Raw genomic sequence first — 57,671 nt, 5'->3', positions numbered from 1 at the left:
TCACCCGCCACGCGACGAGAGGCGCTTCCCCACCAGGACCGGGCTGGCCAATTTCACCGTCAACCAACTCGATGTGCTGCGCGTCCCGCAGGGGCGGCTGCTCCTCCAGACCATCCGTTCGCACGACCAGTACAACACCACCATCTACGGCCTGGACGACCGCTATCGGGGCATCCACCAGGGCCGAAGGGTGCTCTTCGTCCACCCGGACGACCTCGCCGCGCACGGCCTGACCGAGGGCGATCCGGTCGACATCGTCAGCGAGTTCTCCGACCGGGTCGAGCGCCGGGCCCCCGCCTTCCGAACGGTCGCCTACCCCACCCCGCGTGGCTGCTGCGCCGCCTACTTCCCCGAGACCAACGTCCTCGTACCGCTGGACTCCACCGCGGAGGTCAGCAACACGCCGACGTCCAAGTCCATCGTGGTCCGGCTGGAACCGGCGCACTGACCTGACTGCCGGTCAGTCACGCTCCCACGCGGCCTCGCGCATTGCCGCCGCGTACAAGTAGTGCGAGTGCACGACGTCGTAGTAGCCGGGGCGCTGCCCGGCCCAGACCCGCGCCACTCCCTGCGTGAAGTCGCGCAGCCGCGCCGGCAGCTCCTCCTTATGTTCGCCACCTCCTCGACCCGGCCGAGGACGCCCTCGCTCACCAGGAACCCGGCGGCCGGCGCGAAGTCGTCGCCGGGCGTGCGCAGGGTGATGGCGAGAGGCTCGCCGTTCAGCCGGATCTCCAGCGGCTCCTCCGCGACCAGGGTGTCCGGACGGCTGCCCACCACCCCGTCCCGGATGCGCAGTACGCGCCATCGCTCGGTGACCCGTCCCACGCACCCTCCCCAGATCTCGGCTGCAGCCTCGTCAGCACTCGATGACGTTGACCGCGAGCCCGCCGCGGGCCGTCTCCTTGTACTTGACCTTCATGTCGGCGCCCGTCTCCTTCATGGTCTTGATGACCTTGTCCAGGGAGACGTGGTGGCGGCCGTCGCCCCGCAGGGCCATCCGGGCCGCGGTGACGGCCTTGACCGCCGCCATGCCGTTGCGCTCGATGCACGGGATCTGCACCAGGCCGCCGACCGGGTCGCAGGTCAGGCCCAGGTTGTGTTCCATGCCGATCTCGGCGGCGTTCTCCACTTGTTCGGGCGAGCCGCCGAGTACCTCCGCGAGGCCGCCCGCGGCCATGGAACAGGCGGCGCCGACCTCGCCTTGGCAGCCGACCTCGGCGCCTGAGATCGAGGCGTTCTCCTTGAACAGCAGGCCGATGGCGCCGGCCGCCAGCATGAACCGGACCACGGCGTCGTCGTCGGCTCCGTGCACGAAGTTGACGTAGTAGTGCAGGACCGCCGGGATGATGCCGGCCGCGCCGTTGGTCGGAGCGGTGACCACCCTGCCGCCGGCCGCGTTCTCCTCGTTGACCGCCATGGCGTAGAGGGTCACCCACTCCAGTGCCCGCCCCGCCGGGTCGCCCTCGGCTCGCAGCGCCTTGGCCACGGCGGTGGAACGACGGCGGACCCTGAGCCCGCCCGGCAGGATCCCCTCACAGGACAGGCCGCGCGCCACGCATTCCCGCATCACCCGCCAGATCTCCAGCAGCCCCGCGCGGATCTCCTCCTCGGTCCGCCAGGCCAGCTCGTTCTCCAGCATCAGCGCCGAGATCGACAGACCCGTTTCCCGGGTCAGGCGCAGCAGCTCGTCGCCGCTGCCGAACGGGTATTTCACCACGGTGTCGTCGACCTTGACCCGGTCCGCGCCGGCGGCCTCCTCGTCGACGACGAACCCGCCGCCGACCGAGTAGTAGGTGGCCTCCAGCAAGGGCAGTCCCTCGGCGTCGTATGCGAACAGCTTCATGCCGTTGGCGTGGTACGGCAGGGAACGGCGGCGGTGCAGGACCAGGTGCCGCTCCGTGTCGAAGGGGATCTCGTGGGTGTCGCCGAGCTCGCGGCCCAGCAGACGCAGCCGCCCCGTCGACCTGATCCGCTCCACGTCCCCTTCGGCCACGCCGACATCCACCGTGTGCGGCTCGTTGCCCTCCAGGCCGAGCAGGACGGCCTTGGGGGTGCCGTGACCGTGGCCGGTGGCCCCCAGTGACCCGAAGAGCTCGGCCCGTACCGACGCCGTCCGTGCGAGCAGATCCTCCTTCTCCAGCCTGCCGGCGAACATGCGGGCGGCCCGCATGGGACCGACCGTGTGCGAACTGGACGGGCCTATGCCGATGGAGAAGAGGTCGAAGACGGAGATGGCCACGAGCGGGCTCCCTTGTCTGCGCGTGGGTGTGGCGGGAGGTGCGAGCGGAACCTCTCGACCGCGGATGCCTTGGTTTCTGATTGAGCAACCGGCATCTCAATGCGCAACAGCTTTTCTCTTGTGTTCCAGGTTGTCAAGACGCCCGTCGCGCGAGCTGGTGCCTGCTGTTGTCCCGGCACGGAGGGATGCCCGGAGTCGGCCCCAGTGGTCGGGTGGACCATGCCCCTGCCGAGGTGCCGGCGCACCTCGGTCCGGGCGCCGGTGGTGTGCCAGACCCTGAGTTCCGCCGCCGCGACGGTGAGGCGGCGGCGTCCGGGAGGTGGCCGCCGGGTGCACGGTCGGTGTGTTTTGTGCTTCCACGACAACCGGTCGCCCAGGTGCAGAAAGACCGGTGCGCCGGGCCGGTCGGCGAGGGCGGGCGCGGCATGGATGTGGTCGTTGTGGGCGTGGGGTGCAAGCGACTGGCCGTCAGCCGTCAGCCTCAGCCGTCGGTCGCCGACCGGCCTCCCAGGCTGAAGGTGCCGGCGGGGGTGTCTGCAACTGCGGCTGGGACGGGGGTAGTTGGATTGTCTCGGTGACGAACCCGTCCGACGGAAGGGGCTCTTGCGGATGCAGGTTGATCGGCATCGGGAAGTCCCGGCTCGGTAGGCAATCGCCGTACCAGGACGACTCCAGTGCCTCGCCCTGGCCGGATCACGGGCGTAGGAGGCCTGCTGGTACGTCACCGGCGCGTACGGGTCACGCGTGAACCGTGCCTACCTGCGTCGACGTAGCATCCGCTGCACGATCCCGGAGAAGGACGATCAGCTGGTCGCAGCCATCAACGAGTGGCTGTGGCCACTCACACGGCACGCTCCATGCACACCAGTTGATCCCGTTCCTCCCATGATGGGGCGACGGTGAAACCGAGCCGCTCGTACAGAGCGATGGCACCTGCCCGCCACTTCCACACCGACAGCCGTACCGTACCGACGCCGCTCTCCGCGGAATGCGCAAGCGCGGCGCCGACCAGGCCGGACGCGATGCCCCGGCTCCGGAATGCCGGGTCTGTCCAGAGCCTCTTGACCTCTGACCGGCCGCCGACGGGGGCGGTCACCACCAGACAGCCCACGGCTGTGTCGCCGCTCAGAGCCATCAGCACGACATCGTCGGCGAACGCGGCCCGCGGGTCCAGGATTTCTGCCCGATAGCGGTCCGGTAACCCGTCCACATCGACAACGGCCTCGCCCTTCTCTGCCTCCGTCCGCAGATGGTAGGCCGCCAGCAACTCGGCCAACCGATCCACGGAAGGGCCCTGACCTGGCCAGCGGACGATGACAACCTCGCGTCGATCAGTCATTGCGCCAGCATCACACGACCCGTACCAGACACCGAACGAGTCCTTTGCCTCACTTTCGCAACACGCCCTCGTGTTCCAGCAGTATTTTGGCATCTGACCTGGGACGAAGCCGGGCGGCTGGAGTGTGGCGGGACGGTAGTCGACCAGTGGCAGCCTCCCCACGTGATCACCGAGCATGCTGCCGAGCAGTGGGACCTCGAACCGGGACACCTCTTCGTGCTTCTCCTGCCCGGGGGCAGGACGCTCGCCCGGCCTCCCAGGCTCCGCCGCCGGCTACTTCGTCTTGCGGTTCGCGGAGGAGGCAGGTTCTTTCCCCAGCGCTTCTATCGTCTCTTCCATCTCGCGGACCTTGCGGCGCAGTTGCACCAGTTCCTCACGCTCGGCCACGGTCAGCGCGCCCGCCTGTCCTTGGCCCCGCTCCGCAGCCAGCTCCTCCGTGATCGCCGCCGCGAACGCCTCCACGTCGCCCTCGGTGGTGTCGAAGGATGTCATCCAGCGGACCTCGCCGGCCTGCTCGTCCCAGGTGTAGAAGCGGAAACGCTTCTGGAGGCGCTCGGTGACGGCCGGCGGCAGGACGGCGAAGATCTGGTTGGCCTGCACCGGGCGAGAGATCTCCAGGCCCGGCAGTTCGCGCACCGCCTCGTACAGCCGCTGGGTCATCGCGTTGGAGCGGGCCGCCGAGCGCAGCCAGAGGTCGCCGCCCAGCAGCGCCTCGAACTGCACCGACATGAAACGCATCTTGGAGCCCAGCTGCATGCTCGTCTTGCGCAGGTGGGCCATGCCACGCACCGCGTCCGCGTTGAGCACGATCACCGCCTCGCCGAAGAGCAGCCCGTTCTTGGTGCCGCCGAGTGAGAGGACGTCCACACCGGCGTCGGTGGTCATCTCGCGCAGGGACACGCCGAGGGTGGCGGCGGCGTTGGCGAGCCGGGCGCCGTCCAGGTAGACGAGCATGCCGAGGTCGTGCGCGTGGTCGCAGATCGCACGGATCTCGTCCGGCGTGTAGCAGGTGCCGAGCTCGGTTGCCTGGGCGATCGAGACGACCTTGGGCCGGGCCCGGTGCTCGTCCTCGAAGCCCCATGCCTGACGGTCGATCAGCTCCGGGGTGAGCTTGCCGTCCCATGCGGGCACCGTCAGGAGTTTGATCCCGGCGACCTTCTCGGGCGCCCCGCCCTCGTCGACGTTGATGTGGGCCGACTCGGCGCAGACCACGGCGTCCCAGCGGTCGAGCATGGTCTGCAGCGCGACCACGTTCGCGCCGGTGCCGTTGAAGACCGGATACGTCTGCGCGGTGGGGCCGAAGTGGCCGCGCACCACTTCCTGAAGGCGCTCGGTGTAGACGTCGGCTCCGTAACTGACCTGGTGACCGCCGTTGGCCAGGGCGATCGCCGCAAGGACCTCGGGGTGCGCACCCGCGTAGTTGTCGCTGGCGAAGCCGCGCTCGTCAGGGTCGTGTCGTCGCTGTACGGTCAAGGTGCTCGCCTACTTGTCTCGATGGACGGGTGTGACACATGCGGTCCGGACGGGCGCCCGGCCGGTCTGCTCAGGCCCACGCAGGCTCCGTCCGGGAGCGGGCCTTCTCCAGACCGCGCACCAACGGTGGCGTGCGAGCCCGGGCAGGGCGAAGAGCGCCGCGAGGACCAGCCAGTCCGCCGGGAAGCGCAGCCTGCCGGGTTGTTCTCGATGAACTCGACGAGATCGCCGAGCGCCTGCGTCCCCCGGCGGTACAGCTGTACGGACCGGACTCGCGATCGCGGTGCTGGTCGTGATCTTTCTATCCGGGCGCCTTGGCCCCGGTCAATGGATCACCGCAAAATCATCTGCGAGAGCGAGCTTGAGCCGCACATTTTCCGGCGCGAGAGCCCCTTCGGCGTCTGTTCGACTACCGGAAGCGACCGACCGCTTTCGTGAAGGTGCCCAGCGGCGAGAGGCCCCTCGGCCGGGCGTACCCGGCTGCTGACGCGGCCCCGGAGAGCGCCCGCCAAGGGGCGACGAGTACCCCGCGCGCTCGGCGAACTGCTGTACTTCCGGGCGGGAGTTCTGGACGCGCTGCGGCGGCCGTGCTCATGCCCAGCCCGTTTCTGAGTAGAGGCGTCCGGCGCGGATGCCCTCGATGGCCACCCGGGTGTAGGGGACGAGATCGTCGGGGAGTGCGGCCGGGTCCCAGAACGTCCACTGGGTGCACTTGTCCGGCTCGCGCAGTTCCGGTTCGCCTCTCCAGGCGTGGGCGCGAAAGAACAGGCCCATGCGGGGCCGGTCGCCGGCCTGGTCGAGGTGGTGGACGACGTGGACGAGTTCGACGTCTTGCTGCTCGATGTGCAGGCCCGCTTCCTCCTGTGCCTCCCTGATCAGGCAGGTGATGGCGCTCTCCTGCTCGCAGTGGCCGGCCAGGACGTGCCAGGTGGACGGCGCGAACACGGAGTCGGGGTGGCGCAGCCCGAGCAGCACCGTCCCGTCGGGCCGCTCCAGGTAGAGGTGAACGCCGATGACGTTGAGGACCGTGCCGTGCGGCGAAGTCGGGCTGCGCTCGTCGTGCGGCGAGAGCTCGCTCTGTGGCGCTGTGCCGACCGCGCGGCCGGCGGCGTGGCGCCGCACGAGGTCGCAGGTGGTGTCGGCGATGCGCAGGCGGTGGAGGTCGTCGGGGGCGAACCAGGCCAGCATCACCCCTTCCGTCAGGAGGAGTTGGCGGGGATCACCGTTCCAGCGGCCGGCGTAGACGGCGATGGGCACGGTCGCGCCGGCGTCGTCGGAGGCGTACTCGGTGCCGAACGGGGTCAGGTCGGCGATGTCGAGGCCGGCTTCCTCGGCCAGTTCGCGCCGCACGGTGTGTTCCAGGGTGGCGTCCTGGGGCTCTCGGCCGCCACCCAGCAGGGACCACATGCCCGGCTCCCAGATCCGGCCCGGGAAGTAGTCACGCAGGTGGAGCAGGTACTCGCCGCGGTCGTTGTAGATCAGGGCGGAGGCGTTGGCCCTCTCCGGTTCGGTCTCCGGCGTGAGCTTGAGCAGCTTGTCGCGCAGGGAGGGGGAGGTCACCCTGTCCACGGGCCGCCACTCGATGCCGCCGACCTCTTCTTCCTGCAGCACCACTGGCGCCTCGGTCGCGGTGTGCAGGCGGAAGAGGAACCGGAGGTCGAAGTGCTGGTGGCCGGGTTCGCCTTTGCCCGGGTGGGCGTCGATGTCGTGGGTGTCGATGTCGAACGGCACAGCCTCGTAGCCGGGCCACGGTGCCACGGCCTGGGGCGGGATCCCGGTCTCCTCGTGCAGCTCCCGCAGCGCCGCTGCTGTCAGGGACTCGTCCTCGGGCTCGGCGTGCCCACCGGGAGCGAGAACCTTCCCGCTCGCCAGGTGCAGCACGTGCAGGACGCGGCCGAGCGGGTCGACGACGATCGCGCCGCAGGTGACGTGTCCGGTGAAGGTGGAGCGGCTGGCGATGTCGGTGGGACGTTCGAGGGCGTCCAGGAGGCCGCCGAGCTGCTCGCGCTCGTGAGGGTGGCGAGCGAGGTAGGTCTCGACGGTGGTGCGGATGTGGTCGTGCGACAACGGCATGGGGCTACCTCAAAGGGGCGTGGAGCGAGACGTGTTGAGGCGGGGTGCTCGTTCGGGTCAGGTCAGCCGCATCCCCTCCGCCGGGATCTCCTCGATGGCGGCGGGGCGAGCGGTGGGCAGGCCCCACCGCTCTCGTGCCGTCTCCGCCGCGAGCTGGGCCTGCCGCGCGCCGGGCGGGCCCCAGCCCAGCAAGGCGGCTGCCTGGGCGGGGGTGGTGAGCAGGCGGGCGAAGGGGTGGCCGGTGGCGGGGTCGACGGCCGCCCCTGTGATGGACGTGATCCGGGCGGCCAGGCGGAGCCGGGCGTTGGGCCCCACGCCGCCACAGATCTCACCGGTCTCGTCCAGCACCCAGCCCAGGCGCACCGGATCGGCCAGGGTGAGCTGGGCTTTCTCGGCGGCTTCGCGGTGCAAGGTGTCCTCGGGAGTCGCGTCGGTCGTCTCCACGGTGCCGCCGGGCAGCATCGGCAGCGCACCCCGCGGGCCGGGGTCGGCCACCAGGATGACCCGGCCGTCGGGGGCGAAGCACCACGCCCAGGCTTGCTGTATGGGCAGCCGCTCGGGGACCGGGCCGCGGTGGAGAGGGCTGTCCCACAGGGGCCGGTAGCGGACGTGGACGTCATGGCGGTCCAGCGCCGGGACGTCGTGGATGTGCCGGCCGTCGGCGAGGTGAGCGGTGGCGGTGTTCCCGAGCCGGGCACGGTAGGCGGCGAGCATGATCTGCCCGTCCACGGGCCGTAGCCGCTGCACCGCGTCCCGGGTCTCCAGGAAGGCGTACTCGGACAGCTCCTCGCGCGGCAGGCGGATCGCCTCCACCTGGTCGGGGCGGAGGCCCCCCCGTCGAAGACGAACCGGATCTCGCCGGGGCATGCCGTGGCGGGCTGGAGGTCGGGGTGGTTTCGGGAGAAGGAGTGGACAGTGAGCACGGCCGACAAGGGCAGGTCCGGCAGGCCCAGTTCCTCGGTGATTTCGCGCCTGCAGGTGACGTGCGGGTGTTCGCCGGCTTCGACGACGCCTCCGGGCAGCAGCCACGAGTCGTCCTCGCGGTAGGTGGGGTGCACCAGCAGGACCCGGCCGACCTCGTCGGTGATGATCGCGGCGGCGCCGAGCCACGCCGCATGCCGGGATGCGGCGTACTGCGCCGCGGGCAGAGCGGCACGCGGTGAGACGTGATCCGAAGGGGACACGGGAGAGGGCACGTAGCTCTGCCTTCCGAGACGGTGGACGGGGGAGTGGGCAGTGCGGAACGGCGGGGGGTGCTCAGGGGGTGTCGCCGCTCATCCGGCGCTGCAGCTCCCACAGGGTCCGGAAGAGACCTGGCTGCTGGGTGAGCTGGGCGTAGGTGCCCTCCTGGACGATCCGCCCTTCGTCCAGGACCACGATCCGGTCGGCGACGGCCACGTTGGTGAGCCGGTGCGTGATCAGCAGGATGGCGCGGTCCTTGGCCAGTTCGCGCAGGCCGGCGAAGATCCGGTGCTCTGCGCGGGCGTCGAGCGCGGCCGTGGGTTCATCCATCACCAGCAGCGCCGCCTGCCGGTGGAACGCGCGGGTGAGGACCAGGCGCTGCCACTGCCCGCCGGAGAGCTGCTGTCCACCGAACCACTCACTGGTCAGGAGGGTGTTCAGGCCGGAGCGCAGGCCCGGCAGCATCTCCGCGGCCCCGGACGCCTCGCACGCGGCGAGCAGAGCCGCGTCACTGGTGTCGCCCTGCCCGAACGTGATGTTGTCGCGCATCGTCAGCGGCAGGTACGTGAACTTCTGCGGCACCAGCGCGACGTGCTCCCACGACCCCCACGGGTCCAGGTCCGCGGTGGAGGCGTGGTCCCAGGCCACGTCGCCCTCGGTGGGCAGCAGCAGCCCGCACAGCAGGCGCGAGAGGGTCGTCTTGCCGGAGCCGTTCTCCCCGACCAGCGCCACGATCTGCCCGCGCCGCACGTGCAGGGAGACGTTGCTCAGGCTGTCCTTCGGGGCGCCGTCGTAGCGGTAGGTGACGTCGCGGACCTCGAAACGCTCCGGGGCCGCGGTCACGGGCGCGGTGCCGCGGGAATCGGTCATGGCCTGGCCGTGGGCGTTGTCGAGGAAGTTCTGCCAGTCCTGGACGTACCAGCCGGTGCGCACCAGGCGTGCGCCGCCGTTGATGATGCCGCGCACCGAGCCGGTGGCGGTCTGGAGGGCGAAGACGGCGCCGCCGCCGGCCGCCAGGCTCATCCGCCCGGAGGCCAGGAGCCACAGCAGCGCCGCCCACACCGCGGCCGAGGCGATCCCGCCGGCCGCTGCGCCGGCCAGCCCCATCCAGGCACCGGTGTTCGCGGCCTCGCGTTCGGCGGCGTTGACCGAGGCGGCCAGCCGCCGGTACCGGCCGATCAGGAAGGGGCCGGCCAGACAGGCCCGCATCTCCTCACTGGACTCCTGATAGGCCATGTGCCAGCGCAGCTTGCCCAGCATCCGGCGCCGCCCGGAGGTCTCCAGACCGGCGAGGTAGATCACGCGCGCGGAACGGACGTAGGCGGCGGCCTGCGGCAGGCAGGCGAGGAAGAGCAGGGGGAGGAGCAGGGGGTGCAGGACGGTCAGGACGGTGGCGCCGGCCGCGAGCGTGGCGGTCGCCGCGAGAACGTCCTGCGCTTCTTCGACGAGGTCGGGGGTGACCTGGGCGCCGCGGTCGGCGATGTCGTAGGCGTCGTTGTAGCCGGGCTTGTTGTTGGCGGCCAGTTCCGCGCCGAGCGCGGCCTCGATCATCGTCAGTTCCGCTGCACGGCCGAGCACCGGGCGCAGACGGCCGGTCAGCCAGACGACGGCGATGCCCAGCAGCGCGCGCAGGCCGGTTGCGGCGGCGATCACGGCCAGCTGCGGGGCGGCGTCCCACAGCCGCTCGGTGATGTCGCCCGAGGAGATCAGCGCGGTGATCGTGCCCGTGACGGCCAGGAGGCCGAGGGCCGCGAGGACACCGGTCCCGATCTGGCACACCAGCAGCCCGATGGTCGCACCGCGGTCCACCCGCCAGGCCATCTGCACCGAGCGCCGCACGAGCGAGGGCAGGCGCCGCGCCATGGTGCGGGAGGTCAGCAGGGAGCCGGCCTGGAGCCTCGACTCGTCGCGGTAGAGGTATTCCTCCTCTCGAACACCGGCCTCCTGCGCTTCGTCGTCCGGCGCGGTCCCTTTGGGCTGTTGCGGCGGCTGATCCTGTGTAATGGCCGAGGTCATCGTTCCCCCTAGGACGGTCGCTGCGGCAGAGTCGTGAGGTCTAACGACACGGCTGCGCTATCGAACACACGTCATTCGGTCGTGCTGGGGAGCCCGCTGTTTCCGCGTCAGGGAACCCCGCGGGTGCGGGATCCCTGGTCTGGCTTGGAGCGGCTGCGGGAAGGAAATGGCCGAAACGCCGACACCCTCAAACAGCCCGGGCGGTACGGCGGGTCATCCCGGCCGTCCCCTCCTGACCGGGAGCCGGCTCGGCGTGCGGCAGCCCTTCCAGCTCTCCGGATTCCAGTCCGGCCGGGGCGATCACCGGGCCGAGAGCGTCCGTCGATCCGTCGTCCAGGCGGACGCGACGACGGGGTGGTGCCGCGGTTCCACGGACCAGAGGAGTTCTTGAGGCGGGCCGTCGCCACAGTGGGGTCCGCGTGAGTGTGCGAAGCACTCATCACGGCCGCCTGATGAGGATGCGGAAAGGCCGGCGACGGGTCAGTGCGAGCCCTGGAACACCGGACAACAGCTGACCGCACATGCGAGACGATGTAGCCTCCCAGGACCGCCCCCGTGCGGCGCAGGTCGAACTGGGAGACACGCGATGGCAGCTGTCCCGTCGGGACCTGCGCCACCCTTCGCTCGCTGACTCGTGGACCGGGTCGAACTGCGGGTCGTCGACCGCGGCCCTGGGGTCCCGGACGAGGCCAAAAGCCGCATCTTCGAGCCCTTCCAGCGCTACGGTGACGCTCCGCGCGGCAGCGGCAGCGGCGTCGGCCTCGGCCTGGCGGTCGCCCGCGGCTTCGCCGAGGCCATCGGCGGCACGCTCGAGGCCGAGGACACCCCCGGTGGCGGCCTGACCATGGTGCTCGCCGTTCGGACGGCACCGCAGCGCCGACGGGAGCAGCCGGATGCGTCCTTCGCGGTCACGTCCTGATGGTCCGCGGGGCGTACACGCTCACGCGGCCACCCCTGGCAGGCTCGCCCCGCCACGCTGTCGGTTGTCCTCGCCCGGCTCCTGATGTCCGGCGAACTGTGGACGGCCTGGCGGCCCCCGCCTGTAAATAGTGGCCGTCCCTGCGGCGCGGGGATACCTCAGGGACCGACGGCCTTCCGGGACTCGGGGGCGGTCGGAGCGGAGCCGGTGTCCAGGAATTCCCGGATCGCGAAGCCGATCAGCACGACGACCGTTGTCCACACCACGACCATCGTGGTCGGGTAGCTCCAGGTGAACAGGACGATGGCGGCGCCCAGCAGGATCGCGACCCCGATCCAGCGCTTGAAGCGGTGCACGAACCGACCGACCGCCCCCAGCCGAAGTCCTCCGGAGACGGCGACGTCGCGCAGAGCACCGATGCTCCTGCGACAGCCGTTGCGGGCGAGTACGGCGATCCTGGACGGGCCGCAGAGGAAGGCACCGACGGCCGTGATGAGGGCGAGGGCACCGAGTGCCCGTACACCGGCGCGCAGGAACTTGATCAGCGCGTCGTACACCGCTCCGGCGGCGGCCGGGGACGCGCCGGAAGGCAGATGGTCGAGGTAGACGTCACGGAACACGGTGAGGGTGATCCCGAGGAACAGCATGGCCGCGAACACCGCCAGCCCTGTGCCGATCAGCGCGTGCCGGCGGTTGAACGCCGTGTACACCCCCGCCGCGGCCACCAGCAGGGCGATGACGGGCAGCCAACCACCCATGATCTCCAAGACCCTCATATAGGTCTTGATCTTGCCGATGTCGTTCGACTGGACCACCACGAAGTCGGTGTGGATGTCCGGGATCTTCGCGGCCGCTCCGAGGCCGGCGTCGACCAGCCGCTCCTTGACCTGGGCCACGATCGGTGCCACGTCGATGGCCACCTCGTCGTTCTTGAGCGAGACCGCACTGTCGGCCTCACCCGTCAGTGCCTTGTCGACGGCCGCGTGCACCCTGCGGTTGCCCTCCACCCAGACCGTCTCGAAGGCACCGCTGGTGACCACCCGCTCCACGGTCCCGCTCACCAGCTGCTTCAGACCGCTCGTGATCGGCGCCTCGAGATTGCCGACCAGCTGAGCCGCCTTCGGTGGGACGCCCGTCTCCGACACGGCATCCTGCAGCTCCTTGACCAATGCGTCGACGTCGATCTGTGCGAGCACCGCGTCGGTGACCCGGTTGGTGACCGCCTTCTGCACATCCGGGTCGGAGGCCAGCGGCCCCACCGTGGCGACGTAGCGGTCTGTGTCCCGCACGATGCTGTTCGCCCAGACCGCGACGACGGACAGCAGCGACAGCAGGGCCGCGAGGAGGATCAGCAGGACGGAGCCTGCGGACCGGAAGGGGTGATGCCGCGCCGCCCGCGACCCTGCGCCACTCTCGAGAGCGCCAACGCGACGCCGCAGTTCATCCAGTTCGCCGCGCTCCCGACTCGAGAGCGGCTCGTCGCCTGTGGAGGCCATGCACACCAGAAGATCCGCGCGTTGCCGGGCGCGCGACCCGGGTGAGCCCGACGAGTGAATCGCGCACGAGGTGCGACCGCCCCGGTGCGGTGATGCAATGGCCTGGGGGAGCAGGCACGAGCCCAGAGGTGACGCTGTGAGCGACGCATTCGACGCAGTCGACACATCCGGCGAGATGGGACCGATCGACTATCTGGTCGTCGAGTTCCCCGGCAACCGAATGACCGGTGAGGGCCTCCCCCTCCTGGTCGATCTGGTGGATCGCGGCCTCATCCGGATCCTCGACCTGACGTTCATCCGCAAGGAATCCGACGGAACCGTGAGCGGCCTGGAGATCGGCGATCTCACCGGCGACGGCGATCTCGACTTGGCCGTCTTCGAGGGAGCGTCCTCCGGCCTACTGGGCCAGGACGACCTCGAAGAGGCAGCCAACGCCCTGGCACCCGGCAACTCCGCCGGCGTCCTGATCTACGAGAACCTCTGGGCCGCACCGTTCGCCGCCGCCCTGCGACGCGGCGGTGCTGAGCTGGTGGCCTCCGGGAGAATCCCGGTGCCCGCGGTTCTGGCCGCGCTCGACGCGACCGAAACCGCGCCCTGAAAAGCACGGGGAAGCAAGACACGGGGAAACAAGAAGGGAGATCACCATGCCGGGACTCCTCCGAGGGGTTGCCCGAACGGCCGTCGTCGCCGGAACGGCGACCGCTGTGTCGAACCGTGTATCCCGCCGACAGCAGGGGCGATGGGCGGCCCAGCAGGGGTACCAGGAGCCCGCAGCGCAACCGGCGCCTCCCGCCGGGGCCGCTCCGGCGGCCTCCGACATGTCCAGCAATCTCGAACAGTTGAAGCAGCTGGGTGACCTCAGGGCTCAAGGCGTTCTCACCGAGGCGGAGTTCGAGGACCAGAAGCGCAAGCTTCTCGGTAACTGACCCGCTGCGGAAGCGCCGCTCACCCAGCGCGCGGGCGTTTCCTCGTTCGAGATGCCGGATCCGAAATGGTGGGGCGGGGTAACGCCTGCTCATTTCACAAACCCGCATCCGTGCTGACGGCCACGGCTCCGGGTTGCCACGGGGGCGGTCGTCTCCGAGAGGCGCCACGCTCCCACCGGTTCTGGCGTCGGATGGGGACCGCTCCGTGACCGCCGATCTCCGCGAACCGGAGTCGACTGCTCCGTCCGCGTTGTCCACCGCAACCCGGACCGGCTGGTGTTCCGGACCACGCGCTCGCCGCCCCCGGCGACCTTCCTCATCATGAACCTGCGCTCGGGCGGCGAAAAGGTCGGGATGTTCCACTCGCAGGAGAAGGTGAAGGCCCTCGGCGCGCAGGTCGCCGTCCTGGACGCGGACCAACGCCGGGACGTGACCGCGCTCGCCCGGCAGGCCGCCGAGGACGGCGCCGACCCATCGGCGTCGCCGGAGGCGACGGCACCCGGGCACTGGTCGCGGGTACCGAGGGCGGTCTGTCGTCCCTGTGATCGCCGCCGGCACCCGCAAACTTCACCACCTCGGCCGGGGCGGGGACGCTCCCATTCTGTGCCTGGACGCGCTCACGGACGGCGTCGAGCTACGCATCGACCTGGGCTGCATCGGGGACCGCGTCTTTGTGAACAACGCCTCCTTCGGCGCCTGGCCGACCGTCGTGCACCCCTACCGCGATGACAAGGCAGTTACAGCATTACAGCTTCTCCCGGACCTGCAGCCCCCCAAGCGGCCCGCGCCTCACCGTCCGCGTCCGGGGCGCGGAGGGTGAGACGAGCGTCGAGGCACCGCAGGCCGCACTCGGCGCGAGTGTGGCCGGACAGCACAGCGCTCCCTTCGCCGGCTGGTCGAGGAGAAGCACACGGCTCACGCGTGCCGACCGCTGTTCACGGGCTCGCCCGTGGCATCGATGCGCAGGGGCCCGGCGCCTCTGGGCGCCAGCGATCGTCTCGCCGCCAAGCGGCTGACCCCCGTGGCGGGTCGCAGTGGGGGCCCGGGAGCAACTGCCACGATGCACCCATGGCACCTCCTGTGGACGCTGCTGCGAAACCGGCGGCGGAGCGCCTCGTGCTGCTGACACTGGCGGCGGGTCAGTTCCTGATGGCCCTGGACAGCTCCGTCATGAACGTGTCCATTGCTACCGTGGCCGAGGACTTGGACACGCCGGTGACCGGGATCCAGGGGGCCATCACGGCGTACACCCTCGTGATGGCGATGTTCATGATTCCCGGCGGCAAGGTCGGTGCACTCATCGGCCGCAGACGCGCGTTCATGATCGGCTGCGCCGTCTACGGCTGCGGCTCACTGACGACGGCGCTCGCGCCGAACCTGACCGTCCTGCTGATCGGCTGGGCGTTCCTCGAGGGGATCGGGGCGGCGCTCATCCTGCCGGCGATCGTGACGCTCGTGGCGAGCAACTTCGCGGTGGAACGTCGTCCTGCCGCCTACGGCCTCGTCGCGGCCGCGGGGGCCGTGGCCATCGCGCTGGGGCCGCTCATCGGAGGTCTCGCGACCACGTACTTTTCCTGGCGCTGGGTCTTCGCGGGCGAGGTCGTGATGGTGCTCGGCATCGTGCTGTTCGCCCGCCGCATCGCCGACGCGCCGCTCGGCGAACGCGCTCGGATCGATTTCGTGGGGGCCGTACTCTCCGCCCTCGGGCTCGGGACCTTCGTCTACGGGGTGCTCCGCTCGGACGAGTGGGGCTGGTTCCGGCCCAAGCCAGACGCTCCCTCGTGGCTCGGGGTTTCACTGGTTGTGTGGCTGATGCTGATCGGCCTGCTGCTGATCTGGCTCTTCCTCCGCTGGGAGGCCCGCGTGGCGCATCGGCTTGGGGAACCCCTCGTCGACCCGGCCATGCTGCACAACAAGCAGCTCACCGGCGGCCTGACGATGTTCTTCTTCCAGTACCTGGTGCAGATGGGCGTCTTCTTCGTCGTACCGCTCTATCTCTCGGTCGCCCTGGGCCTGTCCGCACTCAAGACCGGCGCACGCATCCTGCCCCTCTCGCTGACGCTGCTGGCAGCCGCGATCCTGATCCCGCGCCTCCTCCCGCACGTCTCGCCGCGTCGGGTGGTGCGCTTCGGGGTCCTCGCGCTGCTCGCGGGCGCGGTGATCCTGATGGCCGCGCTCGACGCGGACGCCGGCGGGGAGATTGTCACCATTCCCCTGCTGCTGATCGGGCTCGGCATGGGCGCCCTGGCGTCCCAGCTCGGTTCGGTGACCGTGTCCGCAGTGCCGGAAGCACAGAGCGCGGAGGTCGGCGGCGTCCAGAACGCCGTCACCAACCTCGGCGCCTCCATCGGTACGGCACTCGCCGGGTCGATCATGATCGCCGCGCTCACGTCGTCGTTCCTGACGAACGTCGAGCAGAACCCGGCAGTGCCGGACCGGGTCAAGAGCCAGGCGTCCGTCCAGCTGCAAAGCGGAGCGCCCTTCCTGTCGGACGCTCAGCTGAAGAAGGCGCTCGAGGATGCCGGGGTGAGCGAGGAGACGTCCCAGGAAGTGTTCGACGCGAACACTGAAGCAAGGCTCGACGGCCTCCGGGCGGCCCTCGCCGCGCTCGCCCTCGCCGCTCTTCTCGCCCTGTTCTTCACCTCACGGATCCCGACGACCCAGCCTCAGGCGACGAGGCCGTAGCGCCAGCGGCCACCACTCGTGGTCAATGGATGGCACAGGCAACACGGACTACGTACGCCCCGAGCGGTGCGCGCGGTCGGCCTGCCCTCGCCCAACACGCAGGTCAGCACGCCCTTCCCCGGCAAGCGGCGGTGGGCACAAGCGTGCCGGCCGCTGGGCGTCAGTCAAGGCGCTTCCGTGGTGCGGCCGGCTGAGGCTTGCTGGATGTCCGCGCCGGAACTGACGTGCCGCTGGGTCTGCTGAGGGCCGTGCCAGTCCAGGCACATCGCGGTGGCATCGTCTTCCAGAAGGCCGCCGGCGGCTCCCAGGACGGCGGACGTCAGCGGCAGGGCGGTTTCGCGCGGGTGCAGGCCCTGGGTGCGCTCCAGTAGGGCGATCAGGTCGACCTTCTCCCCGTGACGTCCGAGCATGCCGTCGGTCAGCATGAACAGGCGGTCACCAGGGCGCAGGTCGATGTCCTGCACGCGGTAGGACGGCTACCCGGGGGCCACCACGCCGGGAGCGCAACGAGCTGGGCCAGGTGATCCGCAAGGACGCGGCGGGCCGGATCACGACGTACGCGTACGACATGACGGACCAACTGGCGGAGGCCATAGGCCCGGACGACATACGTCTGACCCTCCTGCGCGACCGCTTCGGCCGCCTGCGCTCGGAGACGGTCGACGGCAGCACGCTGACCTACACCTACGACGAGATGGGCCGCCGCACGGGCCGTACGACCCCGACCGGCGCGACGACGACATGGTCGTACGACGCCGCGGGCCGCCGCACCGGCATGGTGGCCTCAGGCCGCTCGATCGACATCACCTACGACCCGGCAGGCCGCGAACTGACCCGCCGCATCGGCGAGACGGTCACCCGCGAACAGACCACCATGTCCATCGACCTACCCAATCCAGTCACCCTGACGTGGGACCACCGGGGCCTGCACCCCGTCGCCCAGACCGAGCGCATCACGGCCGCAGATGCACCACAGGAGGAGATCGACTATCGCTTCTTCTCCATCGTCACCGACCTGATCGGCACGCCGACCGAGCTGGTCGACGAACACGGAGACTTGGCTTGGCGAACACGCAGCACTCTGTGGGGCACCACCTCATGGTCCGCGAACAGCGCCACCTACACACCCCTCCGCTTCCCCGGCCAGTACTACGACCCGGAGACGGGTCTGCACTACAACTACTTCCGCCACTACGACCCGGAAACGGCGCGCTACCTTACTCCCGATCCTCTCGGTCTGGCACCCGCACCCAACGCAGCTGCCTACGTCCACAATCCACAGACATGGGCCGACCCTTTCGGCCTGGCGCCAGTCGGAACTTGCACCTGAACAGATCAAACAATTTGTGGCGGAGGCCTACAGGCATGGCTGACAGTACTGCGGGGAAGTTGCAGATCTATGAGGTTGAGGAGAGTACTGCCACGGCAGCGACTTGCATCGTTCGCTGCGTGGCGGGCGTGGTGCGCACTGGCCAGCATTTCAGCATCGACTCAGATGCTGGCTCCAACATGATTGCAGCACCCGTGACCCTGGACTGGATCAACCGCTATGACCGGCTAGTGGATTTTATTGATCCGCCCCATAGTGCCAAGGTCCACATGTCAGGCGAAGTGGTGGGAACGCTAGAAAGAGGGGCGACCCTCACCGCCATCACGGTCGGCGAGTAAGGAAAAATTGCCGGACAGCGTAAGAGGGAGTCCGGGGTCAAGGCAATGGGTGGAGCAGTCGATTTTCACGCTTCGTTTTGACTTGCCGGACCTCAGGGCTCGTCGTGGGTTACGCGGACCCGGCCGGGCGAGAGCGGCTGATCGGGACGTCTTTCGGTAGCATGTAATGGCTGTGGGTGAGAACCGGCGAGGTCGGTTCGCTGCCGACACTCGCGAACTGATCGGTGCCTCTTTCCGCGTACCCCTGAGGCCTGCTCCCGAGCAGATTTGTCACACGCAGCCGAACAAGCTGCCGACGACGCCGGGCAGGTTGCGCGCGGACGCCGCTGACGGGGGTAGTGCCGCCGCCCCGGCCGGCGGGGAGTTCGTCACCCTCCCGGTCCAGGGCGAGACCGGCCGCTACGCCACCTCGCAGAAGCTGGTTTCCTGCCTGACCAGCACCGAGAACCTGTACTGCGACCGACACCACCCTGTCGTACGTGGCCCTCACCACCGAGGTGCAGGACAAGCAGGTCACGGCCGACCCGAAGCTGAAGCCGTGGGTCGAGGCGGTGAGTGCGGCCGAGGGCCGTACCAGCGATGACCTCGGCACCAAGTACCCCAAGATCTCCGAGCAGATGTGGCAGGCGGTCCTGTCCGCCCTCAGCGGTTCCATGTCGCCCGAGGACGCGCTCGCCGAGGCGCAGACCGCCGTCCCCTCTGGTGACGAATGAATGGATGATTGTGTCGAGTCGTGGCGAGCAGGCAGTGCAGGCGCTGAGCAGGTTTGGAGAACTCGCATGGTTCAAATTGCCCACGGAATTCAATGCTGCATATGGCTACGCTCAGGTTCCTTACATGGGGTGGCGCTACGCGTTCCCCGAAGAAGGGGTGGCTCAGCTCATTGAAGTTGCCGTAAGGGATCTGCCGACGCAAGTTGACTGGGAGATCGACAGAACGCGCAGAAACTGGGTGCTGGTCCCGACGCGGGTCCTGCTCGAGGCGCACGGGCTCGCCGACCCCGGCTTCAGAGACGTTGTTCACTCTATCAACGTTCAAGATCAAGAATTTTGCCTCAAAGCGATGTCGGATTTCGAACTCATCATCCAGCATCTGCTGCAGGTGCACATCTCGGAAGACTGAGGCAGTGAGCTTTCTCGACCTCATTTTGGGCTGGTCAGTTGCAGGGACAGCACCGCTCGGGGTGAGGTCGTGTCTGTGCGGGAAGCCGCCAGTACTTGCAGGGCCTTGCGCCCGAAGACGCGCTGTCCCTCAAAACCGGACACCAGGCGCTACGAGTGGGATGCGGAAGACCGCCTCATTGGGATGACGGCACCGGAGGGCACGTGCTGGCGCTACAGGTACGGCCCGCTTGGTGCCGCACGGCGAGACGCACAGACTTCCGGACGTCAGGAGGTCGTCCATGGTGAGCAGCCCGTGCAGGAAGGAAGCGAACGGGTCGGCGGGCTTCGCGGGCGGCTGCCGGCCTCCGGCTGGACGTTGTTGCACTCGGCGATGCGCATGACCGTCGTGCCTGCCCCGGCGGCGGAGAGTTCGCCGCCGAGATGCATGAAGCCGTACGACTGTCCGGGCTCGCTGATCGGCCAGAATGTGTAACTGGCGGGTGCGTAGACCCTTGAGGACGGGCTGCAACACGATCATCCGCGAATGGTGCGGCACGCCCTTCCCACTCCGCGCCCCGCATGACGCGACGGCAGCCCGCGCATCCGCTGCGGGCGTGAGGCCATCCGCTCCAGTGAGTAGCCGATGGCATCCCCGAGCTGCTGCTGGTTCGACCGGCCCACGTCCGCAGGTACTGCAAGAGCACCGCAGACGCCGACCACACGCCCGACAGAATCGGGCCCCGGTCTTCGCGCTCCGCCCGTCCGCGTGCCCGTACCGTCCGACGGCCGCCACGGTACGGACGAGGCGGTTCAAGGTCACTTCGAATGCTTCCGTACGGCCTCGCGCAGCAGGCGACACAGCGGAGCGATGTGCTGGACGAGGACCGAAACACGACGGATCTCCGACGGTTCACAGCAGAGCATGCTTCCAGGGGGAAGCATCTCGCCCCATGCCCCTGACGTGTCGTTGGGTAAGTCAGCAATTGGTCAGCATCAACCCCGAGACACTCCGAGACGGCTGCCCGAGCAGAGATGCCTGGTGGGTGGCGTCACAACGGGCCTGGTGCCTGCGGAAATGCAGGCAGGGAGCCTTTTCAGAGTGAAGCGATGTTCCTCACAATCTTCGAGTCGGGCGCGTGCCAGTTGTAGAGTGATACCGCCCTTGACCTGCACAAAGCAGGCAGGGAGCCGTCCTCCAGGAGTTCAACATGCTGCGCACCATGTTCAAGTCCAAGATCCACCGAGCCACCGTCACCCAGGCCGACCTGCACTACGTGGGATCCGTGACCATCGACGCCGACCTGCTCGACGCCGCCGATCTGCTGCCCGGCGAGCTCGTGCACATCGTGGACATCACCAACGGCGCCCGCCTGGAGACGTACGTCATCGAGGGCGAGCGCGGATCCGGTGTGATCGGGATCAACGGGGCCGCCGCCCATCTCGTCCACCCCGGAGATCTGGTGATCATCATCAGCTACGCCCAGGTGACGGACGCCGAGGCGCGGGCACTCACCCCCCGGGTCGTGCACGTGGACCGCGACAACCGGATCGTGGCCCTGGGTGCGGACCCGTCCGAGCCGGTGCCCGGTTCGGACCAGCAGCGCAGCCCGCAGGCCGTCGGGGCCTGACCGCGAACAGAGGAGGAGCGTGTCGATGAGCGACCCGGAGATCCGTGACGACCGGGCGGCGGGCAGGCTCGAGGCCGTGTCCGGCGGTGAAGTCGTCGGCCGCATCGAGTACTTCGTGCTCGAAAGCCCCGAGCGGGCGCTCGTGCCCGTCCACACGATCGTCGAGCCGGCCCACGAGGGCAAGGGCATCGCCGGTTCGCTCGCACGCGAGCTCTACGCCCTCGCCGGACGCGAGCACGGCGCCGTCGCCTCGCTCTGCCCGTACGTCACCAAGTGGGCCGAACGCCACCCGGACGAGGCCTCGCCTGCCGATCCGGACCTGCTGGCGGCGGCGAAGGACTGGCTGAGGGCCCATCCCGGCCGGTTCTGAGGACCCACCCGGGCCGTTTCCGAGGGCCCACCCGGCCGTTTCCGACGGCCGTTCCCGTCACCCCCCGCCCCCGTTGCCCCGTTACCCCCACCTGGTCCCCTCCCCGTCCTGCCGGGGAGTGACTGCCGAGGCGAGGGCCGGGTAGGCGGGGCAGTAGTCCAGAGCCGGAGTCGTCCCACTGGCTGGAGGACCTGATGACGAACCCGATTCCCGACCCCGTGCCGCCGGCGCCGACCCCGGGCCCGGATCCCCAGCGCCCGGAGCCGCACCCCGACCCGGTGCCGAACCCACAGCCCCCGCCGGGCCCGGAGCCGACCCCGCCGCCACCGGCGCCCACCCCACCGCCGGGCCCGACCCCGCCGGCACCCCCGGGCCCCGACCCCGTGCCGGGCCCCGACCCGTCCCCGATCCCCCCGGGACCGGAACCCGTACCGAACCCGGAACCGGGTCCGCCCCTGTCCTGACCCCGGTACGCGAACGGGGCGGTGGACGGCATCCCGTGCCGTCCACCGCCCCGCTCGCCTCCCTGAGCGGCAGCGCCTACGCGGAGGTCTCCGACCGGTCCCCGCCCCACAGCGTGTGGAACGACCCGTCACGGTCCACCCTGCGGTACGTGTGCGCACCGAAGTAGTCCCGCTGCCCCTGCGTCAGCGCCGCCGGCAGCCGCTCCGCGCGCAGGGCGTCGTAGTAGGCGAGGGCCGCGGCGAAACCGGGCGTCGGCACACCCTGGCGGGTCGCGGCGACCAGGACCTCGCGCCAGTCGTCCTGGGCGTCGGCGATCTCCTGCGCGAACGTCGCGTCCGACAGCAGGCTCGGCAGGTCGGGCCGGGCATCGTACGCGGCGCGGATCCGGTCCAGGAACGCCGCGCGGATGATGCAGCCGCCCCGCCACAGCGCGGACACCGCACCGAGGTCGATGTCCCAGCCGTACTCATCGCGGGCGGCGTCGATCTCGTGGAAGCCCTGCGTGTAGGACACGATCTTCGACGCGTACAGCGCCTGCTCCACCCGGTCCGCGAACGCCCGGGCCTCCGCCTCGCTCAGCGGCTGTGCCTTCGGGCCGGCCAGCTCGCGCGAGGCGTCCCGCAGGGCCGCGTGGCCCGACAGGGAGCGCGCGAACACCGCCTCGGCGATGCCGGACACCGGCACGCCCAGGTCCAGGGCGATCTGCACGGTCCAGCGGCCGGTGCCCTTCTGCTCGGCCTGGTCCACCACCACGTCGACGAACGGCTTGCCCGTCTCCGCGTCCACGTGCGACAGCACCTCGGCCGTGATCTCGATCAGGTACGAGTCGAGACGGCCCCGGTTCCAGGTCCGGAAGATCTCCGCGATCTCGGCGGGGGAGTACCCGGCGACGTCCCGCAGCAGCTGGTAGGCCTCGCCGATGAGCTGCATGTCCGCGTACTCGATGCCGTTGTGCACCATCTTCACGAAGTGCCCGGCACCGTCCGGACCGACATGGGAGACGCACGGCGAGCCGTCGGCGGCCTTCGCCGAGATCTTCTCCAGCATCGGGCCCAGCGAGTCGTAGGACTCCTTCGGACCGCCCGGCATGATGCTCGGGCCGTTCAGCGCGCCCTCCTCACCGCCGGAGACGCCCATGCCGACGAAGTGGATGCCCTGCTCGCGCAGGTCGCGCTCGCGGCGCCGGGTGTCCGCGAAGTGCGCGTTGCCACCGTCGATGATCATGTCGCCGGGCTCCAGCAGCGGCGCGAACTCCTGGATCACCGCGTCCGTCGGCTCACCGGCCTTCACCATCACGACCAGGCGCCGCGGCCGCTCCAGCGCCGCCACGAAGTCCTTCGCGCTCTCGCACGCGACGAACTCACCCTCGCCGCCGAACTCCTCCACCAAGGCGTGCATGCGCGCGGGCGTCCGGTTGTGCACCGCGACCGTGTAGCCGTTGCGGGCGAAGTTGCGGGCGAGGTTGCGGCCCATGACCGCGAGACCCGTGACGCCGATCTGCGCTGTACTGCTCATTCGGTTCGCTCCTAAAAGCCTCGGTATCGGTGCTGCCGGTGCGGATGCCCTCGGGCACCCTCCGTCGACCATCCTGACGTGCCGCTCCTTCGTACGCACGCCCGGGTCGCACGGCGTCGCGCAGGCTGATACGGACGAGAGCCCCCTCGCACTCAGCCGATGCACGCGTCCCCGCGCACGGCGCACCGGCGCACCGTGTGCCGTCCACGGTGCACCACCGTGGCGCACGTCGCGCAACAGGGGCCTCATACCGGCCATTTGGACTCCCGGGCGGCGAAAAGCCGTCTTGTTCTGGCCGGTTCGCAGCGCTTACTTTTGCCCCTCCTGACGCATGTCTAGGGGGGCTTTCGATGGCCGCACGCGGCCGGCACCGCCGGTATCAGCCGAACAGGATCAACCGCGCCTCGCTCACCGTCACGGCGGGCGGCGCGGGCATGGCACTGCCGTTCATGGGCACCGGCGCCGCCCAGGCCGCCGACATGGACACCTGGAACAAGGTCGCCGCCTGCGAGTCCACCAGCAACTGGAGCATCAACTCCGGCAACGGCTTCTACGGCGGACTGCAGTTCACCCAGTCCACCTGGGAGGCCTACGGCGGCCGGGCCTACGCGGCCCGCGCGGACCTGGCGAGCAAGGACCAGCAGATCGCCGTCGCGGAGAAGGTACTCGACGGGCAGGGGCCCGGCGCCTGGCCCGTCTGCTCGGTGCGGGCCGGACTGACCCGGGGAGGCGGCGAGCCCGACATCCGGCCGGCCGCCGAGCGCACGAAGCAGAAGGACACGAAACAAAGGGACACGAAGCAGAAGGACACGAAGAAGACCTCGATCGAGGACGTGCGGCCGCAGTCCACGCCGCAGTCCCGTGCGGGCAACGCCGAGATGTACACCGTGGTCCACGGCGACACACTCTCGGGCATCGCGGACGACCAGGACGTCCGGGGCGGCTGGCGGGGCCTGTACGCGGCCAACCGCTCGGCCATAGGGTCCGACCCCGATCTGATCGTGCCCGGTCAGCGCCTCGCACTGCGCGGCGAGGGCGCCACGAAGACGCGTCCCGCGCACCGGCCGGCGCCGTCGGCGAAGCCCTCGGCCGAGAAGCCGGTCCAGGACCGCGCCAAGGAGCGGCCGAAAGAGCGCTCCACGGAGCGGACCCACGACGAGGGCAAGGAACGCGCCGGCCGGTCCACGGCCACCCGGCAGGGCCTCGTCGCCCCCGTCGGAGCCTCCCTCGGGACGCCCTACCGCAAGGCGGGCTCCTCCTGGTCGAAGGGCTACCACACCGGCATCGACTTCCCCGTGCCCACCGGCACGTCGGTCAAGTCGGTCGCGGCGGGCAGCGTCGTCAGCGCGGGATGGGGCGGCTCGTTCGGCTACCAGGTCGTGGTCCGGCACGCCGACGGCCGCTACAGCCAGTACGCCCACCTGTCGGCGATCTCCGTGCGGGGCGGGCAGTCGGTGAGCGCCGGCCAGCGCATCGGCCGCTCGGGCTCCACCGGGAACAGCTCGGGCCCGCATCTGCACTTCGAGGTGCGGACGGGGCCCGGTTTCGGTTCGGACGTCGACCCGGTCGCGTACCTCCGGGCCGGCGGCGTCAGGATCTGACCCGCATGCGGTGCCGGTCGACCGTGGGCAGCGGGACGTACGGGATGCCGTAGAAGGGCACGTAGGAGAGCGGGCGTTCGTCGTCGGAGGCCGCCACCACCGACGGCTCCCCGCTCTCGTACGAGGTGGCCTCCACGGAAGCCACCACCGCTGCCGCCGCGGCAACGGCACCCGGCCCGAGCACCGCGCCCGCCGCGTCCGGCACCTCCGTGGGCGTCTCCTGCTCGCCCCGCGGCCCAGTGGCTTCCGACCCCGGTACCACGGCAGGTGTCCCCGCCGCCGGCCCCGGCACGAGCACAGCCGCTGGTGTCCCCGGCCCCGGCACGAGCACCGCTGCCGACGTCCCCGGCCCCGGCACGAGCACCGCCGAAACCGTCCCCGCCGGCCCCGCCGCGAGCACGTCCTCCACGAGCAGTAGCCCACCGGCCGCCACGGTCTCGGCTCCCGCAGTCACAGGCGCGGGCGGGCCGTCCAGGCCCTCGGGGGCCCTGCCCACTCGTGCGGGCACTTGCGCCGAACCGGCACCGGCACCCCCGGCCTCCGATGCGAGCCCCGAGGCCGGCAGGCCGTCCGCAGGCGCCGGCTGCCCGTGCGTGAGCCGTTCCGTCGTCAGCAGGATCAGGCCGCCCGCCGCCACCACACCACAGCTCAGTGCGAGCGCCGTGCCCGTCGTGCCGTAGCGGAAGGCTTCCCCGAACATCGTGATGCCGACCGCGGCCGCCACCACCGGGTTCACGACCGTCAGCGTCGCCAGCGGGGCCGCGAGGCCCGCGCCCCGGTAAGCGGCCTGCGACAGCAGCATGCCGACCGTGGCCAGGACGCCGATCACGGCGAGCGAGGGCACGTCCGCCGTCGACACACCGCCGGTCCAGTCGACCGCGACGGTCTTGGTGAACACCGAGGACATGCCGAACGCGATACCGGAGGCGGTCGCCAGCAGCATGCTGCGGACCGCCGGGTGCCGGTGCGCGGCCCGTGCGGCGATCATCAGCGCCACGACCACACCGGCCGTGACGACGGCGACGGCCACCCGCTCCGCCGTGTTCAGTGACCGCGCGTCCGACGCGGCGACCAGCGACAGCAGGCCGGCCAGTCCGACCGTCGCCATGATCGCGCCCCGCCAGGCCGTGGCACCGGCCTTGCGCCCGACGAACAGCGCCGCCATGGGCAGGGCCACCACGATGGTCAGGGCGCCGAGGGGCTGCACCAGACTCAGCGGTCCGTACGCCAGCGCCACCACGTGCAGCAACCCGCCGAGGCCGTTCAGCGCGACGGCCGCCCACCAGCCGGGCCGCCGCAGCGGCGCGTACTGCTCGCCCGGCGAGGACTCCGCCACCCGCTCCTGCACGATCGCCCCGCCCGCGTAGGCGAACGCGGAGACGAGGGACAGCAGAACGGACAACGCGAGGGCGCTCATCGGCTGATCCTCTGCGTCAGGCGGGGGCGCTCGGCCCGGCGCGGCGAAAGGTGGGCTTTCATGACCAACACCCTGCCGTGTCCAGGTCTTCCCGTCGTCGTCCCAGAGCACTCATTGGGTCCTACTGCCGATGGAGTACGCGGGGACCCCCATCATCCCCAGGGTGGGCGAGCCCGGTCGGGGGCCACCGGGTCGCATCCCTTAGGGGCCTTGGTACTACTGCTCTTCGTGGACCTCGACCCCGACCTTGCCGCGCTCCGCCCGCTCGCCGGCTTCTTCGTGCTGCGCACGGAAGGAGCATCGGCCGGGTCTCTTCCCACTCTCGCACAGGCCTACGCCCTAGTGGCACCGGATGTGTCCGTAAATCCCCTGATTTTTCGCGTGCGAAAGGTCGCGGCTGCCCTGCGGGCCCCGGAGTCGCGGGTCGCCGCGTCCATCACGCACCAGGGGCTCGCGGCCCGGCTCTGGTCGATCGCCCTCGGCTGCGCCACGCTCTACGGCGGCGTGCCCGACCTCGACGCCCGGCTGCTGCGCTGGGACGCCGACGGCAGCGCCCCCGACGACCTGTTCCTCACGGACGTACGGTCCCTCCCGGGGGACGCTCCGACGCTCGCGGACGTCGTCCTGCACGGCCATCTCGACCCCCTGGCGGTGGCCCTGCGCGCCCGCCACAACCTCGCCCCGGGCCTGCTGCGGGGCAACGCCGCCTCCGCGCTGGCCGGCGCCGCCCGGGAACTGGACCGCTGGGCCCGGCGCCACGGCCGTACGGACGTCGCCGGCCGGGCCCGCTCCCTGACCGCGGAACTCCTCGCCCACCCCCTGCTCACCGGCGCCGGAAACCTCGACGGCATCGCCTTCCGGCGTCGTAGCTGCTGCCTGTACTACCGGGTTCCCGGCGGGGGCGTCTGCGGTGACTGTTGCTTCACACGGCCGCCCCGCTCTTCCCCACGCGCCCCTTCTGGGTGACCATGAAAGGGAACGGCCGCTGAGAGCAGGGAGTTGCGGGTGCGAGTGGGACTGCTGACCCGGGAGTACCCGCCGGATGTCTACGGCGGTGCAGGCGTCCATGTGGAGTTCCTCGCCCGCGAGCTCAGACCGCTCGTCGACCTGGACGTGCACTGCTGGGGCGAGGGCCGCGCCGACGGCGTGCGGCGTCACCGCTCCTGGTCCGCGCTCGACGGCGCCAACGACGCGCTGCGCACCTTCTCCGTCGACCTCGCCATGGCCGCGGCCCTCGAAGGCCGTGAACTGGTCCACTCCCACACCTGGTACGCCAACCTCGGCGGCCATCTGGCCAAGATGCTGTACGGCATCCCGCATGTGATGACCGCGCACTCGCTGGAGCCCCTGCGCCCCTGGAAGGCCGAGCAGCTCGGCGGCGGCTACGACCTGTCGAGCTGGGCCGAACGCACCGCGATCGAGGCCGCCGACGCGGTGGTCGCCGTCTCCGGAGCCATGCGCGAGGACATCCTCGGCTGTTACCCATCGTTGGACCCCGAGCGGGTCCACGTCGTGCACAACGGCATCGACACGAGCCTGTACCGGCCCGACCCCGGCACGGACGCCCTGGACCGTATCGGGCTCGACCGCTCCCGCCCGTACGTGCTGTTCGTCGGCCGGATCACCCGCCAGAAGGGCGTACCCCACCTGCTGCGCGCCGTGCGGGACATCGACCCGGCCGCGCAGGTCGTGCTGTGCGCGGGCGCACCGGACACGCCGGAGATCGACCAGGAGTTCCGCGAGCTGTTCGGGGAGCTGAGCGGGGTCCGCGACGGCGTGTTCTGGATCCCGAAGATGCTGCCGCGCCCGGAGGTGATCCAGCTTCTGACGCACGCCGCACTGTTCGTCTGCCCCTCGGTGTACGAGCCGCTCGGCATCGTGAACCTGGAGGCGATGGCCTGCGGCACCCCCGTGGTTGCCTCGGCGGTCGGCGGCATCCCCGAGGTCGTGGACGACGGCACCACCGGGCTGCTGGTCCCGCCCGGCGACGGTTTCGAGGCGGGTCTCGCCCGGGCCATGGACACGGTTCTGGGTGATCCCGGAGCCGCCCGGCGGATGGGCGGGGCCGGGCGGGAGCGCGCGGTCGGCGAGTTCGGCTGGGACGCGGTGGCCCGCCGCACGGTCCGGCTCTACGAGGAGATCCTCAAACAGGCTTAGTGCGTGCTGCTCAGGGGCAGGCATCGGGAAATCGGCGTGAGGGGAGCGGCCATGCGTGGTGGTGGTCCTTCGGTCCTGGGGATCGTACTGGCGGGCGGTGAGGGCAAGCGGTTGATGCCCCTGACCGCAGACCGTGCCAAACCGGCGGTGACCTTCGGCGGCACGTACCGCCTGGTCGACTTCGTCCTGTCCAACCTCGTCAACGCCGGTGTGCTGCGCATCTGCGTCCTGACGCAGTACAAGTCGCACTCGCTGGACCGGCACATCACGACCACCTGGCGGATGTCCAACCTGCTGGGCAACTACGTGACGCCCGTGCCCGCCCAGCAGCGCCTCGGCCCGCGCTGGTACCTGGGCAGCGCCGACGCGATCCTGCAGTCGCTGAACCTGATCTACGACGAGCGCCCCGAGTACGTCGCCGTCTTCGGCGCCGACCACGTCTACCGCATGGACCCGCGCCAGATGCTCGACCAGCACATCGAGAGCGGCGCGGGAGTGACGGTCGCCGGGATCCGGGTGCCGCGCACGGAGTCCTCGTCGTTCGGGGTGATCACGCCGGGCTCGGACGGGCAGACGGTGGAGCGCTTCCTGGAGAAGCCGTCGGCCCCACCCGGGCTGGCGGATGACCCGAACTGCGTCTTCGCCTCCATGGGCAACTACATCTTCACCACCAAGGCCCTCATCGAGGCGCTCCGGCGGGACGCGGAGGACGAGTCCTCCGTGCACGACATGGGCGGCTCGATCCTGCCCCAGCTCACCGACCGGGGCGAGGCCGCGCTGTACGACTTCAGCGCCAACCACGTGCCCGGCGAGACCACCCGCGACCAGGGCTACTGGCGGGACGTCGGCACGCTGGACGCCTACTACGAGGCCCACATGGACCTGATCGCCGAGCGGCCCGCCTTCAACCTGTACAACCGCAGCTGGCCCATCTACACGCACTCGTACCAGCTCTCCCCGGCCCGCTTCAACGCGGGCGGCATCGCCAGCGAGTCGATCATCAGCGCAGGCTGCCTGGTGCGTGGCCAGGTCACGCGGTCCGTGCTGTCGCCGGGCGTGCTGGTCGACCCGGGGGCCGTGGTGCAGGGCTCGGTGCTGCACGACAACGTGCACATCGGCCGGGGTGCGGTGGTGCGCGGCGCCGTTCTCGACAAGAACGTGGAAGTGCCGCCGGGCATGACCATCGGTGTCAACCCGGAGCGGGACGCCGAGCTGTACACGGTGTCCAAGGCCGGGGTCATCGCCCTCGGGAAGGGGCAGCTGGTCACCTGACGCGGGGCGCTACCGGGACTTTGTCCTGACTCTGGACGAAGAACGGAATCCATGTTGTCATGCCACCTCCTGTACATGACAACGTTGGCACGGAGGTTCCATGCGTCCCCGACGCCTCAGAAACCGCCTCGCGTTACTGCTCTCCGCGCTCCTCGCCCTTACCGGCCTGGCCGCCGCACCCGCCCTGGCGGACGACCCCGCCGAGATCCACGGCCTCAAGGGCGAGTACTTCATCCAGTCCGCCCCCGGCGCCTTCGACTTCCACACCCTCAAGGCGACCACGTTCGACCAGGACCTCGACTTCGACAACCTGGAGCCGCGCCTGAACTTCACCACCGGACGTTCCGACGACGTCAGCGTCCGCTGGACCGGCAAGATCGTCCCGGAGGCGACCGGCGCCCACACCTTCTCGATCACCGGCGACAACGGCTTCCGCCTCTGGATCGACGGACAGCTCGCCATCGACCACTGGGTCGACGACTGGGACCGCGAGCAGACGTCCCGGCCCGTCGACCTGACCGCCGGCCGGGCCCACGACATCAAGGTCGAGTACTTCGAGCACTACGGCGGCTCCAACCTCCACCTGCGCTGGACCCGGCCGGGCGCCGCCAAGGAACCCGTACCGCAGTCGGCGTTCCGCCTCCCGGACGGCTTCGACTACGACGGAGCCCTCGCGGCCACCGTCCAGGCCACCGGCCGCAGCCTGAAGCTCGACTTCGCCCAGCCCCTCGCCGTACCCCCGGCGGACTTCACCGACCACCTCGACGCCGTGATCGGCGGCGCCGCATGGCCCCTGGGCGCGGCCCGGGTCGACCCGTCCGACCCCACCGCGCTCCTCGTCGCGCTCGACGAGCCGGTCGTCGGCAACAAGACCGGCACGGCCCGTGGCACGGCGGACCTCCGCTACGACGGCGAGGGCGGCCTCACCGACACTGAAGGCAACGTTGTCAAAGCCTTCTGGACCAGCGGCCCCAACCACTCGACGCACCAGCTGCGCACCCGCTGGGCCGACGAGGTGGGCCCGGGCAATGCCCACCCCGAGTACCCGCGTCCGCAGCTGACCCGGGACGCCTGGCAGGGTCTCAACGGCCGCTGGCAGTTCGCCGCCGCCGAGCCGGGCGAGCAGCCGCCCGTGGGGAAGACGCTGAAGGAGCGCATCCTCGTCCCGTACCCGGTGGAGTCGCAGCTCTCCGGCATCGAGCGGCACGAGGACCGCATGTGGTACCGCCGCACCTTCACGGTCCCCGCCGGCTGGCACATCGGCTCCGGCAAGCGGCTCCAGCTCAACTTCGGCGCCGTCGACTGGCGCTCCGAGGTCTACGTCAACGGCACGAAGGTCGCCACGCACGAGGGCGGCTACGACAAGTTCTCCGCCGACGTCACGGACGCGCTGAAGCCCGGCCGCACTCAGGAACTGATCGTCGGCGTGTACGACCCGACCGACGCGGCATCCGGCGAGAACCCGCCGCTCGGGAAGCAGCGCCTGGACCCGAGCGGCATCTGGTACACCCCGTCCTCCGGCATCTGGCAGACGGTCTGGATGGAGCCGGTGGCCCGCGACCACGTGGACTCCCTCAAGCTCACTCCGGACGTGGCCGGCGAGAAGCTGACCGTGGAGGCCCGGGGCGTCCGGGACGGCGTGCCGATCACGGCGACGGCGTACGACGGCCGGCGCAAGGTGGCCACGGCGAGCGGCCGCACCGGCCGGACGCTGACCCTGACCGTCCCCGATCCGCACCTGTGGTCACCCGACGACCCCTTCCTGTACCGCCTGGAGGTGAAGGCCGGCGCCGACCGGGTCGGCAGCTACTTCGGGATGCGCTCGATCGCCGTCGAAAGGATCGACGGCGTGCCGCGCACGATTCTCAACGGCAAGCCGGTCTTCATGATGGCCACCCTCGACCAGGGCTTCTGGCCGGACGGCCTGCACACCGCACCGACCGACGACGCCCTCGCCTACGACCTGAAGGCGCACAAGCGGCTCGGCTTCAACTCGGTCCGCAAGCACATCAAGGTCGAGCCGGACCGCTGGTTCCACTGGGCCGACCGGCTCGGGCTGCTGGTGTGGCAGGACATGCCCGCGATGACGGCCGGGGTGAACCCGAGTGCCGCCTCCCGCGCCCGCTACGAGCGTGAGATGAAGGAGATGATCGACGAGCACATCAGCAGCCCCTCGGTCGTCATGTGGGTGACCTTCAACGAGGGCTGGGGCCAGTACGACGTCGGCCGGGTCGCCGAGCAGGCCAAGTCCTGGGACCCGACCCGGCTGGTCAACGGCCAGTCCGGGCTGAACCTCGGCGCCGACGGCGGCGCCGGCGACCTCATGGACGAGCACGGCTACCCCAGTCCCGCCCTGCCGCCCCGGCCGGACGGTGAGCGCGCCCTGGTCAGCGGCGAGTACGGCGGCCTGGGCCTCGCGGTGCCCGGCCACGCCTGGCCGGTGCAGCAGTCCTACGTCGACGTCGACCCCGCCACCTACACCGAGGACTATCTGACGAAGCTGGACGAGGTCCGGGCGCTGGCCTGCAAGGGGGGCAACGGGGCTGTGTACACCCAGATCGCGGACGTCGAGGGTGAGCTGAACGGCTTCCTCACCTACGACCGCACGGTGCTGAAACCCGACACGGCCAAGCTGAAGGCCGCGCACGAGGCGTTGATCCGTGACGCCTCCCGGGTGACTCCCACCGGGTGCCCGGCGGCGCAACCTGTGCTGAACTGACCCCACATGCACCATAAGTCCCGCCCCTTCACAGGGGCGGGACTTAATCTGCTGTTAACTGTACGTAGCGTGATCGTACTTGACCGTAATCGGCTGGGGGCGGTTGACTGCTGACCCACCCGTCGTCGACGCGAGGCAAGGCCTTGACTGCTGATCTGCTCGCCCCCCTCGACCTGGCGTTCTGGAACATCGAGTCCGCCGAACACCCGATGCACCTCGGCGCGCTCGGGATCTTCTCGGCGCACTCGCCCGCCGCGGGCGCCCATGCGGCGGACCTGCTCGCGGCCCGGGCCGCCGGTGTTCCCGGACTGCGGATGCGCATCCGCGACGTGTGGCAGCCGCTGCCCTCCGCCCTGCGCCGGCCGCTCGCCTTCGGCGGTGCCGCCCGCGAGGCGGACCCGGACTTCGACCCCCTCAACCATGTACGGCTGCACGCGCCGACCGCCGACTTCCACACGGTCGCGGGCCGCCTCATGGAGCGCCCCCTGGAGCGTGACCGGCCACCCTGGGAGGCCCACGTGCTGCCGGGCGAGGACGGTGTCTGCTTCGCCGTCCTGTTCAAGTTCCACCACGCCCTGGCCGACGGGCTGCGGGCGCTGACCCTCGCCGCGGGCGTCATGGACCCGATGGACCTGCCCGCTCCCCGGCCCCGCCCCGCCGAGGCGCCCCGCGGCCTCGTGCCGGACGTGCGGGATCTGCCCGGGATGATGCGCGGCGCCCTGTCCGACATGAGCCGCGCCCTGGACATCGGCGCCTCCGTCGCCCGCTCCTCCCTCGACGTGCGCTCCACCCCCGCGCTCACCTGCGAGCCGAGCGGCACCCGCCGCACCGCCGGAGTGGCGCTCGACCTCGACGACGTGCACCGCGTCCGCAAGACCGTCGGCGGCACCGTCAACGACGTCCTCATCGCGGTCGTCGCGGGAGCCCTGCGCCGCTGGCTCGACGAGCGCGGCGACGGCAGCGAGGGCGTCGCGCCCCGGGCCCTGATCCCCGTCTCCAAGCGCCGCCCGCGCACCGCGTACCCGCAGGGCAACCGGCTCTCCGGGTACTTGATACGGCTTCCGGTCGACGACCCGGACCCGCTGGCCCGGCTGGCCTCGGTCCGGGACGCGATGGACCGCAACAAGGACGCCGGCCCCAACCGGGGCGCGGGCGCCGTCGCCCTGCTCGCCGACCACGTCCCCGCCCTCGCCCACCGGCTCGGCGGCCCCCTGGTCGGCCAGGCGGCCCGGCTCTGGTTCGACCTCCTGGTGACCAGCGTGCCCCTGCCCAGCCTGGGCCTGAAGCTCGGCGGACACCCGCTCACCGCCGTCTTCCCCTTCGCCCCGCTGGCCCCCGGCCACTCCCTGGCGGTCGCGGTCTCGACCTACCGGGGGAGCGTCCACTACGGCCTCGTCGCCGACGGCGAGGCGGTACCCGACCTCGACCTGTTCGCCACTTCCCTCTCCAAGGAGGTGGCGACGCTGATCAAGGCCTGCCGGTCGTGATCAAGGCGACTTTGGCGGTGCGGCCCGACGCTCCGTAGAATTCGGCCTTCGAATGCGGGCGCGACCGGCGCGCCGCGACGGCAGAGCAGGGAACGACAGCGGCGATGACGGTGACAGAGGACGGCCCGCAGGCCATGGACGGGGCCGGCGGGCTCTCGTACGGACCCGGCATCGACCCGGAGCGCCTGGCCGTCTGCCTCGGCGTGCTCGAGGAACTCGACAAGCTGGACGTCGACCACCCGGACGCCATCGCGGTGCGACGGGCCACGGCGGGCATCTACCGCACGGTCAAGCAGCGCCGCCGCCAGGAGCGCCGGGCCGCCAAGACCGCCCACGACAAGGCGGTCACGGAGGCCACCGCGACCGGCTCGGCCCAGCGCATCGACGACGAGACCGAGGGCCTGCTGCCGTCGTCGGCCACCGAGGAGGGCAGGATCGCGGGGATACTCCAGCGCCCGCGCTCCTGCTACACATGCAAGTCCCGGTACGTGGAAGTCGACTACTTCTACCACCAGCTGTGTCCGGACTGCGCCCGCGTGAACCGCGAGAAGCGCGACGTCCGCGCCGACCTCACCGGCAAGCGCGCCCTGCTCACCGGCGGCCGGGCCAAGATCGGCATGTACATCGCGCTCCGGCTGCTGCGCGACGGTGCGCACACCACGATCACCACCCGCTTCCCCAAGGACGCCATCCGCCGCTTCAAGGCGATGGACGACTCCGCGGACTGGATGCACCGCCTGGAGGTCGTCGGCATCGACCTGCGCGACCCCGCCCAGGCCGTGGCCCTCGCCGACCAGGTCGCCGAGGCCGGCCCGCTCGACATCCTCGTCAACAACGCGACCCAGACCGTGCGGCGCCTGCCCTCCGCCTACGCCGCGCTCGTCGAGGGCGAGAGCGCGCCGCTGCCCGCCGGTGAGCTGCCCGCCCACCACGTCATCGGCGCCTTCAACTCCGGCGCGGTCGACGGCATCGCGGCGCTGCCCCTCGGCACCAGCGGCCTCGACGCCCAGAAGGTCGCCGACCTCGCCCTGGTCGCCGGCAACGCCAGCGTCGAACGGCACCTGGACGGCACGGCGATCGACGCGGGCGGCCTCGTGCCCGACGTCGTCGACTCCAACACCTGGGTGCAGACGATCGAGCAGATCTCGCCGGTGGAGCTGCTGGAGACGCAGCTGTGCAACTACACGGCACCGTTCATCCTGATCAGCAAGCTGCGGCCGGCCATGGCGGAGGCCGCGAAGAAGGCGGAGAGCGGACGCGCGTACGTGGTGAACGTGTCCGCGATGGAGGGTGTCTTCGGGCGCGGGTACAAGGGTGCGGGACACCCGAACACCAACGCGGCCAAGGCGGCGATGAACATGGTGACGCGGACCAGCGCGCAGGAGATGTTCCAGACCGACGGCATCCTGATGACCTCGGTCGACACGGGCTGGATCACGGACGAGCGGCCGCATTACGACAAGCTGCGGCTCGCCGAGGCCGGCTTCCACGCCCCGCTCGACCTGGTCGACGGTGCGGCCCGGGTCTACGACCCGATCGTGCGGGGCGAGGCGGGCGAGGACCTGTACGGCGTCTTCATGAAGGACTACGCGCCGGGCAAGTGGTAGGCGGGACCGGTTCCCCCCGCCCTCGAGTCGATCGTGGCCTTGGGCGTCACGGGTGGTGACGGCACGTCAGTCCATCGCCCCGAGAGGGGAGTTCCGGGCCGCCAGTAGTTCCAGGACCGTGCGCCAGTCCTCCAGGACCCCGGCGTCGAAGGCGGCCGTGCGGCCCTCCTCGGATGCCTGACGGAGGGCGAGGAGGTCGTCGTCGGCCGGGGTGTCCCGGCAGGGGCAGTGGCGCACGAGGCGGGCCACCCGTTCGCCGAGCAGGGTGCGCACCGCGTCGGCCGCGTGGTCCGCGCGCCCGGCGGGGTCACCGGGCCACAGCAGCCCGCCGACGGGTTGCACCAGGCCCGCGACTTGGAGCTCCTTGTCCGCCGGGCGTCCGCGGCGCAGCAGCGCCGCGGTCCGCAGCGCGTGGTCGTGCAGGTCGACGGCCGGCGGTCGGGCGCGGCCCGGGACGTCCCGGGTGCCCCGGCAGGCGTACAGCAGATCCATCAGCTCCTCGACGCTGCGCAGCTCCATGCGTCAGTCCTCCCGCGAGACAGCCGTTGCGTACGGCAGCAGAGCATGGCGAGCTTGCGGCTCGGCCAACGGCGCTTGAACTGCGCAACCGTCTGGAAAGCGCCGTCACCGACGTACGCCGTTCGAGTGATTTGCAAAACGGGCTTATGCCTACAGATCCGTACGTAAACACGAGTTGAACGGCGGATGACGCGTGATTGTTACCGGCTGTTTCCAGCCCCATCGAGCGGGGCTCCGCTCATCTGGTTAGTCTGATGCGGACGGACAGCAGCACGGGTCATACCCACACCCACGGTCCGTCATGGGACCAGCCGGTACACCACGGCCTGCTCTCCCGTGAGTCGACCGGCGCCACCGCGTCCGAACTGCTTTTGACATAGAGGCCCGAGCGGGCGTCAGGCGCAGCAGGACCGGCGCGTACGTCCCGAGGGTGACCGACACATAAGGAGTGCGCGGTGACACCGGAGAAGACGAATCGCGATCAACGCCCCAAGGAACGCGGCGAGCGCGCCGGCCGACGGGCCGACGAGCTCGGCAGCCTCGACGTGTGGGCCCGTTCGGCCCCGATCCGCCTCGCGGGCTACGAGGACGACCTCGCAGAGCCCCACATCCTGCCCAGCGTCGACTGACCCCGGGCGGACCCCTCCGCGACCTCCGAGCGCATGGCCGTGCCAGACTCGCGACCATGCTGATCAGGGAAGCAACGGCTGACGACTGGCCTCGCATCTGGCCGTTCTGGCACCGCATCGTCGCCGCGGGCGAGACCTACGCATGGGACCCGGGCACCTCCGAGGAGGAGGCCCGGGTCCTGTGGATGAACCCGGCGAAGCGCGTCTACGTCGTCGAGGACGACGGCGGCGCCGTGGTCGCCTCCGCCTATCTCACCCCCAACTACGGTGGCCCCGCCGCCCGCATCGCCAACGCCGGCTTCATGGTCGACCCCGGCCAGGGCGGCCGCGGCTACGGCCGGGCCCTCGCCGAGCACCTCCTGGCCGAGGCCCGGGCCGCCGGCTACCGGGGCATGGTCTTCAACGCCGTCGTCGAGACCAACCCGGCCGTGACGCTGTGGACGTCCCTCGGCTTCACGGTCCTCGGCACCGTCCCCGAGGCGTTCGACCACCCCCGGCACGGCCGGGTGGGGCTGCACGTCATGTATCGGGCGCTGTAGCGCGACCGGGCGGCCCCAGCTTTCAGGGCCGGGCGTACGGCCGGGTCATGATCTCCATGTTGTGGCCGTCCGGGTCGTCGAAGTAGGCGCCGCGCCCCCCGAAGAGGTCGTTGACCCGGCCGGGTTGGGTGTGGTTCGGGTCGGCGTAGTAGGTGACGCCGAGCGCCTCCAAGCGGTCGATCATGCCGTCGAACCGCTCGTCGGGCACGAGGAACGCGTAGTGCTGCGACTGGATCGGCTCGTCGGTCTTCTCGTAGTAGTCGAGGGTCACGCCGTTGCCCAGGTCGACGGGCAGGAACGGGCCGAAGGGGGCGCCGACCTCCAGGCCCAGGACGGCCGCCAGGAACTCCGCCGACAGCCGGCGGTCGGCGGCGTAGACGGCGGTGTGGTTCAGATGGGCGACGGTCGTCGGGAGGTCGGTGGTGTGCCGGGTGTCGGACATACGTGGGTTCGTCTCCGGGTTTCGGGATCCGTGATGAAGCGCCGCTGAGGGGCGCGGGGATGAGGACACGAAGGACGGGAGGCGGGGCGCGTGCCCTCTCCGGCTCTCGGGCGGGCCCGGGCGGGGTCGCCCCCGCCACGCTCACTCCGAGGCCGGGCGCCTCACTCGTGCATGGCCTACGGCCGACCCGGCAGTCACCCGGCCGACCCTAGTCCATCGGCGCCGTCCGCTGCCACGGGTTTCGTTCCTCCAACTGCCCGGCCAGGTCGAGGAGTCGGGACTCCGTGCCGGGCAGGCCCACCAGCTGCACGGCGCACGGCGCACCGGAGGGGAGGGTCCCGCACGGGACGGACAGGGCGGGCCAGCCGGTCAGGTTCCACGCGGGCGTCAGGGGCGAGTAGTTCGTGTTCGCCAGCACATTGCTCAGCCACCCCCGCTCGTGCCAGGGCCCGGCCTTCGGGGAGCGGCGGGCGAGCGCGGGCGTGAGCAGCACGTCGTGCTCGGTGAAGAACGGCTCCAGCCTCCGGCGCAGCTGCTCCCGGCTCGCCCCGGAGCTCACCGTGCGCAGGAAGGGCCGGCCGAGCCGCGCGTGGACGCGGGTGCGCCGGGTCAGCAGCCGGGGGTCGAGAGGCCGGGCGTCCGCGGCGGTGCCCGCCGTCCAGTGCGCCAGGGAGGTCATGGCGAGCGACAGCGGGTAGGGCGGGTCGGCGCGCCGGACCTGATGCCCCGCCCGCATCAGCAGTCCGGCCGCGTCCCGGGCGGCCGCCGCGTACGGACGGCTGATGGTGACGCCCGCCAGGGGACTGCGCAGTGACACGGCGACCCTGAGGACGCCGGGTGCGGACACGGGACCGGGCTCGGTGCCGGCGAGGACCGAGAACATCAGGCGGGCGTCCTCGACGGTCGTGGCGAGCGGCCCGTTCTCCGACATGCCGAACCAGGTGCTGTCCCCGTCGCCGGTCGGGACGACCCCCTGCCCCGGCTTGATGGTGACCAGGCCGCAGTTGGCGGCCGGTATGCGCAGGGACCCCATGCCGTCGTTGCCGAGGGCGATCGGCACCATCCCGGCGGCGACGGCGGCCGCGCTGCCGCCCGACGAACCGCCCGCCGAACGCGTGGGGTCCCAGGGGTTGCGGGCGATGCCCAGCACACCGTCCGTGGTGCCGAAGACGCACAGTTCGGGGACGTTCGTCAGCCCCACGACCACCGCGCCCGCGGCCCGCAGCCGGGCCACCGTCACATGGTCCCGTGGCGCCGGGGTGTCCGGCGTCGCGGCCGAGCCGATCCGCCGGGACTCGCCGCGCACGGCGAGGTTGTCCTTGACGGCCACGGGCACCCCGGCCAGGGGCAGTTCGGCGAAGTCGCCGCGCGCCGCCACCGCGTCGGCCTCGGCCAGGGCCGCCTCGGCGCGCACCGTGCGGAAGGCCCCGACCCGGCCGTCGAGCCGCTCGATCCGGGCGAGGTGCTCGGCGACCACCTCGCGGGGCGTGACCCGCTTCTCGCGTACGGCGGCGGATATCTCGGCGGCGGTGCGGCCGGCCCAGGTGGTCACAGCGGCTCCTCGGAGGGGAGAGGGCGGACTTACTGACGAGTACGTAGGGAGAACTGTGCACCGGGTGGGGACCGTGCGTCGAGATCGCCGACCGTTTCCCCGCCTCACCCCTGCGCGGGCTCAGCGCAGATGCCGCGATAGGAAGGCCTCGGTGACGTCCATCGAGGCCGCCCACTTCGGCCCGAAGGTGTGTCCCTCGCCGGGGACGGTGCGCAGCTCGACGTCCTTGCCCGCCTTCTCGAAAGCTGCCGCGGCCTCCCGAGACCAGCGCGGCGGGCAGGTGTCGTCCGCGGAGCCGTGCTGGATCAGCAGGGGTTCGGTGACGCGGTCCACGTGGCTGAGCGGCGTGACTCCGCGCCAGAACCCCGGGTTCTCCTCGGGCGTTCCGTGCCTCTCCTCGATCTCGGTGACGACGGGGTCGCCGTTCGGCCGCTGGAAGTGGTCGATGTTCTCCTCCGGCCGAGCGCTGACCGGGGCGTACGCGACCGCCGCGTCGAACAGACCGGGCGCCACGACCAGCGTGTTGTACAGGACCCCGCCGCCCATCGACCGCCCGAACAGCCCGATGCGGTCGCCGTCGATCTCGGGGCGCCCGGAGTCGCGCAGGGCCAGGGCGGCGCCGATGACGTCCTCGGTGTAGCCGAGGCGCAGGTTCACGTCGTTGTCCGGGTCCTTGTCGGAGCGGGCGTGGTTGCGGTAGTCGGTGTGCAGGACGACATAGCCGTGGCGGGCCAGACGGTCCTGCTCACGGGGCATGCCCTGGCCGCTGAAGTAGACGTCCGGATCGATGTGGCCGTGCGCCAGCACCACCGCCGGGAACGGCCCCTCGCCCTCCGGGATGTTCATGATCCCCGAGATCGTCAGGCCGTTCGCCTCGTAGGTGACGGCGTGGCGGGTGTAGGCGGAGGTGCGGTCGAGCACCTCGCCGACACGCAGGCCGGAGCCGGTGTGCTCGCGCCGCATCAGGGCCTGGAGGGAGACGGGGTCGGCCGGAGTGGGGGAGGGCGCGGTGCGGGGGCTCTCACCGGGGGGCCTCTCGCCGGTGGCCCGGGCCGGCACCGGGGACGTCTCGGGCGCGGCGTCCTCCGCACCGCCGGTGCAGCCCGTCGCGACGGCCAGCAGCAGTCCGGCGGCCGCGCAGGCGGTGCCCCGAAGCCGCATACGGTCCAGTGTGGCCCCGCCGGGTACGGGACGGAAGGCCCGGCCTGGGCGGTGCCTCGCGCCGGCCCCGTGCTGTCCCGCTCGATCAGCGTCGGCACCGGCACCCGCACCGTCCGGGCCGCCGTCCAGCAGGGCGGTCAGTTCCCGCGCCGCCGTGCGGCCGAACTCCACGCTGTCCCGGGACAGTGCGGACAGCCACGGCTTGACCAGGCGGCACAGGGCGGAGTCCTCCCAGGCCACCACCGACACGTCCGCAGGCACGGCGAACCCCATCTCGGTCGCGGCGGCGACCCCGGCGACGGCCATCACGTCGTTGTCGTAGATCAGGGCCGTCGGGGCACCGGGACCGTCCAGCACCCGGCGCGTGACGGCCGCGCCCGCCTCGTCCGAGTAGTCGGTCGGCACCGACTGCACCTCGGACAGGCCGCGCCGCTCCGCCTCGGCCCGCAGGGTGCGGATCCGGCGCTCGGTGTGGGCCAGCCCGGGGAGCCCCGCGATGTGCGCGATCCGGCGATGGCCGAGCGCGTACAGCCCGTCCACCACCGCCGCCATGGCACCCGCGTCGTCCGCCCACACCGTCGACAGACCCGGATGCCGCTCGTCCGGCTCGCCCCCGATCACCACGGCGGGCAGGCCGAGCTCGTCCAGAAGGCCGGGCCGGGGGTCGTCCGTGCGCGGGTCGACCACCAGCACCCCGTCGACCCGGTACTCGGCCCACCACCTCCGGTACACCGCGCACTCGTCGTCGATGTCCTCGGCGATCTGGAACAGCAGCCCGAGGTGACGCTCGGCCGGCACTTCCTGGATGCCCGAGACCAGTTGGAGGAAGAACGAGTCCACGCCCAGCGTGCCCGCCGGACGCGCCAGCACGAAACCGACCGTCGCCGCGCCCTCCCCGGACAGTGCGCGGGCCGCCGTGCTGGGCCGCCAGCCCAGCTGTTCGGCGCCCCGGCGCACCCGTTCCCGGGTCACCTCCGAGACCCCGGGCCTTCCGTTGAGCGCGAAGGACACCGCGCTCTCGGACACCCCGGCCCGCCGGGCGGTGTCCTTCATCGTCGGCCGCCGCGTCGGTGAGCGCTTTCCCGTCACGCGTGCTCTCCATTCGACTGGCGCGGACGGGCGGATCGCGCTGCGGCTGCGCCCGTTCGAGCTGGTGACGCTCCGGCTGCACGCGCCTAGCGGGCGGGGGGGGAGACGCAGGTCACATCCGTCCATGTCACATGGTGAGGAGCCGCTGCCTCATAGGGGTGTACGCACCGACAACGGCAGAGGAGCTCACCATGAGCGCACGACTGGACATCTTCGGCAGCCCGACCGCGAGCAAGCTCGTCAAGCAGTTCACCTCCGTGGGGCGGCTGGTGGCGGAGTCACCGCTGTCGGCCGCCACCCGGGAACTGGTCTCGCTGCGGGTGAGCCAGATCAATGGCTGCGCGGTCTGCATCGACATGCACACCAAGGAGGCCACCGCCGCGGGCGAGAGCGCCGTGCGGCTCCATCTGGTCGCGGCATGGCGGGAGGCGACGGTCTTCACCGACGCCGAGCGTGCCGCGCTGGAGCTGGCCGAGCAGGGGACCCGGATCGCGGACGGCGCCGGTGGCGTGCCGGACGAGGTGTGGGAGCGGGCCGCCAAGCACTACGACGAGGAAGAGCTCATGGCGCTGGTGACCCTGATCGCCTTCATGAACACCGCGAACCGGCTGAACGTCATGCTGGAGCAGCCGGCGGGCGACTATCAGGCCGGTCAGTTCAAGTAGCCGCGGAACACCGGGCCCTGGGACCGTCTCAGGGCCCGAGCTGCGCGCGCAGCCACTGCTCCACCTCGCCCACGTGCGCGGCAGCCGCCGCGCGGGCCGCCTCCGGGTCACGGGCCGCCAGGGCGCGGTGGATCGCCGCGTGCTCGCGGCGGGTGCGGGCGAAGGCGCCCTCCTCCTGGTAGCCGCGCCAGACACGGGCGCGGAACGTCCGCGACGACAGGCCCTCCAGGATCGCGGCCATCGTCTCGTTGCCCGCGGCCGCCGCGATCTCCCGGTGGAAGGCCAGGTCGTGGGCGAGGATCTCCTCCGGATCGTCCGTGGCGTTCATCGCCGCCAGGTGTTTCTCCACCTCGGCGAGCTGATCGGAAGTGATCCGGGCGGCGGCCAGGGCCGTCGCCGTCGACTCCAGGATCCGCCGGATCTCCAGCAGCTCCACCAGCTGCGGGCCGCGCGACAGGTCCGCGACGACACCGAAGGTCTCCAGCAGGTCGCCGGCCTCCAGCTGCGTGACGTAGATGCCCGAGCCGTGCCGGGCCTCCAGGACGCCCAGCACCGTGAGCGCGCGGATCGCCTCCCGCATCGAGCTGCGGGAGATGCCGAGCTGGACGGCCAGATCGCGCTCGGTGGGCAGCCGCTGGCCCGGCTCCAGCCGGCCCTCGCCGATCATCGCCTTGATCCGCTCGATGGCGCGCTGCGTCACGGTGCCCTTCTGCGGGGCTGTCTCGTCGTCCACGCCACTCCTCCGATCACAGCGCTCCGGCGCAGTCTAACCAGCCAGGTGGTCGGACCACTACGAGCCGGAAGCGGGGAAATTCGCCGTCGAAGGGTGTTCCGGCGCGGGAGTGGTCTGATAAGTATGCGGGCATCTGCTGGAACACCGGTCGATGGGAGCCCCCTGAGATGCCCGGAAGCACAGTGCGGAAGCGGAACACGTCACGGATGCTCGGCGCGGTGGCCCTGGCCGCCGGAGCGTCCCTGGTGCTCGCCGCGTGCGGCAGCACCAAGGACACCGGAGCCGCCGGGGCCGGAGGCGGTGACGGCACCGGCAAGGTCGGGGTGGTGCTGCCCCTGCTGACCTCGCCGTTCTGGCAGTCGTACAACGACTACGTGCCGAAGATGGCGAAGTCCGAGGGCGTGGACGCGATGAAGACCGTCAACTCCAACAGCGACCCCTCGCAGCAGATCACCGACATCAACAACCAGCTCAACCAGGGCGTCGAGGGCCTGGTCGTCGCCCCGCTGGACAGCGCCGCCATCGAGGCCGGACTCGACCAGGCCGAACGCAAGGGCGTGCCGGTCGTCGCCGTGGACGTGGCACCCGACAAGGGCAAGGTCGCCATGGTGGTCCGGGCGAACAACGTCGCGTACGGCGAGAAGGCCTGCCGGTACCTCGGCGAGCACATCACCTCCGGCAAGGTCGTGCAGATCATGGGCGACCTCGCCTCGGTCAACGGCCGCGACCGCTCCGAGGCGTTCCGCGCCTGCGTGAAGAAGGACTTCCCGAAGCTGAAGGTCCTGGAGATCCCCGCCAAGTGGGAGTCCGACACGGCGGCCTCCAAGCTCGACACCCTCCTCAACGCCAACCCCGACATCAAGGGCATCTACCTGCAGGCGGGCGGCGTCTATCTCGCCCCGACGCTCCAGACCCTCAAGTCCAAGGGCATGTTGAAGAAGGCCGGGCAGCAGGGCCACATCGCCATCGTCTCCAACGACGGCATTCCGCAGGAGTTCGACGCGATCCGCAAGGGCGAGATCGACGCGACCGTCTCCCAGCCCGCCGACGCCTACGCCAAGTACGGCATGTACTACATCAAGGCGGCGATGCAGGGGAAGACGTTCGAGCCGGGCCCGACGGACCACGACTCGACCATCGTCAAGCTGCCCAGCGGCATCCTGGAGGACCAGCTGCCCGCCCCGCTGGTGACCAAGGACAACGTCGACGACCCCGAGCTGTGGGGCAACACGGTCGAATGAGCAGCCCACTTGTCGAGGCACGGGGCGTCGTCAAGCGCTACGGCCCCACCACCGCCCTCGCCGACGGCCGGCTCACCGTCCTGCCCGGCGAGTCCCACGCCCTCGTCGGCCGCAACGGCGCCGGCAAGTCGACCCTGGTCCGCATCCTCACCGGCCTCCAGGCACCAGACGGGGGCACCGTCCGCTTCGACGGCGAGCCCGCGCCGCCGCTCGCCGACCGGGACGCCTGGCGCCGCAAGGTCGCCTGCGTCTACCAGCACCCGACGGTCGTCCCCGAACTGACCGTCGCCGAGAACCTGTTCATCAACCGGCAGCCCTTGAGACGGGGCTTCATCAGCTGGCGCCGCCTGAAGTCCGAGGCCGCCGCCCTCCTCGACACCTGGGACGTGCGCGTCGACCCCGAGGCCCGTACGGCCGACCTCAAGGTCGAGGACCGGCAGATGGTGGAGATCGCCCGGGCGCTGAGCTTCGGCGCCCGGTTCATCGTCCTCGACGAGCCCACCGCCCAGCTCGACAACCGGGAGATCGAGCGGCTCTTCACCCGTATGCGCTCCCTCCAGGACTCGGGCGTCACCTTCCTGTTCATCTCGCACCACCTCCAGGAGGTGTACGAGGTCTGCCAGACCGTCACGGTCCTGCGCGACGCCCGCTGGATCACCACCGCGCCGGTCGCCGACCTCCCACGCCAGGCGCTGGTGGCGGCCATGGCGGGGGAGACGATCGCCGAGGCGGCCGAGCGGCAGCGGGCCGTCGAGGCCGCGGGCCCCGTCCTCCTCGACGTCCGCGGCCTGCGCTCGACGGCGTACGAGAACGTCGACCTCACCGTCCGCCGCGGGGAGGTCGTCGGACTCGCCGGGTCCAGCGCCAGCGGCAAGATCGAGCTGGCCGAGACGTTCACGGGACTGCACACGCCCACCGGCGGGACGGCCCGCCTGGACGGCACGCCGCTGCCCTTCGGCGACGTCCGGGGCGCCCTCGAAGCCGGAGTCGGCTTCGTGCCCCGCGACCGGCACGAGCAGGGCCTCGTCTTCGGCATGTCCATCGGCGACAACGCCACCCTCAGCGTCCTGGACCGACTCGGCCGCTTCGGATTCGTCGGCACCGACCGCAAGCGCGGCGTCGCCGGCGCGCTGATCGAACGGCTCGACATCCACGCCGAGGGCCCCGGGCAGCCCGTCTCGGACCTGTCCGGCGGCAACGCGCAGAAGGTCGTCATGGCCCGGGCCCTCGCCTCCGACCCGCGGCTCCTGGTCCTCGTCAACCCGACCGCGGGCGTCGACGTGAAGTCCAAGGAGTCCCTGCTCGCCCGTGTCGACAGCGCCCGCGACGACGGCACCGCCGTACTCGTCGTCTCCGACGAACTCGACGACCTCAGGCGCTGCGACCGGGTCCTCGTCCTCTTCCACGGCCGTGTCGTCGCCGAACACCCGGCGGGCTGGCGCGACCACGAGCTCATCGCCTCCATCGAAGGAGTGGACCATGGCTGACACCAAGGCCCCGCCGGTGAAGCCGGTGCTCGTGACCGGCACCGGGTCGGCGAGGACCGTGCTGCTGCGCCGGGCCCGCGAACTTGCCCTCGTACCGGCCCTGTTGCTGCTCATGGTGCTCGGAGCGGTCGTCAACGACTCGTTCCTCACCGAGCGCAACCTGATCTCGATCCTCGGCGCCTCCGCCGCCCTCGCGATGGTCGTGCTCGCCGAGTCGCTCGTCCTCATCACCGGCAAGTTCGACCTGTCCCTGGAGTCGGTGGTCGGCATCGCGCCCGCCGTCGGGGCGCTGCTCGTGCTGCCCGCCGCCCAGTCCGGCTGGGGCACCGAGTTCCCCGCCGCCCTGGCCCTGCTCGCGGTCCTGGTCGCGGGCGCGGCCGTCGGCGCCTTCAACGGCATCCTGGTCGTGAAGTTCAAGCTCAACGCGTTCATCGTGACGCTGGCGATGCTGATCGTGCTGCGCGGCCTGCTGGTCGGCGCGACCAAGGGCAAGACGCTGTTCGGCATGCCCGACGGCTTCTACGCGCTGGCCACCACCACCTTCCTCACCGTCCCGCTGTCGGTGTGGCTCGCCGCGATCGCCTTCGCGGTCGCCGGTCTTGTCCTGAAGTACCACCGGGTCGGGCGCGCCCTGTACGCCATCGGCGGCAACGCGGACGCGGCCCGGGCGGCGGGCATCCGCGTGGAACGCGTCATGCTCGGCGTGTTCGTCGTCGCGGGTGTCCTCGCCGCCGTCGGCGGCATCATGCAGACCGGCTACGTCGGTGCGATCAGCGCCAACCAGGGCCAGAACATGATCTTCACGGTGTTCGCGGCCGCGGTGATCGGCGGCATCGCCCTCGACGGCGGCAAGGGCACCATGTTCGGCGCTCTGACCGGCGTACTCCTTCTGGGTGTGGTGCAGAACCTGCTCACCCTCGCGCAGGTCCCGTCGTTCTGGATCCAGGCCATCTACGGCGGGATCATCCTGATCGCCCTCATGATCGCCCGGGTCACCACCGGCCGCGCCCAGGACTGACCTCCCCGCCCTTCCGCACCCGACCCGAAAGGCCCTCCGTGTCCCCGACGCCCGCCCGCATCACCGCGGTCGACACCCACGACATCCGCTTCCCCACCTCGCGCGAGCTCGACGGCTCCGACGCGATGAACCCCGACCCCGACTACTCGGCGGCCTACGTCGTCCTGCGCACGGACGCGGCCGACGGGCACGAGGGGCACGGATTCGCCTTCACCATCGGGCGGGGCAACGAGGTGCAGGTCGCCGCGATCGAGGCACTGAGCGGGCACCTGGTCGGCCGGGACCTCGACGCGCTGTGCGCCGACCCCTCCACCCTGAACCGCGACCTGATCGGCGACAGCCAGCTGCGCTGGCTCGGACCCGAGAAGGGCGTGATGCACATGGCGATCGGCGCCGTCGTCAACGCGGTGTGGGACCTGGCCGCCAAACGCGCCGGCCTGCCGCTGTGGCGGCTGCTGGCCGAGGCCGACCCCGAATGGATCGTGCGCCAGGTCGACTTCCGCTACCTCACCGACGCCCTCACCCCCGAGGAGGCCCTGACCCTCCTGCGCCGGGGCCGGCCGGGCGCCGGGGAACGCACGGCCCGCCTGCTGGAGTCCGGCTACCCCGCCTACACCACCTCGCCCGGCTGGCTCGGCTACGACGACGAGAAACTCACCCGGCTCGCGGCCGAGGCCGTCGCCGACGGCTTCCGGCAGATCAAGCTCAAGGTCGGCGCCGACCTCGACGACGACATCCGCCGCTGCCGCGTGGCGCGTTCGGTCATCGGCCCCGATGTGCGCATGGCCGTCGACGCCAACCAGCGCTGGGACGTCGACGAGGCGATCCGCTGGACCAAGGCCCTCGCCGAGTTCGACCCGTACTGGATCGAGGAACCCACCAGCCCCGACGACATCCTCGGCCACGCGGCGATCCGCCGGGCCGTCGCCCCCGTGAAGGTCGCTTCCGGCGAACACGTGCAGAACCGGATCGTCTTCAAACAGCTCCTCCAGGCCGGCGCGCTCGACATCGTCCAGATCGACGCGGCCCGCGTCGGCGGCGTCCCCGAGAACCTCGCGATCCTGCTGCTCGCCGCCAAGTTCGGTGTGCCGGTCTGCCCGCACGCGGGCGGCGTCGGCCTGTGCGAACTCGTCCAGCACCTGTCGATGTTCGACTACGTGGCCCTCACCGGCACCACCGAGGACCGCGTCATCGAGTACGTCGACCATCTGCACGACCACTTCCTCGACCCGGTGGTGATCCGCGAAGGCCGGTACACGGCACCCACCGCGCCGGGCTTCTCGGCGGCCATGCGGCCCGAGTCGCTGGCGCGGTACACCTACCCGGGCGGCGCGTTCTGGGCCGCCGACCTCCAAAAGGAGCAGGCTGAATGAGCGACTTCGAGGGTCTGAGGGCCCTGGTGACGGGCGGCGCCTCCGGCATCGGCCGGGCCACCGCCGAGCTCCTCGCCGAGCGCGGGGCGCAGGTCGCCGTCCTTGACCTGGACCCGTCATCGGTCGAGAAGCCACTGTGCGGCCACCGCGCCGACGTCACCGACGACGCGTCCGTGCGCGAGGCCGTCGCCGCCGCGGTCACCGGCCTCGGCGGACTCGACGTGCTGGTCAACAACGCCGGCATCGGCGCCCAGGGCACCGTCGAGGACAACCCCGACGACGAATGGCACCGCGTCTACGACGTCAACGTGCTCGGCATGGTCCGCACCACCCGGGCCTGCCTGCCCCATCTGCGGGCCTCCGCGCACGCCGCGATCGTCAACACCTGCTCGATCGCCGCCACCGCGGGCCTGCCGCAGCGCGCCCTGTACAGCGCCACCAAGGGCGCGGTGTACTCCCTCACCCTCGCCATGGCCGCCGACCACGTCCGCGAGGGCATCCGCGTCAACTGCGTCAACCCGGGCACGGTCGACACCCCGTGGGTCGGCCGCCTCCTCGACGCCGCGCCCGACCCGGCCGCCGAACGGGCCGCCCTTCAGGCCCGCCAGCCCACCGGCCGCCTGGTCTCCGCGGCCGAGGTCGCCGGCGCCATCGCCTACCTGGCGAGCCCCCTGTCCGGCGCCACCACCGGCACCGCCCTAGCCGTCGACGGCGGCATGCAGGGCCTGCGGCTGCGCCCGGTGGCCCGGTGAACCGGCTCGGCGGCAGCGGCGTCGAGGTCAGCGCCCTGTCCTTCGGCGCCGCCGCCATCGGCAACCTGTACACCGAGGTCGGCGAGGCCCAGGCGCACGACGCCGTGGAGGCCGCCTGGCAGCGGGGCATCCGCTACTTCGACACCGCCCCGCACTACGGCCTCGGCCTGTCCGAACGCCGCCTGGGCGCCGCCCTGAGCGACCACCCCCGCGACCGGTACACCCTCTCCACCAAGGTCGGGCGCCGCCTCGAACCCTCGGACGGCGGCGGCGACGACCTGGCGGGCGGTTTCGCCGTGCCCGCGACCCACCGCCGCGTGTGGGACTTCAGCGCCGACGGCATCCGCCGCACCCTGGAGTCCAGCCTGGAACGCCTGGGCCTCGACCGGGTCGACGTCGTCTACCTCCACGACCCCGACGAGCACGCCGAAGACGCCTTCCGCGAGGGCTACCCGGCGCTGGAGAAGCTCCGCTCCGAGGGCGTCGTCGGCGCGATCGGCGCCGGCATGAACCAGGCCGGGATGCTCACCCGCTTCGTCCGCGACACCGACGTCGACGTGGTCCTGTGCGCCGGCCGCTACACCCTGCTCGACCAGAGCGCCCTCACCGGCCTGCTGCCCGCGGCCCACGAACGCGGCACGTCCGTCGTCATCGGCGGCGCCTTCAACTCCGGCCTGCTGGCCAACCCCGAGCCCGGGGCGAGGTACAACTACACCGTCGCCCCCTCGGCGCTGGTCGAGCGCGCCCTGCGCCTGAAGTCCGTCGCCGACCGGCACGGCACCACACTGCGCGCCGCCGCCCTGGCCTTCTGCGCCGCCCACCCGGCCGTCGCCAGCGTCCTCGTCGGCGCCCGCTCGGCCCACGAAGTGCGCGACTGCGCCCACCAGTTCGCCGCCCGGGTGCCCGCCGCGTTCTGGCAGGACCTGCACGCCGAGGGCCTGCTGCCCGCCGACGCGCCCGTCCCCGCCGAGACGCCGAAGGAGTCGTCATGAGAGTCGCCCTGCACACCCAGGTCCGCGCCGACCGCATCGCCGCGTACGAGGCGGCCCACCGCGAGGTGCCGGAGGAACTCACCGACGCCATCCGGGCCGCGGGTGCCACCTCTTGGACGATCTGGCGCAGCGGAACGGACCTCTTCCACGTCCTGGACTGCGAGGACTACGCGAGGCTCCTCGCCGCACTGGAGAAGCTGCCGGTCAACGTCGCCTGGCAGGCCCGCATGGCCGAACTCCTGGACGTCGTGCACGACTACTCCGGCGACGGCGCGGACGCCGGCCTGCCCGTCGTCTGGGAGCTGCCGGCATGACCGTGGTCGACGCCCACCACCACGTGTGGGACCTGTCCGTACGGGACCAGGACTGGATCACCGGCCCCGAACTCGCCCCGCTCCGGCGCGACTTCACCATGAAGGACCTCGCCTCCGAGGCGAGGGCCGCCGGAGTGGCGCGCACGGTGCTCGTCCAGACGGTCACCGTGCCCGAGGAGACCCCCGAATTCCTCGCCCTGGCCTGCGAGCACGACCTGATCGCGGGCGTCGTCGGCTGGACCGACCTCACCCGCCCCGACATCGCCGACGAACTCGCCCGGCTGCGCGCGCTCCCCGGCGGCCGGTACCTCAAGGGCATCCGCCACCAGGTCCAGGGAGAACCCGACCCCGAGTGGCTGCTGCGCCCGGACGTGCACCGCGGACTGACCGCCGTCGCCGACGCCGGGCTGGTCTACGACCTGGTGGTGCTCCCGCACCAACTGCCCGCCTGCGCCCGGGCCGCCGCCGCCCTGCCCGGCCTCACCTTCGTCCTCGACCACCTGGGCAAACCGCCCGTCGCCGCCGGCGCCCTCGAACCCTGGGCGACCGGCCTGCGCGCCCTGGCCGCCCTGCCCAACACGGTCGCCAAACTGTCCGGCATGGTCACCGAGGCCGACCCCGCCTCCTGGGCCGTCGAGGACCTGCGCCCGTACGCCGACGTGGCCCTGGAGGCCTTCGGGCCCGGCCGGCTGATGTACGGCTCGGACTGGCCGGTGTCCACCCTGGGCGCGGCCTACGGCGACACCCTGGACCTCACCCGCCGGCTGACCGACCCGCACGACCACCCGCAGATCCTCGAGACCACCGCCACCCGCGTCTACGGCCTCTGAACCTGCCCCGCCAGCCGCGTCGGCGGCAGGAAGTCCCGCACGTACGTCCGCTCCCAGCACGCGCCCGTCTCCCGCAGCTCGCGCCACGTCGTGTAGCGGTACCGGAACAGGCGTGCGCGCACGAACCGAGGGGGCGCGTCCGGCGGGAACGGGGAACGGCGCAGCAGCTTCAGGGTGGCCCGGTCGTTCTCCAGCAGCCGCTCCACCAGCGTCCCGAACCAGGGGTCGGCGTAGGCGGGGGAGAGGGCCGCGAACCACATCAGCCAGTCCAGCCGCAGATGGTAGGGCGCGAACTGGCGCGGCCAGCGCCGCGGATCGCCCGGCTTGCCCTTGAACTCGTACTCCAGCCAGCCCGAGTCCGCGCGCGGCACGTCGTCCGCGGTGCCCTCCACCACCACCTCGTACCGCACCCGGCTCACGCTGCCGAACGCCCCGTAGGTGTTGACCAGGTGAAGCGGGTCGAAGGAGCGGTTCATGACCTGACGGCGGGAGAGCATGTTGCGGACCGGACGGTAGCTGAGACCCAGGAGCGAAACGGCCACCGCGAGCACCACCACGACATACCAGAGCGGGGCACCCGGCACGTCCGGCGGATCGGCCGGGAACCGCACCGCGGACAGCGCCAGCACGATGGTGATCCAGTTCAGCCAGGAGAAGTTGCCCGACAGCACCAGCCACACCTGGGTGACGATCATCAGCGACGCGGCGGCCGTCGCGACGGGCTGCGGGGTGAACAGCAGGAACGGCACCACGAGCTGGGTGACGTGGTTCGCGGCCACCTCGACGCGGTGCAGGGGCCCCGGCAGATGGTGGAAGAACCAGCTCAGCGGGCCCGGCATCGGCTGCGTCTCGTGGTGGTGGTCCAGGCAGGTGAGCTCGCGCCAGCAGGCGTCCCCGCGCATCTTGATCAGCCCCGCGCCGAACTCGACACGGAACAGGATCCACCGCAGCAGGAACAGCACGACGACCGGCGGCGCCACCTCGTCGTTGCCGAGGAACACGGCGAGGAACCCGACCTCCAGCAGCAGCGACTCCCAGCCGAACGAGTACCAGGTCTGCCCGACGTTGACGATCGACAGGTACAGCACCCACGGCACCAGCCACAGCAGCATGCCGCCCCACAACGGCAGCAGCGAGTCGAGCCCCGCCAGCAGCGCCGCCGACACCGCGCAGCCCGCCCAGGCGCAGAGCGCGAAGAAGCGGTCCGAGTAGTGCCACTGGAACACGCTCGGTGCCCGCTCGAACGGCACCCGCTCCACGAACCGCGGCACCGGCAGCAGGCCGCGCCGCCCGATCAGCGGACGGAACTGGAGCACGGCCGTCAGGAACGCCACCAGGTAGACGGCGGCCAGCGCCCGCTGAAAGACCAGCCGGGTCAGCCAGTAGTCGGACGTACCGAACCAGTCCACGGCGTGCGGTCCTCCTTCCAGCGCGGCGCCCGGCCCGGTCGTCACGCTCCGTGTTTCGTCACTCTGGTTGCGTGACCACGGTGGCCGAAGCAAACAATAGTGACGAACGGCCTCGAACGGGCCGAGGTGAGCGGGAGGACGAGGTGCGGACACCCACCGGGACCGTCGTCCTGGCCTGTGTGCTCTCCGCGGTGCTCCTCCTCCCGGGCTGCGGCGGCCACACCACCCGGCACCGCGACACCGCCCGCCACGACGACGCCGGCACCGTCCGAGAACTCCTCCTCCAGCCTGCCGCGGCCCCGGGGCCCGACCCCTTCACCGACTCCACGGCCCTCACGGCGGCTACCCCGTCCCCGGCCCCGCGAACGCCACACCGCACCGACCGGGCCTCCGACGCCGAAGGGCCACGCATCCTCTCCGGCGGAACACCCGGCCTGTACGGCGGCACCGAGGGGGTCGGCAGCTGTGACATCGGCCGGCAGATCGGCCACCTCACCCGCGACCCCGCCCGGGGCCGCGCCTTCGCCGAGGCCGCGGGCATCTCCCCGGCGGCGCTCCCCGACCACGTGCGCGCACTGACCCCGGTCGTGCTGCGCGCCGACACCCGTGTCACCGGCCACGGCCTACGGGCCGGGCGGATCACCCGCTACCAGTCCGTCCTCCAGGCCGGCACCGCCGTCCTCGTCGACGACCGGGGCCTGCCGCGTGTCCGGTGCGCCTGCGGCAACCCGCTCGGGCCGCCGGAGGCGTCCCGCGGCACCGTTGTCACCAGGGGCACTGCCTGGCCCGGCTACCGGCCCGGCCGGGTGATCGCCGTGACCCCGGCCCCGCAGGCCGTCATCGGCTTCACGATCATCGACCTCGCCACCCGGACCTGGATCGAACGCCTCACCGGTCACGACGTGCGCCACGACCGGGCCCTGCCGCCTCCCGCCCGGGTGACGGACCCCCCGGACCCGTCCCGGCCGGCACCGTCGCCGTCGCAGCCCCATGTCCCGCCGGAAGCGGAGCCGTCCACGGAGCCGGATGCCGACCCGGGCGGCGCCTCCCCCGGGGACACTCCGGCCGAGGTGAGTCTCCCGGACGCGGAAACGCCCCTTCCGCCGTCCGGCGGGACCGCCCCGCGCCCCGACCCGCCGGCCGCCCCGGAGGACCCCGGCGGCCCCGACGAGATCGGCCCCGAGGCCGTTCCGGACCACCCCGATCCGCCCGACGGAGCCGGGCTGATTCCCGACGACCGGGCCGCCGCACGCATCCCCGGCAGCCCCACAGGCATCTTCGGCAACCGAGAGCCGAACCGGCGGCGCGGCTCGTAAACTCAGCACATCCAGTCGAAGAATCGGACGAATCCTGGCAAGGTGGGCCCATGGCTGATCGGGGAGCGAGCGCCCTGTCCCTTCCGGACGACTGGCCCGCCCACCCGGACCCGATCCTCGCACTCAACCGGATGGGCAGCTTCGACTGGGATCTGGACACCGGCCTGATGCAGATGGACGCCCAGGCCCACGAAGTCTTCGACGTGCGCCCCGACGAGTACGACGACCACCCCGAGACCCTCGCCAAGCGCGTCCCGCCCGACGAGTCCCGGCGCCTGGACACCGCGGTCTCCCGGGCGCTGAAGGACGGCAGCGAGAACTACGGCGCCTACTTCCGCATCCGCCGCCGGGACGGCTCCCTGCGCTGGACCCACACCCAGGGCTACATCCGGCGCGACGACACCGGACGGCCCCGCCGCATCATCGGCATCATCCGGGACGCCACCCGGGAACTCGGCGAGAGCGACGCCCGCCTCGACCAGGCCGCCCGGGACGAGGCCCGCCGCGAGCAGACCAGCGTCGTCGAACTGACCACGGCCGCCCTCGCCCACGCCCGCACCGTCCAGGACGTCATCGACGTCCTCAAGGACACCCACGGCCTCGTCCACCTCGGCGCCACCAGCCTCGTCATGGGCCTGGTCGAGGCCGGCCGCATCCGCCTGGTCGCCGAGGGCCCGGCGGACAGCTTCGTGCCCGGCACCCGCGTCACCCGCATCGACGAGCCCTACCCGATGAGCGAGGCCGTACGGACCCTCGGCCCGTGCTTCATCGAGTCACCGCAGGAGTTCGCCGAGCGCTACCCGCTCCTGTGGCCGCACATCATCGACCTCGACATCACCTCGGCCGCCTATCTGCCGCTCATCGTCCAGGCCCGGCCGATCGGCGCGATGGGCCTGCTCTACAGCGACCGGTACGGCTTCACGTCGGAGGAGCGCAACATCCTCGTCGCCCTGGGCAGCAGCATCGCGCAGAGCCTGCAGCGTGCCATGTTCTACGAGCAGGAGATGGACCTCGCGCAGGGCCTGCAGCAGGCCATGCTGCCCCGGACCATCCCGAGCGTGCCCGGCGCCGACGTCGCCGTCCGCTACCGCGCCGCCACCATCGGCGGCTCCGTCGGCCGGGACATCGGCGGCGACTGGTACGACCTGATCCCGCTGCCCGGCGGCCGGGTCGGCGCCGTCATCGGCGACGTCCAGGGCCACGACACGCACGCCGCCGCCGTCATGGGCCAGTTGCGCATCGTGCTGCGCGCCTACGCCGCCGAGGGGCACCCCCCGGCCACCGTCATGGCCCGCGCCTCCGTCTTCCTGCACGAACTCGACACCGACCGCTCCGCGACCTGCCTCTACGCGGAGGCCGACCTGTCCACGGGCGTGCTCCAGATGGTCCGGGCCGGCCACATCGATCCGCTGGTGCGCCACACGGACGGCTCCTGCCGCCGCGTCACCGTCCCCGGTGGGCTGCCGCTCGGCCTGTCGGCCGAGTTCGGCCGCCTCGAATACCCCGTGGGCACCATAGAGCTCGACCCCGGCGACACCCTGCTGCTGTGCACCGACGGTCTGGTGGAGCAGCCCGGCGCCGACCTCGACGACGGCATGCGCACCCTGAGCGCACTCGTCGCCACCGGCCCCGACGACGTACGGGACCTCGCCGAGCGGCTCATCGACGTGGCCGCCGAGCGCGGTGGGGACGACGACGTGGCGCTGCTCCTGCTGCGCCGGCGCGGCCCCGAGCACCCGCAGTCCGGCCGCCGGCTCCAGCGGCGCGTGGCGCCCGGCGACCCCGGGGCCCTCTCCGACGCCCGGCACATGATCCGCACCGCGGTCGCCGGCTGGGGAGCGGGCGAGCGCGCCGACGAGATCGAACTGGTCGCCGACGAGCTGATCACCAATGCCCTGATGCACACCGAGGGCTCCGCCGTCGTCACCCTGCGGGCCTTCACCGGTTCCGAGCGACGGCTGCGCGTCGAGGTCGAGGACTCCTCCAGCGCGCTGCCGCGCCGCCGTGAGGCGGGCGAGTCGGGGGTCTCCGGGCGCGGCCTTCTCCTGGTCGAGCTGCTCACCGACGTATGGGGCGTGGAGGCCCGGGGCGGCGGCAAGGCCGTGTGGTGCGAGTTCGTGGTGCCCGGCCCCGGCTGACCCGGCGTGGCACTCTGGACTCATGCCGGAACTCCCCGAGGTCGAGGCGCTCAAGGACTTCCTGACCGAGCACCTCGTCGGCCATGAGATCGTGCGGGTGCTGCCCCTCGCGATCAGCGTCCTGAAGACGTACGAACCGCCCCTGTCCGCGCTGGAGGGCCGGGAGGTCACCGCCGTACGCCGCTACGGCAAGTTCCTCGACGTCCGGACCGCGGACGGACCGCACCTCGTGACACACCTGGCGCGCGCGGGCTGGCTGCACTGGAAGGACCGCCTGCCCGACGGGCCGCCCCGCCCCGGCAAGGGCCCCCTCGCGCTGCGCGTGGCCCTGGAGACCGGCGCCGGGTTCGACCTGACCGAGGCGGGTACGCAGAAGCGGCTCGCGGTGTACGTCGTGACCGACCCGCAGGAGGTCCCGGGCGTGGCGCGGCTCGGTCCGGACCCGCTCGCCGGCGACTTCGACGAGCGGCGCCTCGCGGAGCTCCTGGCCGGCGAACGGAGGCAGCTCAAGGGCGCGTTGCGGGACCAGAGCCTCATCGCGGGTGTGGGCAACGCCTACAGCGACGAGATTCTGCACGCGGCGAAGATGTCGCCCTTCAAGCTGGCCGCGTCCCTGAGCGAGGAGGAGACCGGGCGGCTGTACGCGGCCCTGCGCGACACGCTCACCGAAGCGGTCGAACGCTCCCGGGGCGTGGCGGCCGGGCGGCTTAAGGCCGAGAAGAAGAGCGGACTGCGCGTCCACGGCCGCACCGGCGAGGCCTGCCCGGTGTGCGGCGACACCATCCGCGAGGTGTCCTTCGCCGACTCCTCGCTCCAGTACTGCCCGACCTGCCAGACGGGCGGCAAGCCGCTCGCGGACCGCAGGATGTCCCGGCTGCTGAAGTGACCCGGTCGGACCTCACCCGGACGGCGGCGACCACTCGAGCATGAGGATCGTCGCGTCGTCCCGCGGCCGGTCGGGGGAGGAGTCGAGGGTGGGGTGGATGAGGCGCCGCAGTGTCTCGGACGCCGGCTCGCCGGTGGCCGTCGCCCGGATGATGTAGCCGGCGAACTGTTCGGGGCCGAACTGCCCGCCGCTCTCGGCCCGCGCCTCGGTCACCCCGTCGGTGTACATCAGCACCCGGTCGCCGGGCTTCGGCGCGATCTCGTGCACCGGCCGCCTCCGGCCGGCGAGCAGGGACGGCAGGCCCATCGGAGGATCCGGCTGGCGCAGCATGGCGTCGCCGAGCAGCTGCCGGTCGCGGATCACGAGCGGGGCGGGAGACCGCAGTTGGTCCACCGCAGCACTCCCGAGGCCGGATCCGGCGTCGAGGACCGTGGCGTGCGGGGTCGTCTCGGTCAGCGCGTGGTCGAAGGCGTCCCCGCCGATCTCGTAGGCCGGTTCCAGTACGGTCGTGGACACGACGTGGGCGGTGCCGATCGTGCGGGGCGGCAGGAAGGCCCGCAGCGTCTCGGCGGGCAGCCGCATCATGGCGATCAGCGTGGCGAGGGCCCGGGCGCTGCGCAGGACGGCCGGCGTCGGTGCGGGCACGTGCACGGCGAGGACGCCGAGGCGTTCCGCGCCGTCCACCAGGGGTAGCCAGGCGGTCATGCCGCCCCTCTCGGAGTCCGTCACGCGCAGCGACTCGGTGCGGTAGGCCCAGCCCGCGAGCGAGTCTTCGACGCGGAGGGACGCGGTGATGCCGGTGAGCGGTACGAGCCGGCGCTGCCGGATGTCGGTCGGGTAGACCACGGAGTGCGGGATACCCAGGGCTCTGGTGCAGCGGGCCGCCGCGGAGGTCAGGTCGAGTGCAGCGGTCTCCGGGTCGCCGAGGAACTCCTCCAGACGACTGTCGCCGGTCTCCGCCGTCGCCCCTTCGTCTCCCCCTCGCGCGCTGTCCGGGTGCGTCACCCGGCAGCCTCACACCGGGGCGCGGGCCGTGCCCGGTGACGAGGGCGGACGGATGGTCAGCTCGGCTGGAGTCTCCACAGGACCTCGCCGGACGCCGAGCGGATCTCGTAGCGGGCGATGTCCTCCGGATGCATGGAGGAGCTGGCCATCATCGTGTGGGGGTGGTCGTCGTGGCCGGGCCCGTGCCAGCTGGTCGCGGTCTCCTCGGTGCCGTCGTGTCCGAC

45 protein-coding genes and 9 pseudogenes (2 of these 54 running past the window's edge) are annotated in these 57,671 nt (G+C 71.4%); 32 read left to right on the top strand and 22 right to left on the bottom strand.

Features of this window, described 5'->3' with window-relative positions:
* A pseudogene (locus BJ965_RS03965) lies at positions 1 to 448 on the top strand (FdhF/YdeP family oxidoreductase); it begins 1,842 nt to the left of the window's first position.
* A 92-nt stretch (positions 449 to 540) separates the two neighbouring features.
* On the opposite strand, the pseudogene BJ965_RS40355 reads toward BJ965_RS03965, so the two are convergent.
* The 9 genes and pseudogenes from BJ965_RS40355 to BJ965_RS03930 all read right to left on the bottom strand — a co-directional run.
* Positions 541 to 825 (bottom strand): annotated as a pseudogene (locus tag BJ965_RS40355) (formate dehydrogenase accessory sulfurtransferase FdhD); the annotation flags it as partial.
* A 31-nt stretch (positions 826 to 856) separates the two neighbouring features.
* Complete coding sequence (locus BJ965_RS03955) at positions 857 to 2,239, bottom strand: L-serine ammonia-lyase (RefSeq protein WP_184907372.1); 1,383 nt, start codon at positions 2,237 to 2,239, stop codon at positions 857 to 859.
* A gap of 558 nt (positions 2,240 to 2,797) precedes the next feature.
* Positions 2,798 to 2,929: pseudogene (locus tag BJ965_RS39095) on the bottom strand (S-(hydroxymethyl)mycothiol dehydrogenase); the annotation flags it as partial.
* A 151-nt stretch (positions 2,930 to 3,080) separates the two neighbouring features.
* Entirely contained in the window at positions 3,081 to 3,578 is a 498-nt protein-coding gene (locus tag BJ965_RS03950) for a GNAT family N-acetyltransferase (protein WP_184907371.1), read from the bottom strand.
* 273 nt (positions 3,579 to 3,851) lie between these two features.
* Positions 3,852 to 5,051, bottom strand: a complete 1,200-nt coding sequence (locus BJ965_RS03945; protein WP_184907370.1) for a threonine aldolase family protein — start codon at positions 5,049 to 5,051, stop codon at positions 3,852 to 3,854.
* A 591-nt stretch (positions 5,052 to 5,642) separates the two neighbouring features.
* The gene (locus tag BJ965_RS03940; protein WP_184907369.1) at positions 5,643 to 7,124 is read right to left on the bottom strand and encodes an NUDIX domain-containing protein; all 1,482 of its coding nucleotides are present in this window, start codon (positions 7,122 to 7,124) and stop codon (positions 5,643 to 5,645) included.
* A 57-nt stretch (positions 7,125 to 7,181) separates the two neighbouring features.
* Entirely contained in the window at positions 7,182 to 7,937 is a 756-nt protein-coding gene (locus BJ965_RS39090) for an NUDIX domain-containing protein (RefSeq protein ID WP_313666704.1), read from the bottom strand.
* 119 nt (positions 7,938 to 8,056) lie between these two features.
* Positions 8,057 to 8,182, bottom strand: a pseudogene (locus BJ965_RS39085) (NUDIX domain-containing protein); the annotation flags it as partial.
* Between the two features lie 199 nt (positions 8,183 to 8,381).
* Positions 8,382 to 10,322 carry an ATP-binding cassette domain-containing protein gene (locus BJ965_RS03930; protein ID WP_184907368.1) on the bottom strand — a complete coding sequence of 647 codons (1,941 nt, stop codon included), beginning with the start codon at positions 10,320 to 10,322 and terminating at the stop codon, positions 8,382 to 8,384.
* A 631-nt stretch (positions 10,323 to 10,953) separates the two neighbouring features.
* Here BJ965_RS03930 and BJ965_RS03925 point away from each other — a divergent pair.
* A pseudogene (locus BJ965_RS03925) lies at positions 10,954 to 11,241 on the top strand (ATP-binding protein); the annotation flags it as partial.
* Positions 11,242 to 11,399: 158 nt separating this feature from the next.
* Here the strand turns inward: BJ965_RS03925 and BJ965_RS03920 are convergent.
* The gene (locus tag BJ965_RS03920; RefSeq protein WP_246545834.1) at positions 11,400 to 12,737 is read right to left on the bottom strand and encodes a hypothetical protein; all 1,338 of its coding nucleotides are present in this window, start codon (positions 12,735 to 12,737) and stop codon (positions 11,400 to 11,402) included.
* 175 nt (positions 12,738 to 12,912) lie between these two features.
* Here BJ965_RS03920 and BJ965_RS03915 point away from each other — a divergent pair, with 175 nt between their 5' ends.
* From BJ965_RS03915 to BJ965_RS03905, 3 genes are all read left to right on the top strand, one after another.
* Positions 12,913 to 13,335, top strand: a complete 423-nt coding sequence (locus tag BJ965_RS03915) for a DUF6325 family protein (protein WP_184916730.1) — start codon at positions 12,913 to 12,915, stop codon at positions 13,333 to 13,335.
* Positions 13,336 to 13,381: 46 nt separating this feature from the next.
* Entirely contained in the window at positions 13,382 to 13,663 is a 282-nt protein-coding gene (locus BJ965_RS03910) for an SHOCT domain-containing protein (RefSeq protein ID WP_184907367.1), read from the top strand.
* Between the two features lie 1,068 nt (positions 13,664 to 14,731).
* Positions 14,732 to 16,348 carry an MFS transporter gene (locus BJ965_RS03905; RefSeq protein ID WP_184916727.1) on the top strand — a complete coding sequence of 539 codons (1,617 nt, stop codon included), beginning with the start codon at positions 14,732 to 14,734 and terminating at the stop codon, positions 16,346 to 16,348.
* A gap of 164 nt (positions 16,349 to 16,512) precedes the next feature.
* Here BJ965_RS03905 and BJ965_RS03900 read toward each other — a convergent pair whose 3' ends face one another.
* Complete coding sequence (locus tag BJ965_RS03900) at positions 16,513 to 16,812, bottom strand: SpoIIE family protein phosphatase (RefSeq protein ID WP_313666703.1); 300 nt, start codon at positions 16,810 to 16,812, stop codon at positions 16,513 to 16,515.
* 206 nt (positions 16,813 to 17,018) lie between these two features.
* Here BJ965_RS03900 and BJ965_RS03895 point away from each other — a divergent pair.
* From BJ965_RS03895 to BJ965_RS03865, 6 genes and pseudogenes are all read left to right on the top strand, one after another.
* Positions 17,019 to 17,660, top strand: a pseudogene (locus tag BJ965_RS03895) (RHS repeat-associated core domain-containing protein); the annotation flags it as partial.
* Between the two features lie 53 nt (positions 17,661 to 17,713).
* Positions 17,714 to 18,016, top strand: coding sequence for a hypothetical protein (locus tag BJ965_RS03890; RefSeq protein ID WP_184907366.1), 303 nt, complete (start codon positions 17,714 to 17,716; stop codon positions 18,014 to 18,016).
* A 322-nt stretch (positions 18,017 to 18,338) separates the two neighbouring features.
* Positions 18,339 to 18,729 (top strand): annotated as a pseudogene (locus BJ965_RS03885) (extracellular solute-binding protein); the annotation flags it as partial.
* On the top strand, positions 18,719 to 19,138 hold the full coding sequence (locus BJ965_RS03880; RefSeq protein WP_184907365.1) for a hypothetical protein: 420 nt from the start codon (positions 18,719 to 18,721) through the stop codon (positions 19,136 to 19,138). The pseudogene BJ965_RS03885 and the gene BJ965_RS03880, both read left to right, overlap by 11 nt.
* A 1,189-nt stretch (positions 19,139 to 20,327) precedes the next feature.
* Positions 20,328 to 20,747, top strand: a complete 420-nt coding sequence (gene panD / locus BJ965_RS03870; RefSeq protein ID WP_184907364.1) for an aspartate 1-decarboxylase — start codon at positions 20,328 to 20,330, stop codon at positions 20,745 to 20,747.
* 25 nt (positions 20,748 to 20,772) lie between these two features.
* The gene (locus BJ965_RS03865; RefSeq protein ID WP_184907363.1) at positions 20,773 to 21,117 is read left to right on the top strand and encodes a GNAT family N-acetyltransferase; all 345 of its coding nucleotides are present in this window, start codon (positions 20,773 to 20,775) and stop codon (positions 21,115 to 21,117) included.
* Positions 21,118 to 21,657: 540 nt separating this feature from the next.
* Here BJ965_RS03865 and gndA read toward each other — a convergent pair.
* Complete coding sequence (gene gndA / locus BJ965_RS03860) at positions 21,658 to 23,097, bottom strand: NADP-dependent phosphogluconate dehydrogenase (RefSeq protein WP_184907362.1); 1,440 nt, start codon at positions 23,095 to 23,097, stop codon at positions 21,658 to 21,660.
* Positions 23,098 to 23,447: 350 nt separating this feature from the next.
* Between gndA and BJ965_RS03855 the strand changes: the two genes are divergently transcribed.
* The gene (locus tag BJ965_RS03855) at positions 23,448 to 24,698 is read left to right on the top strand and encodes a transglycosylase family protein (protein WP_184907361.1); all 1,251 of its coding nucleotides are present in this window, start codon (positions 23,448 to 23,450) and stop codon (positions 24,696 to 24,698) included.
* Here the strand turns inward: BJ965_RS03855 and BJ965_RS03850 are convergent.
* Positions 24,688 to 26,115: a DMT family transporter gene (locus tag BJ965_RS03850; protein ID WP_184907360.1), complete on the bottom strand. Its 1,428-nt coding sequence runs from the start codon at positions 26,113 to 26,115 to the stop codon at positions 24,688 to 24,690. The genes BJ965_RS03855 and BJ965_RS03850 overlap by 11 nt on opposite strands.
* A 210-nt stretch (positions 26,116 to 26,325) precedes the next feature.
* Here BJ965_RS03850 and BJ965_RS03845 point away from each other — a divergent pair, with 210 nt between their 5' ends.
* The 6 genes from BJ965_RS03845 to BJ965_RS03820 all read left to right on the top strand — a co-directional run bounded on the left by BJ965_RS03845 (position 26,326) and on the right by BJ965_RS03820 (position 35,357).
* Positions 26,326 to 27,081, top strand: a complete 756-nt coding sequence (locus BJ965_RS03845) for a (2Fe-2S)-binding protein (protein ID WP_184907359.1) — start codon at positions 26,326 to 26,328, stop codon at positions 27,079 to 27,081.
* A gap of 39 nt (positions 27,082 to 27,120) precedes the next feature.
* Positions 27,121 to 28,272, top strand: a complete 1,152-nt coding sequence (gene glgA, locus BJ965_RS03840; RefSeq protein ID WP_184907358.1) for a glycogen synthase — start codon at positions 27,121 to 27,123, stop codon at positions 28,270 to 28,272.
* Between the two features lie 51 nt (positions 28,273 to 28,323).
* Positions 28,324 to 29,544 (top strand): glucose-1-phosphate adenylyltransferase, encoded by a 1,221-nt coding sequence (glgC, locus tag BJ965_RS03835; RefSeq protein WP_184907357.1) that lies wholly within the window; start codon positions 28,324 to 28,326, stop codon positions 29,542 to 29,544.
* A gap of 100 nt (positions 29,545 to 29,644) precedes the next feature.
* The gene (locus BJ965_RS03830; RefSeq protein WP_184907356.1) at positions 29,645 to 32,263 is read left to right on the top strand and encodes a PA14 domain-containing protein; all 2,619 of its coding nucleotides are present in this window, start codon (positions 29,645 to 29,647) and stop codon (positions 32,261 to 32,263) included.
* Positions 32,264 to 32,406: 143 nt separating this feature from the next.
* Positions 32,407 to 33,750, top strand: coding sequence for a wax ester/triacylglycerol synthase family O-acyltransferase (locus BJ965_RS03825; protein ID WP_184907355.1), 1,344 nt, complete (start codon positions 32,407 to 32,409; stop codon positions 33,748 to 33,750).
* Between the two features lie 104 nt (positions 33,751 to 33,854).
* A complete protein-coding gene (locus BJ965_RS03820; protein WP_184907354.1) occupies positions 33,855 to 35,357 on the top strand; it encodes an SDR family NAD(P)-dependent oxidoreductase in 1,503 nt (500 codons plus the stop codon).
* Between the two features lie 66 nt (positions 35,358 to 35,423).
* Here BJ965_RS03820 and BJ965_RS03815 read toward each other — a convergent pair whose 3' ends face one another.
* Positions 35,424 to 35,876: a hypothetical protein gene (locus BJ965_RS03815; RefSeq protein ID WP_184907353.1), complete on the bottom strand. Its 453-nt coding sequence runs from the start codon at positions 35,874 to 35,876 to the stop codon at positions 35,424 to 35,426.
* Positions 35,877 to 36,331: 455 nt separating this feature from the next.
* Between BJ965_RS03815 and BJ965_RS03810 the strand changes: the two genes are divergently transcribed.
* Both BJ965_RS03810 and BJ965_RS03805 read left to right on the top strand, forming a co-directional pair.
* A complete protein-coding gene (locus tag BJ965_RS03810; RefSeq protein ID WP_167526749.1) occupies positions 36,332 to 36,505 on the top strand; it encodes a hypothetical protein in 174 nt (57 codons plus the stop codon).
* A gap of 56 nt (positions 36,506 to 36,561) precedes the next feature.
* Positions 36,562 to 37,044, top strand: coding sequence for a GNAT family N-acetyltransferase (locus BJ965_RS03805; RefSeq protein WP_184907352.1), 483 nt, complete (start codon positions 36,562 to 36,564; stop codon positions 37,042 to 37,044).
* Between the two features lie 22 nt (positions 37,045 to 37,066).
* On the opposite strand, the gene BJ965_RS03800 is transcribed toward BJ965_RS03805, so the two are convergent.
* The 4 genes and pseudogenes from BJ965_RS03800 to BJ965_RS03785 all read right to left on the bottom strand — a co-directional run.
* The gene (locus BJ965_RS03800) at positions 37,067 to 37,486 is read right to left on the bottom strand and encodes a VOC family protein (RefSeq protein WP_184907351.1); all 420 of its coding nucleotides are present in this window, start codon (positions 37,484 to 37,486) and stop codon (positions 37,067 to 37,069) included.
* A 208-nt stretch (positions 37,487 to 37,694) separates the two neighbouring features.
* Positions 37,695 to 39,038, bottom strand: coding sequence for an amidase (locus BJ965_RS03795; protein ID WP_184907350.1), 1,344 nt, complete (start codon positions 39,036 to 39,038; stop codon positions 37,695 to 37,697).
* A gap of 120 nt (positions 39,039 to 39,158) precedes the next feature.
* Positions 39,159 to 39,764, bottom strand: a pseudogene (locus BJ965_RS39080) (alpha/beta hydrolase family protein); the annotation flags it as partial.
* Positions 39,765 to 40,252: 488 nt separating this feature from the next.
* Positions 40,253 to 41,252: pseudogene (locus BJ965_RS03785) on the bottom strand (LacI family DNA-binding transcriptional regulator); the annotation flags it as partial.
* A 227-nt stretch (positions 41,253 to 41,479) separates the two neighbouring features.
* On the opposite strand from BJ965_RS03785, the gene BJ965_RS03780 reads away from it, so the two are divergent.
* Positions 41,480 to 41,953 carry a carboxymuconolactone decarboxylase family protein gene (locus BJ965_RS03780; RefSeq protein ID WP_184907348.1) on the top strand — a complete coding sequence of 158 codons (474 nt, stop codon included), beginning with the start codon at positions 41,480 to 41,482 and terminating at the stop codon, positions 41,951 to 41,953.
* A 28-nt stretch (positions 41,954 to 41,981) separates the two neighbouring features.
* Here the strand turns inward: BJ965_RS03780 and BJ965_RS03775 are convergent, their stop codons facing one another.
* On the bottom strand, positions 41,982 to 42,686 hold the full coding sequence (locus BJ965_RS03775) for a FadR/GntR family transcriptional regulator (protein ID WP_184907347.1): 705 nt from the start codon (positions 42,684 to 42,686) through the stop codon (positions 41,982 to 41,984).
* A gap of 167 nt (positions 42,687 to 42,853) precedes the next feature.
* On the opposite strand from BJ965_RS03775, the gene BJ965_RS03770 reads away from it, so the two are divergent.
* The 8 genes from BJ965_RS03770 to BJ965_RS03735 are packed head-to-tail and all read left to right on the top strand — an operon-like array spanning position 42,854 to position 50,693.
* Entirely contained in the window at positions 42,854 to 43,927 is a 1,074-nt protein-coding gene (locus tag BJ965_RS03770) for a sugar ABC transporter substrate-binding protein (RefSeq protein WP_184907346.1), read from the top strand.
* Positions 43,924 to 45,414, top strand: a complete 1,491-nt coding sequence (locus BJ965_RS03765; RefSeq protein ID WP_184907345.1) for a sugar ABC transporter ATP-binding protein — start codon at positions 43,924 to 43,926, stop codon at positions 45,412 to 45,414. The genes BJ965_RS03770 and BJ965_RS03765 overlap by 4 nt, the downstream gene beginning before the upstream one ends.
* Positions 45,407 to 46,432 carry an ABC transporter permease gene (locus BJ965_RS03760; RefSeq protein WP_184907344.1) on the top strand — a complete coding sequence of 342 codons (1,026 nt, stop codon included), beginning with the start codon at positions 45,407 to 45,409 and terminating at the stop codon, positions 46,430 to 46,432. Before BJ965_RS03765 ends, BJ965_RS03760 begins: the two co-directional genes overlap by 8 nt.
* A 38-nt stretch (positions 46,433 to 46,470) precedes the next feature.
* Complete coding sequence (locus BJ965_RS03755; protein ID WP_184907343.1) at positions 46,471 to 47,805, top strand: L-fuconate dehydratase; 1,335 nt, start codon at positions 46,471 to 46,473, stop codon at positions 47,803 to 47,805.
* The gene (locus tag BJ965_RS03750; RefSeq protein ID WP_184907342.1) at positions 47,802 to 48,557 is read left to right on the top strand and encodes an SDR family NAD(P)-dependent oxidoreductase; all 756 of its coding nucleotides are present in this window, start codon (positions 47,802 to 47,804) and stop codon (positions 48,555 to 48,557) included. Before BJ965_RS03755 ends, BJ965_RS03750 begins: the two co-directional genes overlap by 4 nt.
* Positions 48,554 to 49,549: an aldo/keto reductase gene (locus BJ965_RS03745; RefSeq protein WP_184907341.1), complete on the top strand. Its 996-nt coding sequence runs from the start codon at positions 48,554 to 48,556 to the stop codon at positions 49,547 to 49,549. The genes BJ965_RS03750 and BJ965_RS03745 overlap by 4 nt, the downstream gene beginning before the upstream one ends.
* Positions 49,546 to 49,863, top strand: a complete 318-nt coding sequence (locus BJ965_RS03740) for an L-rhamnose mutarotase (RefSeq protein WP_184907340.1) — start codon at positions 49,546 to 49,548, stop codon at positions 49,861 to 49,863. The genes BJ965_RS03745 and BJ965_RS03740 overlap by 4 nt, the downstream gene beginning before the upstream one ends.
* Entirely contained in the window at positions 49,860 to 50,693 is an 834-nt protein-coding gene (locus BJ965_RS03735) for an amidohydrolase family protein (protein ID WP_184907339.1), read from the top strand. Before BJ965_RS03740 ends, BJ965_RS03735 begins: the two co-directional genes overlap by 4 nt.
* On the opposite strand, the gene BJ965_RS03730 is transcribed toward BJ965_RS03735, so the two are convergent.
* A complete protein-coding gene (locus tag BJ965_RS03730) occupies positions 50,681 to 52,102 on the bottom strand; it encodes a lipase maturation factor family protein (protein ID WP_184916721.1) in 1,422 nt (473 codons plus the stop codon). The genes BJ965_RS03735 and BJ965_RS03730 overlap by 13 nt on opposite strands.
* Before the next feature lie 143 nt (positions 52,103 to 52,245).
* Here BJ965_RS03730 and BJ965_RS03725 point away from each other — a divergent pair, with 143 nt between their 5' ends.
* From BJ965_RS03725 to BJ965_RS03715, 3 genes are read left to right on the top strand one after another with little or no spacing between them, the layout of a single operon-like run.
* Positions 52,246 to 53,418, top strand: coding sequence for a DUF6777 domain-containing protein (locus BJ965_RS03725; RefSeq protein WP_184907338.1), 1,173 nt, complete (start codon positions 52,246 to 52,248; stop codon positions 53,416 to 53,418).
* A 50-nt stretch (positions 53,419 to 53,468) separates the two neighbouring features.
* A complete protein-coding gene (locus BJ965_RS03720; RefSeq protein ID WP_184907337.1) occupies positions 53,469 to 55,556 on the top strand; it encodes a SpoIIE family protein phosphatase in 2,088 nt (695 codons plus the stop codon).
* A 22-nt stretch (positions 55,557 to 55,578) separates the two neighbouring features.
* Positions 55,579 to 56,442 carry an Fpg/Nei family DNA glycosylase gene (locus BJ965_RS03715; protein ID WP_184907336.1) on the top strand — a complete coding sequence of 288 codons (864 nt, stop codon included), beginning with the start codon at positions 55,579 to 55,581 and terminating at the stop codon, positions 56,440 to 56,442.
* 12 nt (positions 56,443 to 56,454) lie between these two features.
* On the opposite strand, the gene BJ965_RS03710 is transcribed toward BJ965_RS03715, so the two are convergent.
* Together BJ965_RS03710 and BJ965_RS03705 are read right to left on the bottom strand one after the other, a co-directional pair.
* Positions 56,455 to 57,447 (bottom strand): PP2C family protein-serine/threonine phosphatase, encoded by a 993-nt coding sequence (locus BJ965_RS03710; protein ID WP_184907335.1) that lies wholly within the window; start codon positions 57,445 to 57,447, stop codon positions 56,455 to 56,457.
* A gap of 56 nt (positions 57,448 to 57,503) precedes the next feature.
* Positions 57,504 to 57,671, bottom strand: partial view of a zf-HC2 domain-containing protein gene (locus tag BJ965_RS03705; RefSeq protein ID WP_184907334.1) — the final stretch only. Its footprint extends 486 nt past the window's final position; only the last 168 of its 654 coding nucleotides appear in the window; its start codon lies beyond the right edge, outside the window; it ends in the stop codon at positions 57,504 to 57,506.

It is taken from the genome of Streptomyces luteogriseus, assembly GCF_014205055.1.
GTDB classification, from domain to species: Bacteria; Actinomycetota; Actinomycetes; order Streptomycetales; family Streptomycetaceae; genus Streptomyces; species Streptomyces luteogriseus.
This window is presented reverse-complemented; position numbering and strand designations above follow the sequence as displayed.

Excerpts from the sequence above, each read along its gene's own strand:
- BJ965_RS03950 (WP_184907371.1), bottom strand. The coding sequence starts at position 3,578 with ATGACTGATCGACGCGAGGTTGTCATCGTCCGCTGGCCAGGTCAGGGC.
- BJ965_RS03940 (WP_184907369.1), bottom strand. The coding sequence starts at position 7,124 with ATGCCGTTGTCGCACGACCACATCCGCACCACCGTCGAGACCTACCTC.
- BJ965_RS03930 (WP_184907368.1), bottom strand. The coding sequence starts at position 10,322 with ATGACCTCGGCCATTACACAGGATCAGCCGCCGCAACAGCCCAAAGGG.
- BJ965_RS03920 (WP_246545834.1), bottom strand. The coding sequence starts at position 12,737 with ATGGCCTCCACAGGCGACGAGCCGCTCTCGAGTCGGGAGCGCGGCGAA.
- BJ965_RS03915 (WP_184916730.1), top strand. The coding sequence starts at position 12,913 with ATGGGACCGATCGACTATCTGGTCGTCGAGTTCCCCGGCAACCGAATG.
- BJ965_RS03910 (WP_184907367.1), top strand. The coding sequence starts at position 13,382 with ATGCCGGGACTCCTCCGAGGGGTTGCCCGAACGGCCGTCGTCGCCGGA.
- BJ965_RS03905 (WP_184916727.1), top strand. The coding sequence starts at position 14,732 with ATGGCACCTCCTGTGGACGCTGCTGCGAAACCGGCGGCGGAGCGCCTC.
- BJ965_RS03890 (WP_184907366.1), top strand. The coding sequence starts at position 17,714 with ATGGCTGACAGTACTGCGGGGAAGTTGCAGATCTATGAGGTTGAGGAG.
- panD (WP_184907364.1), top strand. The coding sequence starts at position 20,328 with ATGCTGCGCACCATGTTCAAGTCCAAGATCCACCGAGCCACCGTCACC.
- BJ965_RS03865 (WP_184907363.1), top strand. The coding sequence starts at position 20,773 with ATGAGCGACCCGGAGATCCGTGACGACCGGGCGGCGGGCAGGCTCGAG.
- gndA (WP_184907362.1), bottom strand. The coding sequence starts at position 23,097 with ATGAGCAGTACAGCGCAGATCGGCGTCACGGGTCTCGCGGTCATGGGC.
- BJ965_RS03855 (WP_184907361.1), top strand. The coding sequence starts at position 23,448 with ATGGCCGCACGCGGCCGGCACCGCCGGTATCAGCCGAACAGGATCAAC.
- BJ965_RS03850 (WP_184907360.1), bottom strand. The coding sequence starts at position 26,115 with ATGAGCGCCCTCGCGTTGTCCGTTCTGCTGTCCCTCGTCTCCGCGTTC.
- glgC (WP_184907357.1), top strand. The coding sequence starts at position 28,324 with ATGCGTGGTGGTGGTCCTTCGGTCCTGGGGATCGTACTGGCGGGCGGT.
- BJ965_RS03830 (WP_184907356.1), top strand. The coding sequence starts at position 29,645 with ATGCGTCCCCGACGCCTCAGAAACCGCCTCGCGTTACTGCTCTCCGCG.
- BJ965_RS03820 (WP_184907354.1), top strand. The coding sequence starts at position 33,855 with ATGACGGTGACAGAGGACGGCCCGCAGGCCATGGACGGGGCCGGCGGG.
- BJ965_RS03815 (WP_184907353.1), bottom strand. The coding sequence starts at position 35,876 with ATGGAGCTGCGCAGCGTCGAGGAGCTGATGGATCTGCTGTACGCCTGC.
- BJ965_RS03805 (WP_184907352.1), top strand. The coding sequence starts at position 36,562 with ATGCTGATCAGGGAAGCAACGGCTGACGACTGGCCTCGCATCTGGCCG.
- BJ965_RS03800 (WP_184907351.1), bottom strand. The coding sequence starts at position 37,486 with ATGTCCGACACCCGGCACACCACCGACCTCCCGACGACCGTCGCCCAT.
- BJ965_RS03780 (WP_184907348.1), top strand. The coding sequence starts at position 41,480 with ATGAGCGCACGACTGGACATCTTCGGCAGCCCGACCGCGAGCAAGCTC.
- BJ965_RS03770 (WP_184907346.1), top strand. The coding sequence starts at position 42,854 with ATGCCCGGAAGCACAGTGCGGAAGCGGAACACGTCACGGATGCTCGGC.
- BJ965_RS03765 (WP_184907345.1), top strand. The coding sequence starts at position 43,924 with ATGAGCAGCCCACTTGTCGAGGCACGGGGCGTCGTCAAGCGCTACGGC.
- BJ965_RS03760 (WP_184907344.1), top strand. The coding sequence starts at position 45,407 with ATGGCTGACACCAAGGCCCCGCCGGTGAAGCCGGTGCTCGTGACCGGC.
- BJ965_RS03750 (WP_184907342.1), top strand. The coding sequence starts at position 47,802 with ATGAGCGACTTCGAGGGTCTGAGGGCCCTGGTGACGGGCGGCGCCTCC.
- BJ965_RS03740 (WP_184907340.1), top strand. The coding sequence starts at position 49,546 with ATGAGAGTCGCCCTGCACACCCAGGTCCGCGCCGACCGCATCGCCGCG.
- BJ965_RS03735 (WP_184907339.1), top strand. The coding sequence starts at position 49,860 with ATGACCGTGGTCGACGCCCACCACCACGTGTGGGACCTGTCCGTACGG.
- BJ965_RS03720 (WP_184907337.1), top strand. The coding sequence starts at position 53,469 with ATGGCTGATCGGGGAGCGAGCGCCCTGTCCCTTCCGGACGACTGGCCC.
- BJ965_RS03715 (WP_184907336.1), top strand. The coding sequence starts at position 55,579 with ATGCCGGAACTCCCCGAGGTCGAGGCGCTCAAGGACTTCCTGACCGAG.